Annotated in this window: 45 protein-coding genes, 2 tRNA genes and 4 pseudogenes (2 of these 51 running past the window's edge); 25 read left to right on the forward strand and 26 right to left on the reverse strand. The window is 73.3% G+C overall.

Features of this window, described 5'->3' with window-relative positions; all coding sequences use genetic code 11:
* Positions 1–247: the start of a DUF309 domain-containing protein gene (locus ACH4UM_RS12285; protein ID WP_398176858.1), read on the reverse strand. Its footprint begins 278 nt before the window's first position; the window shows 247 of its 525 coding nt (coding positions 1–247); the start codon lies at positions 245–247; its stop codon lies beyond the left edge, outside the window.
* A gap of 101 nt (positions 248–348) precedes the next feature.
* Here ACH4UM_RS12285 and ACH4UM_RS12290 point away from each other — a divergent pair.
* Positions 349–422 (forward strand) — tRNA-Pro (locus ACH4UM_RS12290).
* Between the two features lie 118 nt (positions 423–540).
* A complete protein-coding gene (locus tag ACH4UM_RS12295; protein WP_398176860.1) occupies positions 541–1362 on the forward strand; it encodes a DUF427 domain-containing protein in 822 nt (273 codons plus the stop codon).
* 27 nt (positions 1363–1389) lie between these two features.
* Here ACH4UM_RS12295 and ACH4UM_RS12300 read toward each other — a convergent pair whose 3' ends face one another.
* The 5 genes from ACH4UM_RS12300 to iolC all read right to left on the reverse strand — a co-directional run bounded on the left by ACH4UM_RS12300 (position 1390) and on the right by iolC (position 7007).
* Complete coding sequence (locus ACH4UM_RS12300; RefSeq protein ID WP_398176862.1) at positions 1390–2175, reverse strand: GntR family transcriptional regulator; 786 nt, start codon at positions 2173–2175, stop codon at positions 1390–1392.
* A gap of 73 nt (positions 2176–2248) precedes the next feature.
* A complete protein-coding gene (gene iolD / locus ACH4UM_RS12305; protein WP_398176864.1) occupies positions 2249–4150 on the reverse strand; it encodes a 3D-(3,5/4)-trihydroxycyclohexane-1,2-dione acylhydrolase (decyclizing) in 1902 nt (633 codons plus the stop codon).
* An 8-nt stretch (positions 4151–4158) separates the two neighbouring features.
* The gene (gene iolB, locus ACH4UM_RS12310) at positions 4159–5052 is read right to left on the reverse strand and encodes a 5-deoxy-glucuronate isomerase (protein WP_398176866.1); all 894 of its coding nucleotides are present in this window, start codon (positions 5050–5052) and stop codon (positions 4159–4161) included.
* A 64-nt stretch (positions 5053–5116) separates the two neighbouring features.
* A complete protein-coding gene (locus ACH4UM_RS12315) occupies positions 5117–5995 on the reverse strand; it encodes a deoxyribose-phosphate aldolase (RefSeq protein WP_398176868.1) in 879 nt (292 codons plus the stop codon).
* Positions 5996–6035: 40 nt separating this feature from the next.
* A complete protein-coding gene (iolC, locus tag ACH4UM_RS12320) occupies positions 6036–7007 on the reverse strand; it encodes a 5-dehydro-2-deoxygluconokinase (RefSeq protein ID WP_398176870.1) in 972 nt (323 codons plus the stop codon).
* 320 nt (positions 7008–7327) lie between these two features.
* On the opposite strand from iolC, the gene ACH4UM_RS12325 reads away from it, so the two are divergent.
* The 6 genes from ACH4UM_RS12325 (at position 7328) to ACH4UM_RS12350 (ending at position 13822) form a co-directional block, all read left to right on the forward strand.
* A complete protein-coding gene (locus ACH4UM_RS12325; RefSeq protein WP_398176872.1) occupies positions 7328–8341 on the forward strand; it encodes a sugar ABC transporter substrate-binding protein in 1014 nt (337 codons plus the stop codon).
* Positions 8341–9417 (forward strand): ABC transporter permease, encoded by a 1077-nt coding sequence (locus tag ACH4UM_RS12330; protein ID WP_398177671.1) that lies wholly within the window; start codon positions 8341–8343, stop codon positions 9415–9417. The genes ACH4UM_RS12325 and ACH4UM_RS12330 overlap by 1 nt, the downstream gene beginning before the upstream one ends.
* 5 nt (positions 9418–9422) lie before the next feature.
* Positions 9423–10370: an ATP-binding cassette domain-containing protein gene (locus tag ACH4UM_RS12335; RefSeq protein WP_398176874.1), complete on the forward strand. Its 948-nt coding sequence runs from the start codon at positions 9423–9425 to the stop codon at positions 10368–10370.
* A gap of 1 nt (position 10371) precedes the next feature.
* Complete coding sequence (locus ACH4UM_RS12340) at positions 10372–11274, forward strand: sugar phosphate isomerase/epimerase family protein (protein ID WP_398176876.1); 903 nt, start codon at positions 10372–10374, stop codon at positions 11272–11274.
* A gap of 471 nt (positions 11275–11745) precedes the next feature.
* Entirely contained in the window at positions 11746–12351 is a 606-nt protein-coding gene (locus ACH4UM_RS12345; protein WP_398176878.1) for a GPP34 family phosphoprotein, read from the forward strand.
* Positions 12352–12547: 196 nt separating this feature from the next.
* A complete protein-coding gene (locus tag ACH4UM_RS12350; protein WP_398176880.1) occupies positions 12548–13822 on the forward strand; it encodes a serine hydrolase domain-containing protein in 1275 nt (424 codons plus the stop codon).
* A 51-nt stretch (positions 13823–13873) separates the two neighbouring features.
* Here the strand turns inward: ACH4UM_RS12350 and ACH4UM_RS12355 are convergent, their stop codons facing one another.
* The 3 genes from ACH4UM_RS12355 to ACH4UM_RS12365 all read right to left on the reverse strand — a co-directional run bounded on the left by ACH4UM_RS12355 (position 13874) and on the right by ACH4UM_RS12365 (position 16931).
* Positions 13874–14878 (reverse strand): Gfo/Idh/MocA family oxidoreductase, encoded by a 1005-nt coding sequence (locus ACH4UM_RS12355; RefSeq protein ID WP_398176882.1) that lies wholly within the window; start codon positions 14876–14878, stop codon positions 13874–13876.
* A gap of 67 nt (positions 14879–14945) precedes the next feature.
* Positions 14946–15731, reverse strand: coding sequence for an SDR family oxidoreductase (locus ACH4UM_RS12360; protein WP_398177674.1), 786 nt, complete (start codon positions 15729–15731; stop codon positions 14946–14948).
* Positions 15732–15749: 18 nt separating this feature from the next.
* Positions 15750–16931: a phytanoyl-CoA dioxygenase family protein gene (locus ACH4UM_RS12365; protein ID WP_398176884.1), complete on the reverse strand. Its 1182-nt coding sequence runs from the start codon at positions 16929–16931 to the stop codon at positions 15750–15752.
* Between the two features lie 107 nt (positions 16932–17038).
* Here ACH4UM_RS12365 and ACH4UM_RS12370 point away from each other — a divergent pair, with 107 nt between their 5' ends.
* Positions 17039–18070, forward strand: coding sequence for a LacI family DNA-binding transcriptional regulator (locus ACH4UM_RS12370; RefSeq protein ID WP_398176886.1), 1032 nt, complete (start codon positions 17039–17041; stop codon positions 18068–18070).
* A 91-nt stretch (positions 18071–18161) separates the two neighbouring features.
* Here ACH4UM_RS12370 and ACH4UM_RS12375 read toward each other — a convergent pair whose 3' ends face one another.
* Positions 18162–18515: a cupin domain-containing protein gene (locus ACH4UM_RS12375; protein WP_398176888.1), complete on the reverse strand. Its 354-nt coding sequence runs from the start codon at positions 18513–18515 to the stop codon at positions 18162–18164.
* A gap of 266 nt (positions 18516–18781) precedes the next feature.
* Between ACH4UM_RS12375 and ACH4UM_RS12380 the strand changes: the two are divergent.
* Positions 18782–18892 (forward strand): annotated as a pseudogene (locus tag ACH4UM_RS12380) (FCD domain-containing protein); the annotation flags it as partial.
* Positions 18893–19030: 138 nt separating this feature from the next.
* Here the strand turns inward: ACH4UM_RS12380 and ACH4UM_RS12385 are convergent.
* Complete coding sequence (locus ACH4UM_RS12385) at positions 19031–19861, reverse strand: DUF2690 domain-containing protein (RefSeq protein ID WP_398176890.1); 831 nt, start codon at positions 19859–19861, stop codon at positions 19031–19033.
* A gap of 206 nt (positions 19862–20067) precedes the next feature.
* Positions 20068–20562: an SH3 domain-containing protein gene (locus ACH4UM_RS12390; protein WP_398176892.1), complete on the reverse strand. Its 495-nt coding sequence runs from the start codon at positions 20560–20562 to the stop codon at positions 20068–20070.
* A gap of 614 nt (positions 20563–21176) precedes the next feature.
* On the opposite strand from ACH4UM_RS12390, the gene ACH4UM_RS12395 reads away from it, so the two are divergent.
* The 3 genes and pseudogenes from ACH4UM_RS12395 to ACH4UM_RS12405 all read left to right on the forward strand — a co-directional run bounded on the left by ACH4UM_RS12395 (position 21177) and on the right by ACH4UM_RS12405 (position 23227).
* On the forward strand, positions 21177–22472 hold the full coding sequence (locus ACH4UM_RS12395; protein ID WP_398176894.1) for a serine hydrolase domain-containing protein: 1296 nt from the start codon (positions 21177–21179) through the stop codon (positions 22470–22472).
* Between the two features lie 100 nt (positions 22473–22572).
* Positions 22573–22979, forward strand: a pseudogene (locus ACH4UM_RS12400) (MFS transporter); the annotation flags it as partial.
* Between the two features lie 174 nt (positions 22980–23153).
* Positions 23154–23227, forward strand: a tRNA-Pro gene (locus ACH4UM_RS12405).
* 61 nt (positions 23228–23288) lie between these two features.
* Here ACH4UM_RS12405 and ACH4UM_RS12410 read toward each other — a convergent pair.
* Genes ACH4UM_RS12410 through ACH4UM_RS12425 form a run of 4 tightly spaced genes read right to left on the reverse strand, consistent with a single transcriptional unit; the run spans position 23289 to position 28217 of the window.
* Positions 23289–24974, reverse strand: coding sequence for a glycoside hydrolase family 13 protein (locus tag ACH4UM_RS12410; protein WP_398176896.1), 1686 nt, complete (start codon positions 24972–24974; stop codon positions 23289–23291).
* A 56-nt stretch (positions 24975–25030) separates the two neighbouring features.
* Positions 25031–25864, reverse strand: coding sequence for a carbohydrate ABC transporter permease (locus tag ACH4UM_RS12415; protein ID WP_398176898.1), 834 nt, complete (start codon positions 25862–25864; stop codon positions 25031–25033).
* A complete protein-coding gene (locus ACH4UM_RS12420; RefSeq protein ID WP_398176900.1) occupies positions 25861–26907 on the reverse strand; it encodes a carbohydrate ABC transporter permease in 1047 nt (348 codons plus the stop codon). Before ACH4UM_RS12420 ends, ACH4UM_RS12415 begins: the two co-directional genes overlap by 4 nt.
* Positions 26908–26918: 11 nt before the next feature.
* Positions 26919–28217, reverse strand: coding sequence for an ABC transporter substrate-binding protein (locus ACH4UM_RS12425; protein WP_398176902.1), 1299 nt, complete (start codon positions 28215–28217; stop codon positions 26919–26921).
* A gap of 309 nt (positions 28218–28526) precedes the next feature.
* Between ACH4UM_RS12425 and ACH4UM_RS12430 the strand changes: the two genes are divergently transcribed.
* Positions 28527–29588 carry a LacI family DNA-binding transcriptional regulator gene (locus ACH4UM_RS12430; protein WP_398176904.1) on the forward strand — a complete coding sequence of 354 codons (1062 nt, stop codon included), beginning with the start codon at positions 28527–28529 and terminating at the stop codon, positions 29586–29588.
* Between the two features lie 307 nt (positions 29589–29895).
* On the opposite strand, the gene ACH4UM_RS12435 is transcribed toward ACH4UM_RS12430, so the two are convergent.
* Positions 29896–30981, reverse strand: coding sequence for a M12 family metallopeptidase (locus ACH4UM_RS12435; protein WP_398176906.1), 1086 nt, complete (start codon positions 30979–30981; stop codon positions 29896–29898).
* Positions 30982–31052: 71 nt separating this feature from the next.
* On the opposite strand from ACH4UM_RS12435, the gene ACH4UM_RS12440 reads away from it, so the two are divergent.
* Entirely contained in the window at positions 31053–32900 is a 1848-nt protein-coding gene (locus ACH4UM_RS12440; protein ID WP_398176908.1) for a LuxR C-terminal-related transcriptional regulator, read from the forward strand.
* A 50-nt stretch (positions 32901–32950) separates the two neighbouring features.
* Here the strand turns inward: ACH4UM_RS12440 and ACH4UM_RS12445 are convergent, their stop codons facing one another.
* On the reverse strand, positions 32951–35515 hold the full coding sequence (locus ACH4UM_RS12445; protein WP_398177677.1) for a CHAT domain-containing protein: 2565 nt from the start codon (positions 35513–35515) through the stop codon (positions 32951–32953).
* Between the two features lie 159 nt (positions 35516–35674).
* Between ACH4UM_RS12445 and ACH4UM_RS12450 the strand changes: the two genes are divergently transcribed.
* From ACH4UM_RS12450 to ACH4UM_RS12460, 3 genes are read left to right on the forward strand one after another with little or no spacing between them, the layout of a single operon-like run.
* Positions 35675–37111, forward strand: a complete 1437-nt coding sequence (locus ACH4UM_RS12450) for a S8/S53 family peptidase (protein ID WP_398176910.1) — start codon at positions 35675–35677, stop codon at positions 37109–37111.
* A gap of 59 nt (positions 37112–37170) precedes the next feature.
* Entirely contained in the window at positions 37171–37746 is a 576-nt protein-coding gene (locus ACH4UM_RS12455) for an RNA polymerase sigma factor (RefSeq protein WP_398176912.1), read from the forward strand.
* On the forward strand, positions 37743–38246 hold the full coding sequence (locus ACH4UM_RS12460; protein ID WP_398176914.1) for a hypothetical protein: 504 nt from the start codon (positions 37743–37745) through the stop codon (positions 38244–38246). Before ACH4UM_RS12455 ends, ACH4UM_RS12460 begins: the two co-directional genes overlap by 4 nt.
* A 195-nt stretch (positions 38247–38441) precedes the next feature.
* On the opposite strand, the pseudogene ACH4UM_RS12465 reads toward ACH4UM_RS12460, so the two are convergent.
* From ACH4UM_RS12465 to ACH4UM_RS12475, 3 genes and pseudogenes are all read right to left on the reverse strand, one after another.
* Positions 38442–38650 (reverse strand): annotated as a pseudogene (locus tag ACH4UM_RS12465) (cytochrome P450); the annotation flags it as partial.
* Positions 38651–38855: 205 nt separating this feature from the next.
* Positions 38856–39653: an N-formylglutamate amidohydrolase gene (locus ACH4UM_RS12470; RefSeq protein WP_398176916.1), complete on the reverse strand. Its 798-nt coding sequence runs from the start codon at positions 39651–39653 to the stop codon at positions 38856–38858.
* A 276-nt stretch (positions 39654–39929) separates the two neighbouring features.
* Entirely contained in the window at positions 39930–42149 is a 2220-nt protein-coding gene (locus ACH4UM_RS12475) for an NADP-dependent isocitrate dehydrogenase (RefSeq protein ID WP_398176918.1), read from the reverse strand.
* A 226-nt stretch (positions 42150–42375) separates the two neighbouring features.
* On the opposite strand from ACH4UM_RS12475, the gene ACH4UM_RS12480 reads away from it, so the two are divergent.
* Positions 42376–43308: a hypothetical protein gene (locus ACH4UM_RS12480; RefSeq protein ID WP_398176920.1), complete on the forward strand. Its 933-nt coding sequence runs from the start codon at positions 42376–42378 to the stop codon at positions 43306–43308.
* Positions 43309–43513: 205 nt separating this feature from the next.
* Here the strand turns inward: ACH4UM_RS12480 and ACH4UM_RS12485 are convergent, their stop codons facing one another.
* The 3 genes from ACH4UM_RS12485 to ACH4UM_RS12495 all read right to left on the reverse strand — a co-directional run bounded on the left by ACH4UM_RS12485 (position 43514) and on the right by ACH4UM_RS12495 (position 47385).
* Complete coding sequence (locus ACH4UM_RS12485) at positions 43514–44602, reverse strand: mechanosensitive ion channel family protein (RefSeq protein WP_398176922.1); 1089 nt, start codon at positions 44600–44602, stop codon at positions 43514–43516.
* Positions 44603–44814: 212 nt separating this feature from the next.
* Positions 44815–46344, reverse strand: a complete 1530-nt coding sequence (locus ACH4UM_RS12490) for an amino acid permease (protein WP_398176924.1) — start codon at positions 46342–46344, stop codon at positions 44815–44817.
* A 42-nt stretch (positions 46345–46386) separates the two neighbouring features.
* Positions 46387–47385, reverse strand: a complete 999-nt coding sequence (locus tag ACH4UM_RS12495; RefSeq protein WP_398176926.1) for a hypothetical protein — start codon at positions 47383–47385, stop codon at positions 46387–46389.
* Between the two features lie 270 nt (positions 47386–47655).
* On the opposite strand from ACH4UM_RS12495, the gene ACH4UM_RS12500 reads away from it, so the two are divergent.
* The 3 genes from ACH4UM_RS12500 to ACH4UM_RS12510 are packed head-to-tail and all read left to right on the forward strand — an operon-like array spanning position 47656 to position 51709.
* Positions 47656–49086, forward strand: coding sequence for an FGGY family carbohydrate kinase (locus ACH4UM_RS12500; RefSeq protein WP_398176928.1), 1431 nt, complete (start codon positions 47656–47658; stop codon positions 49084–49086).
* On the forward strand, positions 49083–50486 hold the full coding sequence (locus ACH4UM_RS12505) for an FAD-dependent oxidoreductase (protein WP_398176930.1): 1404 nt from the start codon (positions 49083–49085) through the stop codon (positions 50484–50486). Before ACH4UM_RS12500 ends, ACH4UM_RS12505 begins: the two co-directional genes overlap by 4 nt.
* Positions 50483–51709 carry an NAD(P)/FAD-dependent oxidoreductase gene (locus ACH4UM_RS12510; RefSeq protein ID WP_398176932.1) on the forward strand — a complete coding sequence of 409 codons (1227 nt, stop codon included), beginning with the start codon at positions 50483–50485 and terminating at the stop codon, positions 51707–51709. The genes ACH4UM_RS12505 and ACH4UM_RS12510 overlap by 4 nt, the downstream gene beginning before the upstream one ends.
* A gap of 3 nt (positions 51710–51712) precedes the next feature.
* Here the strand turns inward: ACH4UM_RS12510 and ACH4UM_RS12515 are convergent, their stop codons facing one another.
* Both ACH4UM_RS12515 and ACH4UM_RS12520 read right to left on the reverse strand, forming a co-directional pair.
* Positions 51713–52477: a crotonase/enoyl-CoA hydratase family protein gene (locus ACH4UM_RS12515; RefSeq protein ID WP_398176934.1), complete on the reverse strand. Its 765-nt coding sequence runs from the start codon at positions 52475–52477 to the stop codon at positions 51713–51715.
* Positions 52478–52553: 76 nt separating this feature from the next.
* Positions 52554–53528, reverse strand: coding sequence for a YbhN family protein (locus tag ACH4UM_RS12520; protein ID WP_398176936.1), 975 nt, complete (start codon positions 53526–53528; stop codon positions 52554–52556).
* Positions 53529–53681: 153 nt separating this feature from the next.
* Between ACH4UM_RS12520 and ACH4UM_RS12525 the strand changes: the two are divergent.
* From ACH4UM_RS12525 to ACH4UM_RS12535, 3 genes and pseudogenes are all read left to right on the forward strand, one after another.
* Positions 53682–55592: pseudogene (locus ACH4UM_RS12525) on the forward strand (ABC transporter ATP-binding protein).
* A 197-nt stretch (positions 55593–55789) separates the two neighbouring features.
* On the forward strand, positions 55790–56101 hold the full coding sequence (locus ACH4UM_RS12530) for a ferrous iron transport protein A (RefSeq protein WP_398176938.1): 312 nt from the start codon (positions 55790–55792) through the stop codon (positions 56099–56101).
* On the forward strand, positions 56098–56761 hold the 5' end (the start) of the coding sequence (locus ACH4UM_RS12535) for a ferrous iron transporter B (RefSeq protein WP_398176940.1). It continues 1313 nt past the right edge of the window; only the first 664 of its 1977 coding nucleotides appear in the window; it begins with the start codon at positions 56098–56100; its stop codon lies off the right edge, out of view. Before ACH4UM_RS12530 ends, ACH4UM_RS12535 begins: the two co-directional genes overlap by 4 nt.

Below are 56761 nucleotides of genomic sequence, written 5' to 3' on the forward strand. Positions count from 1 at the left end.
GACCGGACTTCCAGGCGTCCTCGAAGACCTCGTGCGCGTGGAACGGCCTGCCCGCGTCCAGCAGTGCCTGCGCCTCGGCGACCGTCTCCGGCGCGGTGCGCACCACGCCCTCGGGCTGGCGCGGCACACCGTCCGCGCCGTAGGGCAGGGGCCGTCCCAGGCCGTCCCGCGGCCGGGCGTTGCGTGCCCGCCCCTCGTCGTCCCGGTCCCGCGGCCCGGCCGGACGGCCGGAGGATGCGCTGCTCATACGCCGATTGTCCCCCGCCCCCGTGCCCCCTTCGGCGCAGCCCCCGGCGTGCGGTAAAGTGGCGTTCGCGCGATCACGCGGTTCACCGCACGTGAGCGCACCGGGACGTGGCGCAGCTTGGTAGCGCACTTGACTGGGGGTCAAGGGGTCGCAGGTTCAAATCCTGTCGTCCCGACGGTGCGAAGGGTCTTCGTGGGCGAGAGCCCGCGGGGGCCCTTTTTCATGCCGGGAGTGGCGCGTTCTCATGCCGCGAGTGCCGCGTGGGAGCCGCCGGTCCGGGGAAGGAGCCGGTCATGAGCCCCGTGCCGGCCGCCCCCTCCGTCCGCGTCACGCCCGAGGGCCTGCTGTGGGAGCCCAGCGGGCGCTGGGTGCGCGGGCGCAGGGGCGAGGTCACCGTCGTCGACAGCCGGCACCCGGTGCTGGTGTGGGAGCCGGCGGTGCCCGTTCCCCTGTACGCCTTCCCGCGGGCGGAGGTGCGCGAGGACCTGCTGCGGCCGGCGCGGAACCCGAAGCCGGGCGCGCACACCGGATCGAGGGTCTTCTACGACCTCCTCGTCGACGGCGAGCTGCTGGAGAACGCGGCCTGGACGTTCCCCGCCGCCGATCTGGCCGGACACATCGCCTTCGAGTGGTTCGAACGGACCGGCCGGGGCCTCGACCACTGGTACGAGGAGGAGGAAGAGATCTTCGTCCACCCCCGGGACCCGCACAAACGGGTGGATGCCCTGGCGAGCAGCCGCCATGTCCGCGTCGTGATCGGCGGCACGGTCGTCGCGGACACCCGCCGGCCGGTGCTGCTGTTCGAGACCGGGCTGCCGACGCGGTACTACATCCCGCGCGAGGACGTCCGCCTCGGCCTGTTCACCCCCACCGCGCACACCAGCGTCTGCCCCTACAAGGGCACCGCCGCCGAGTACTGGTCCTGGCGGGGCGAGGAGGAGGTGCCGCCGAACCTCCTCTGGAGCTATCCGGACCCGCTGCCCGCGGTGGCCGCGGTCCGGGGGCGCCTCGCCTTCTACAACGAGGTCGTCGACATCACCGTGGACGGTGAGCCGCTCGACCGCCCGGCCACGGTCTTCAGCCGGCTCCTGGGCGTGCGGCCGCCGGCCCGGTGACGGCGGGCGTGAGGGGCGGCCGTCGGTTCAGGGCCGTACCAGCAGCTGGAAGTCGAACGCGTACCGGGACGCCCGGTAGATGTGCGTGCCGTACTCGACCGCGCGGCCGGTGTCGTCGTACGCCGTGCGCTGCATGGTGAGCAGGGCGGCGCCTTCCTGCTCCTCCAGGCGGGCGGCCTCCTCGGCGGTGGCCCGGCGGGCGCCGATGCTCTGACGGGCACTGTGCAGGGTGATGCCCGCCGCGCGCATCATGCGGTACAGGCCCGTCGACTCCAGCCGGGCGGTGTCCGTATCGATCAGCTCCGCCGGCAGGTAGTTGCACAGGAACGCGACCGGCCGGCCGTGCGTGAACCGCAGCCGCTCCAGCACCCTGACCTCGCCGCCCTCCGCCACACCGAGCGCGGCCGCCACGCCGGCGCTCGCGGGGACGGGCTCGTTGCGCAGCACTCGCGTGGCCGGCCCCTGGCCGGCCGTCTCCAGGTCGTCGTAGAGACTGCTCAGCTCCAGCGGGCGCCTGACCTTGCTGTGCACCACCTGGGTGCCCACCCCGCGCCGCCGCACCAGCAGGCCCTTGTCGACGAGCGACTGGATGGCCTGGCGGACCGTGGGACGGGACAGGCCGAGCCGTACGGACAGGTCGATCTCGTTGCCCAGGAGGTTTCCCGGGGCGAGGGTCCCGCGATCGATCGCCGCCTCCAGCTGCTGGGCGAGCTGGTGGTACAGCGGCACCGGACTGGCCCTGTACAGGGCGAAGTCCAGGGCAGCGAGCGCGCAGACGGTCACGGCACGAGAGCGGTCACCGGTCGTCGCCACTGGGGCACCCCCTCCGGTCGGATGCGGCAGGTGAATGTGACAGAAAGTCAGGAGCGGTTGCACAAACTGCGGTTCACAGATGGCGGCGGCGTGCGGCGACCTCGCTCTCGTAGCGCTCGCGGGCCTGGACCGCGGCCTCGCGCGCGGCCACCTCGGCCACGGGCACGTCCCACCAGGCCTCGGCCGGGGGCGTGGCCGCGGTCCGGTTCTCGACGTCGGTCTCGACGTAGACGCACGTCGGGCGGTGGGAGGCGCGGGCCGTGCGCAGTGCCTCGTGCAGCTCGCCGACGGTCTTGGCGCGCAGCACCTGCATGCCGAGACTCCCCGCGTTCGCCGCGAGATCCACCGGCAGCGGGGCACCGGTGAAGGTGCCGTCGGCGGCGCGGTGGCGGTAGGCGGTGCCGAAGCGCTCGGCGCCCACCGACTCCGACAGTCCGCCGATGGAGGCGTAACCGTGGTTCTGGATCAGCACCAGGTTGACGGGCAGGCCCTCCTGGACGGCGGTGACGATCTCCGTCGGCATCATCAGGTACGTGCCGTCGCCGACCAGCGCCCAGACCGGCACGTCGGGCGCGGCCTGCTGCACGCCGATCGCGGCCGGGATCTCGTAACCCATGCAGGAGTAGCCGTACTCCAGGTGGTACTGGCGCGGCGAGCGGGCGCGCCACAGCTTGTGCAGGTCGCCCGGGAGCGAGCCCGCCGCGTTGATGATCACGTCGTCGTCGCCGACCACCGTGTCCAGCGCGCCCAGCACCTGCGTCTGGGTCGGTACGGCACTGTCGTCGTCGGCGCGCCAGGCGGCCTCGGTCACCCGCTCCCAGCGCTCCTTGCCGGCCCGGTACTCGGCCTCGTACGCGGCCTGAACGCGGTGTCCGGCGAGCGCATCGGTGAGTGCAGCGAGGCCGGCCCGCGCATCGCAGACGAGCGTCGTGGCGGCCAGCTTGTGCGCGTCGAACGCGGTGATGTTGAGGTTGACGAAGCGGACGTCCGGGTGCTGGAAGAGGGTGCCGGAGGCCGTGGTGAAGTCGGTGTGGCGGGTACCGACGCCGATGACCAGATCCGCGGTGCGCGCCAGGTCGTCGCTGACCGCCGTCCCGGTGTGCCCGATGCCGCCGAGGTCGGCCGGGTGGTCGTGGCGCAGCGAGCCCTTGCCCGCCTGGGTGGAGGCCACCGGGATGCCGGTGGCGTCGGCCAGCGCCTTCAGCGCGTCCTCGGCCGCGCTGTGGTGGACGCCGCCGCCGGCGACGATCAGCGGCCGGGCGGCCGACCGGATCGCGCGCACGGCGTCGGCGAGTTCGGCCGGGTCGGGGGCGGGACGCCGTACCCGCCACACCCGCTCGGCGAAGAACTCCGGCGGCCAGTCGAAGGCCTCCGCCTGTACGTCCTGCGGCAGCGCGAGGGTGACCGCGCCGGTCTCGGCGGGGTCGGTCAGGACCCGCATGGCGCCCAGCGCGGAGGGGATCAGCGCCTCGGGCCGGCTGATCCGGTCGAAGTAGCGGGAGACCGGGCGCAGGGTGTCGTTCACCGACACGTCCGCCTCGACCGGGTGCTCCAGCTGCTGGAGCAGCGGGTCGGCGGAGTGGGTGGCGAAGTAGTCGCCGGGAAGCAGCAGCACCGGCAGGCGGTTGACGGTGGCCAGCGCCGCGCCCGTGACGAGGTTGGTGGCGCCCGGCCCGATCGACGTGGTCACCGCCTGGGTGGACAGCCGCCCCCGCTGCCGGGCGTACCCCACCGCCGCGTGCACCATGGCCTGTTCGTTGCGGCCCTGGTGGTACGGCATCGCCGCCTCGCCCGCCTCCAGGAGCGCCTGGCCGATCCCCGCCACGTTGCCGTGGCCGAAGATGCCCCAGGTGCCGGCGATCAGCCGCTGCCGCACGCCGTCCCGCTCGGTGTACTGGGCGGCCAGGAACCGCACCAGCGCCTGGGCGACGGTCAGGCGAATCGCCGGCTGGCGCGGCTGGTTGGGGTTGCTCATCGGGGACCTCACTGAGACGGAGCGGTGTAGAGGGGCAGACGTGGGTCGACGGGCTGCTCGGGCCAGGTGTCGCGGATCCAGGCGTGGTCGGGGTGGTCGCAGATCAGCCAGGCGCGCTCGGCCTCCGGGCCGGCCATGACGTTCAGGTAGTACATGTGGTGGCCGGGCACGGCCATCGACGGCCCGTGCCAGCCGTCCGGGATCAGTACGACGTCGCCGCCGCGCACTTCGGCGAGCACGTCCGTGCCCCGGCCCTGCCCGGACGGGGAGACCCGCTGGTAGCCGAGGCCGGGGACGCCGTCGTGGGCGGCGAACTCGAAGTAGTAGATCTCCTCCAGCACCGACTCCTGGCCCGGCCGGTGCTCGTCGTGCTTGTGCGGGGGGAAGGAGGACCAGTTGCCGCCCGGGGTGATCACCTCGACCGCGATCAGCCTGTCGCACTCGAACACCCCTGCGGCACCGAAGTTGTTCACCTGGCGTGAGCAGGTGCCGGTGCCGCGCAGCTCCACCGGCACGCCGGAGGCCGGTCCGTACCGGGCCGGCAGGCGCCGGGTGCAGCGGGCGCCGGTGAGCGCGAACCGTCCGCCCCCGGCCGACGAGACGGTCGTACGGGCGTCCCGCGGCACATAGGCGAAGTCACTGACCGCGCCGAACACGCTGTCCCGGCCGGTCAGCCGGAAGGTGTCGGCGCCGAACTCGTCGGCGCAGGCGACCGTGCAGCCGCCGCTCAGCGGCAGCACGATCCACTCGCTGTCGCCGGAGTCGAAGGTGTGCGAGCCGCCCGGCGCGAGCTCGAGGACCCGGAGGCCGGCGTGGCCCCAGCCGGCGGATGCGGGGGTGACGTCCACGAGGTAGGGGCCGTCGGGGGCCTGGCCGGCGGGCAGGTGGCAGGAGCTGGTCATGGGGTGCGACGCCTCCCTTGCGCGGCGACTCGGACGACAACGGGCTCGGTCACGGCGGCCTCGCTCACAGCAGGCCCACGGCCGTGTCGACCGCGGACTCGACGCTTCCGCCGGCCGGGTAGAGCAGGGAGCGGCCGACGACCATGCCCTGCACGGTGGGGAGCCTGAGGGCCTTGCGCCAGCGCTCGTAGGCTCCCTCCTGGTCGTCGCCGACCTCTCCGCCGAGCAGCACGACGGGCAGCGTGGAGGTCTGAAGGACCTCCGCCATGTCGTCCGGGTCCTCGGTCACCGGCAGCTTCAGCCAGGTGTAGGCGGAGGTGCCGCCAAGGCCGGATGCTATGGCGACGGAGCGGGTGACGGCCTCGGCGGACAGGTCGTTGACGACCCTCCCGCCGGTCCGGCGGGAGATGAACGGCTCGACGAACACCGGCAGGTGCAGCGCGGCCATCTCGTCGACGGCGCGCGCGGTGGACTCCAGGGTGGTCAGTGACCCCGGGTCGTCGTAGTCGATGCGCACGAGCAGCTTGCCGGCGTCGAAGCGGAGCCGGGCGATGTCCCGGGCGCGGTGGCCGGTGAAGCGGTCGTCCATCTCGAAGGACGCGCCCGCCAGGCCGCCGCGGTTCATGGAGCCCATCACCACCTTGCCGTCGAGCACCCCGAGGAGCAGCAGGTCCTCCAGGACGTCGGCGGTGGCGAGCACCCCGTCGACGCCGGGCCGGGACAGCGCGACGCACAGGCGCTGCAGCAGATCGGCGCGGTTGGCCATGGCGAGTCTGCGGTCGCCGACGCCGAGCGCGCCGCGGGCCGGATGATCGGCGGCCACGATCATCAGCCGGCCGCTGTCGCCGATGAGCGGACGGCGCACCCGGCGCGCGGCCGCCTCGGCGACGGCCTCGGGATGCCGGGCTCTGACCGCGGTGAGGTCGGGGATGCTGAGGGTCAAGACGAAGCTCCGTTCGAACAGTGGCTCACGAGCACCGCGGTCAGGCGGTGGCTCGCGCGAGGAGGCCGTCGACCTCGGCCTCGGTGGGCATCGCGGAGGAACAGGCCAGGCGGGAGGCGACGAGGGCGCCGGCCGCGTTGGCGTACCGCATGGTCGTCGTCAGGTCCCAGCCGGACAGCAGCCCGTGGCAGAGCGCGCCACCGAAGGCGTCGCCCGCGCCCAGACCGTTGACGACCTCGACGGGCACCGGGGGGACCTCGGCCCGGGAGCCGTCCCGGTGCACCGCCAGCACACCTTTGGGGCCCTGCTTGACCACGGCCAGCTCCACGCCGGCCGCCAGCAGCGCCTCGGCGGAGGCGGCCGGCTCGCGGACGCCGGTGGCGATCTCGCACTCGTCGAGGTTGCCGACCGCGACGGTGGTGTGCCGCAGCGCCTCGGCGTAGAACGGGCGCGCCTGCTGGGGGTCGCTCCAGAACATCGGCCGCCAGTCGAGGTCGAAGACGGTGGTGCCGGCCTTGTCGCGTGCCTCGAGGGCGGCGAGCGTGGCCGAGCGGCTCGGCTCCTCGCTCAGGCCGGTGCCGGTGATCCAGAAGATCCGGGCCGCGCGGATCGCGGAGAAGTCGAGCTCGGCGGTGTGGATTTCCAGGTCGGGGGCCTTGGGCCGGCGGTAGAAGTACAGCGGGAAGTCGTCCGGCGGGAAGATCTCGCAGAAGGTCACCGGGGTCGGGTACGCCCCGACCGGCGTCACCCAGCGGTCGTCGACGCCGAACTCCTTCAGTGCCTGGTGCAGATAGGCGCCGAACGGGTCGTCGCCGGTGCGGGTGATCACCGCGGTGGAGCGGCCGAGGCGGGCGGCGGCGACGGCCACGTTGGCGGCCGAACCGCCGAGGAACTTGCCGAAGGTCTCCACTCGCGTCAGGGGTACGCCCGACTGCAGTGGGTAGAGATCGACTCCGATGCGCCCCATCGTGATCAGGTCGAAGGACTGGGCGGACTCAGCTGTCTCTGCCATGCGCGATGCTCCTCGGGCTGGACTGGGGGTGCGGATCGCCCCAGGGCGGCCCTGCGGCGGTGGGGACGCGGATCCCGGGGGGCTGCCGCCTCCAAGATGTAGGACCCGGGGACCGGCACTGTCAAGAGTTTGTACTTACATTCGGACTAGCTCCTGAAATGATGTCTTAACAAAGTATTGACAGCGGGCGCGTCAGGGGATGGAATCCCGTCCCAACGCAACAGCCGCGCATGGCGGCACACGGCCCGGACACAGGCACCGGGTCCCGGGATCCCTCCCGATCCCTGCCGCCCCCCGTCGCACAGTGAGGTGCTGGAAAGATGGACCGCTCTTCTCGCTCCCGCAGAATCGCCCCCGTCGTGGCCGTGGCCGCGGCGGCGGCCCTGACCCTCGCCGGCTGCTCCAGCAGCTCGGGCGGAAAGAAGGCCGAGGAGGGCGGGGGAGCCGCCTCCGCGGGCAAGGCCACCACGCCCCGGATGACGGTCGCGCTGGTCACGCACCAGGCGCCCGGCGACACCTTCTGGGACATCGTCCGCAAGGGCGCCGAGGCCGCCGCCGCGAAGGACAACATCAAGCTCGTCTACTCCGCCGACCCCAACGCCGGCAACCAGGCCAACCTCGTGCAGAACGCCATCGACCAGAAGGTCGACGGCATCGCGGTCACCCTCGCCAAGCCGGACGCGATGAAGAGCGTCATCGCCAAGGCCACGGGCTCGGGCATACCCGTGGTCGGCCTCAACTCGGGCGTGAGCGACTGGAAGAAGCTCGGGCTGACGGAGTTCTTCGGGCAGGACGAGAGCGTGGCGGGTGAGGCGCTTGGTGCCAGGCTGAACTCCGCCGGCGCGAAGAAGGTCGCCTGTGTGATCCAGGAGCAGGGCAACATCGGCCTGACCCAGCGCTGCGACGGCGTGAAGAAGACGTTCAAGGGCACCACTGAGACCCTGTATGTCAACGGCACGGACATGCCGTCGGTGAAGTCGACGATGACGGCCAAGCTGAAGCAGGACAGCGGCATCGACTACGTCGTCACCCTGGGCGCCCCCTACGCCCTGACGGCGGTGCAGTCGGTGAGCGACGCCGGCAGCAAGGCGAAGATCGCCACCTTCGACCTCAACAAGGACCTGACCGGCGCCATCCAGAAGGGCGACATCCAGTTCGCCGTCGACCAGCAGCCCTACCTGCAGGGCTACCTCGCGGTCGACTCCCTGTGGCTCTACAAGAACAACGGCAACTACAGCGGCGGCGGTGTGCAGCCGGTTCTGACCGGCCCGGCCTTCGTCGACAAGTCCAACGTCGACAAGGTCGCCGAGTTCGCCGCGAAGGGCACCCGGTGATCGACATGACCCAGCAGGCCGAGCCGGCGGTGGGCACACCGCCGGCTTCCGGCGACAGGCAGACCGACGGCCGGACCGTGCGGCGCACGCCGGCGCTCCGGCTGCTCGCCCGCCCGGAGGTCGGCGTCTTCCTCGGCGCCGTCGCCGTGCTCGTCTTCTTCCTCGCCGTGGCGCCCTCGATCCGTCAGGGCAGCTCGATGGCGACGATCCTCTACCAGTCGTCGACCATCGGGATCATGGCCCTGCCCGTGGCGCTGCTGATGATCGGCGGCGAGTTCGACCTGTCCGCGGGCGTAGCGGTGATCACCTCGGCGCTCACCGCCAGCATGCTCAGCTACCAGCTCACCCTGAACGTGTGGGCCGGCGTGATCGTCGCGCTGGTGGTGTCGCTCGGGATCGGCGCGTTCAACGGCTGGATGCTGGTGAAGACCGGGCTGCCGAGCTTCCTGGTCACCCTCGGCACCTTCCTGATCCTGCAGGGCGTGAACCTCGCCGTCACCAAGCTGGTCACCGGCAACGTGGCCACCGACGACATCAGCAACATGGACGGCTTCGACCAGGCCAAGGCCCTGTTCGCCTCGTCCTTCGACATCGGCGGGGTCGAGGTGAAGGTCACCGTGGTGTGGTGGCTGGTCTTCGCGGCACTGGCCACATGGGTCCTGCTGCGCACCAGGTACGGCAACTGGATCTTCGCGGTCGGCGGTAACAAGGAGAGCGCCCGCGCGGTCGGCGTGCCCGTGACGTTCACCAAGATCACGCTGTTCATGCTGGTCGGCTTCGGTGCGTGGTTCGTCGGCATGCACCAGCTGTTCTCCTTCAACACCGTGCAGTCCGGCGAGGGCGTCGGCCAGGAGCTGATCTACATCGCCGCGGCCGTCATCGGCGGCTGTCTGCTCACCGGTGGGTACGGCTCCGCGATCGGCCCGGTCTTCGGCGCCTTCATGTTCGGCATGGTGAACCAGGGCATCGTCTACGCCGGCTGGAACCCCGACTGGTTCAAGGCCTTCCTCGGCGTGATGCTGCTCGGCGCCGTCCTCATCCATCTGTGGGTACAGCGCACGGCGACCAGGAGGTGACCGACATGACGACCGACAAGACCAACGGCGGCGACGGGACCGGAGCGCACGGTGCCGTCCTCGAGGACACCGCGCCCACCGCGGACCGGCCCGTCGTCGAACTGCGCGGCGCCGGCAAGTCCTACGGCAACATCCGTGCCCTGCACGGCGTCGACCTCGCCGTCCGCCCCGGCCGGGTCACCTGTGTGCTCGGCGACAACGGCGCCGGCAAGTCCACCCTCATCAAGATCATTTCCGGGCTGCACCAGCACACCGAGGGCGAGTTCCTCGTCGACGGCGAACCGGTGCGCTTCTCCACCCCGCGCGAGGCCCTGGACAAGGGCATCGCCACCGTCTACCAGGACCTGGCGACCGTCCCGCTCATGCCGGTGTGGCGCAACTTCTTCCTCGGCTCGGAGATGACCAAGGGTCCCTGGCCGGTCCGCCGCCTCGACATCGCCCGCATGAAGAAGACCGCGGACGAGGAACTGCGCAACATGGGCATCGTCCTGGACGACCTGGAGCAGCCCATCGGCACCCTCTCCGGAGGCCAGCGCCAGTGCGTGGCGATCGCCCGCGCCGTCTACTTCGGCGCCCGCGTCCTCATCCTGGACGAGCCGACCGCCGCCCTCGGCGTCAAGCAGTCCGGCGTGGTCCTGAAGTACATCGCCGCCGCCCGCGACCGCGGCCTCGGCGTCATCTTCATCACCCACAACCCGCACCACGCCTACATGGTCGGCGACCACTTCAGCGTGCTGCGCCTGGGCACCCTCGAACTGTCCGCCGACCGCAGCGAGGTCGGCCTCGAGGAGCTCACCAACCACATGGCCGGCGGCGCCGAGCTCGCCGCCCTCAAGCACGAGCTGTCCCAGGTCCGGGGCGTCGACGTGGACGAGCTGCCCGAGGAGCAGGACCTCGGCGCACCCACGCCGCCCACCGTCTCCGTACCGGCAGCACCCGAAGGGAACTCCTGACATGCCCCCTGTGCTGGACCGCATCCGGGTCGGCTCGGCCCCCGACTCCTGGGGCGTCTGGTTCCCCGACGACCCCCGGCAGGTGCCCTGGGAACGCTTCCTCGACGAGGTCGCCGAGGCCGGCTACTCCTGGATCGAACTGGGCCCCTACGGCTATCTGCCGACCGACCCCGCCCGCCTCACCGACGAGGTGGGGCGGCGGAACCTGAAGGTGTCGGCCGGTACGGTCTTCACCGGCCTGCACCGCGGCCCGTCGGTGTGGGAGTCCACCTGGGAGCACGTCGGCCAGGTCGCCGCGCTCACGCAGGCCATGGGCGCGGGGCACCTCGTGGTCATCCCCTCCTTCTGGCGGGACGACAAGACGGCCGAGATCCTGGAGCCGCCGGAGCTCACCGCCGAGCAGTGGGCGCACCTGACCAAGGGCATGGAGCGGCTCGGCCACGAGGTGAAGGAGACGTACGGTCTCGACATCGTGGTCCACCCGCACGCCGACACCCACATCGACACCGAGGCGCACGTCGAACGCTTCCTGGACTCGACCGACTCCGAGCTGGTCAACCTGTGCCTGGACACCGGGCACTACGCCTACTGCGGCGGCGACAGCGTCAAGCTGATCGAGACCTACGGCGAGCGCATCGGCTATCTGCACCTCAAGCAGGTCGACCCGGAGATCCTCGCCGACGTGGTGGCGAACCAGGTGCCGTTCGGGCCGGCCGTCCAGCGTGGCGTGATGTGCGAACCGCCCTCGGGCGTACCGGAGCTGGAGCCCGTCCTGGTGGCCGCGCAGAGGCTGGGCGTGGAGCTGTTCGCGATCGTCGAGCAGGACATGTACCCGTGCGAGCCGGACAAGCCGCTGCCCATCGCGGTACGCACCCGCAAGTTCCTCAGGTCCTGCGGCGCCTGACCGCCGCGGCGGCCACGACCCCGGCACGGCAGGCGAACGCCGACCGCCGCCGTGCCGGGGTCCTGGACGGACGGGCGCCGGCCAAACGCCCGCCGGCCGCGCCCGCCGTCGCCACGAGGGTGCCGGCGCGGTCCGGACGGCCGCGACCGCCTGGCAGCGAGAAGCGCGGACCCGGGACGATGCCGTCCGCGGCGGGTGGCGAGCCCACGGGCTCCCAGGGCCCCGGGCGGCTGTGCCCCGGGCGGCTGTGCTTCGGGCGGGTGTGTCTCGGGCGGCTGCGCTCCGGGACGCCGGCGGTCAGGGCACGGACGGCGGCGCCGGTTCCCGGCGCGTGCCCGGGGCCCCGTGGCGGCTCGCCGCCGTTCGTGACCTTGCCGCGCTACAGTCGGCCCCGTACGCAAGCGCAGGCGCCGCGTCCCGCGCCGTTCGACCGGTGGCGCGGCGGCGGGGACGCCCTCGACGGGGAGCATCATGAGCACACCGCGTGACCTGATGATCGTCGCCCTGGATCTGGAGTCGAGCAGGCCCCTGGAGCGCGGCGACCTCTCGCTCGCCCTGGCCGGCGCCGAGGCGTACGACCTGCTCCGCGCCGAGGCGCTCACCCTGGACGGCGACCGCATCGTGCCCCGTCCCCGGCCCGAGCTCGGCGACCGGCTGCTGGACGAGGCCGCCTCCTGCCTGGTCCGCCGGGTGCCGTACGAGACCCTGGAGGAATGGCTGTGGCGGCGCGGAAGGGGGCTCGCGTCGGTGTACCTGGCCGCCCTGGAGGAGGAGGGCCAGGTCACCTGGCAGCGCAGCCGCTGGCTGCCCTTCCGCGGCGGGCGTTCGGTGCTCAGCGACACCGAGGCGCGGCGGCGGGCGGGGTACCGCTGGGCGGCGGACGAGCCGGTGCTGCTCGCGCTGGCCGCCGCCGTGGGGATCCGCGATGAGATCCCGGGCATGGAGCCCGGGGTCACCGACGACGCCGTCCTGGCCGTCCTGGCCGCCGTCCACGACGCGGTGATGGAGCTGGAGGCCGTACGGCAGCGGCGCGCCATCGAGGAGGCGGCCTTCGCGAACGTCTGGCGGGGCGCGTAGCCGGGAGCGGTCGCCGACAGGCGGCGCGGCGGGGGCGCTCCTATGCTGAGGGACGGCGAGTGGTGAGGTCCGGCAGCGGACGCTCGCCCCACGTCACGGCCGGTCCCGCCGGCGTCCGCCGCGCAGGGACGTCCTCCTGGTCCCGCGCTCGTCCGCGACGACCGCGGGTTCGTTCTGAGGCGCTTGGAGTCAGCCCATGACGCACGCGTGCCCACGACTGCGCAGGACGGCCGCCACCGCGACCGCCGTCGGGATCCTCATGGCGCCGCTCGCCGCGGGGCCCGCCCTCGCCGCGCCCGCCACCCACGCCGGCGCCGCCGGCGCCGTCAGCGCCGGCCCGGCGCGGGGACCGTCGCCCTCCCCGTCCCCCTCCGCCACCGGGTTCCGCGCCCTCACCCCCGACGTGACCCGGCAGCTGGACCAGGCCGTGCGGCAGGTCATGCGGCAGGCCGGGGTGCCCGGCGTGACCGTCGGACTGTGGACGCCCCACCAGGGGCAGTACGTGAGGTCCTTCGGCGTCGCCGACAAGAGCACCGGGCAGCGGATGTCCCCCGACCTGTACCTGCGGATCGGCAGCGAGACCAAGACCTTCACCGTGACGGCGCTGCTGGAACTCGTCGACCAGCACAAGGTGAGCCTGGACGACCCCATCGGCACATACGTCGACGGCGTGCCGAACGGCGACAGCATCACCCTGCGCCAGCTGGCCGGGATGCGCAGCGGGCTGTTCAACTACTCGGCCGACGAGGGATTCTACAGGGCGCTGACGTCCGACCCGCAGCGCAGCTTCACCCCGCAGCAACTGCTCGGCTACGCCTTCCGGCATCCCGTGCTCTTCCCCCCTGGCCAGCAGTTCTACTACTGCAACACCAACCTGGTCCTGCTCGGCCTGGTCGTCGAGAAGGTGAGCGGCCATGCACTCGCGGACTACATCCACACAGGCGTCCTCGAACCGGCCGGTCTGAACCACACCCTCTTCCCGGCCGGCGCCGAGTTCCCGCGGCCGCGCGCCCAGGGCTACACCGACCAGACCGCGAACGGCCAGGTCGCGCCGACCGCCGACTGGAACTCCTCCTGGGCCTGGGCGGCCGGCGCGATGATCTCCAGGCTCCACGACATGCGCGTGTGGGCCCGCACGGTGGCCACCGGCGTCTTCCCGGACGGCAGCACCATGATCAGTCCCGCCACGCAGAAGCAGCGGCTCACCACACCACCGACCACGATCCCGGGCGCCGGTTACGGCCTCGGCATCTTCGACGTCCAGGGCTGGATCGGCCACAACGGCTCCATACCGGGCTACGAGTCCCTGACCATCTACCTGCCTTCCGCCCAGGCCACCCTCGTCGTCCTGCTGAACACCGACATCGACTACAAGAACACCGAGCCCAGTACCCTCTTCGGCGAGGCGATCACGAAGATCGTCACCCCGCAGCACGTCTTCGACCTGCCGGCCGAGCCCGCCGCCCGGTGACCTGCCACCGGACGGCCGTTGAGCGCGTCGGACGCATGGCCGGTGAGCGCGTCAGACGCTGCGCACCTCCTCGATCCGCACCGGACGGTGCTCGTGCAGCGACAGCGTGCACGCCTCCGCGATCCACCCGGCCTCCAGGGCGTCCGCGACCGTGCACGGCGAGGGCAGGCGGCCGGCCACGACCTCGGTGAACGCGGTGAGTTCGGCGCGGTAGGCGGCGGTGAAGCGGTCCATGAAGAAGTCGTGCGGGACGCCGGCCGGGAAGGTCACCCCCGGTTCGACCGAGCGCAGCGGCAGCTTGTCGTCCAGGCCGACGGCGATGGAGTCCGCGAAGCCGTGCAGCTCCATGCGCACGTCGTAACCGCGGGCGTTGTGGCGGCTGTTGGAGACCACGGCGATCGTGCCGTCGTCGAGGGTGAGGACCGCGCCGGTGGTGTCGGCGTCGCCCGCCGCCCTGATGTAGCCGGCGCCGCGATTGCCTCCGACGGCGTACACCTCGGTCACCTCCCGGCCGGTCACCCAGCGGATGATGTCGAAGTCGTGCACCGAGCAGTCGCGGAAGATGCCGCCCGAGGCGGCGATGTAGGCGGCGGGCGGCGGCGCCGGATCGAGCGTGGCCGACCGCACGGTGTGCAACTTGCCCAGCTCACCGCTCAGGACCGCCGCTCGGGCGGCGACGAAACCGGCGTCGAAACGGCGGTTGTAGCCGATCTGCACGGGTACGTCGCTGCCCTCGACGGCCTTGAGCACCTCGACGCCCTCCGGCATGGTGCGGGCCACGGGCTTCTCGCAGAAGACGGGCACGCCCGCCTCGACGGCGGCGAGGATCAGGGCGGGGTGGGCGTCGGTGGCCGCCGCCACGACGACGGCGTCGACCCCGGCGGCCAGGACGGCCTCGGGAGAGTGGGCGACCTCGGCCCCGAACCGTTCGGCGGCGGCCTTGGCGGCCTCCGCGACCGGGTCGGCGACGACCAGCGACTCGACCGCGTCGAGTCCGGACAGGGTCTCCGCGTGGAAGGCTCCGATACGGCCGAGGCCGAGGATTCCGATGCGCATGGAAACTGGTGCTCCTTGGGTGCGTGGTGGTGCAGCGGGCCGTGGGAAGGCAGGCGGGCGGGGAAGGTCAGTCGAGACCGCCGAGCACGTTCTGGTCCCAGTCGATCACCGAACCGGTGACCACCCCGGACCGCTCGGACAGCAGCAGGACCACGAAGTCGGCGATCTCGTCCGGTTGGCCGAGCCTGCCCATCGGCAGCCGGGCGGCGGCCCGCTCCCGCCAGTCGTCGCCGGCCCCGTGGAAGGCGCGCTGGGTGGCGTCCTCGCCCTCGGTGGCGGTCCAGCCGATGTTCAGCCCGTTGATCCGGATACGGTCGAAGCGATGTGCGTGCGCGGCGTTGCGGGTCAGCCCGGCAAGTCCCGCCTTGGCGGCGACGTACGGCGCCAGGAAGGGCTGGCCGCCGTGCGCGGAGGACGTGATGATGTTGACGATCGTGCCGGGTGCCTCGCGGGCCACCATGTCCGCCACCGCCGCCTGCATGGCGAAGAACGGACCCTTGAGGTTGATCGCGATGTGCGCGTCGAAGAGCTCGGGGGTGGTGTCCAGCAGCGTGCCGCGGGAGGTCAGCCCGGCGGAGTTCACCAGGCAGTCGATCCGGCCGCAGGCGGAGACCACCTGGGCCACCGCGCCCTTGGCCTGCTCGGCGTCCGCCAGGTCGGCGCGTACGAACATCGCCCTGGCCCCGGTGGCCGTCAGCTCCGCCACCAGCGCCTCGCCCGGCCCGGGGCGCCGGCCCGTCACCGCCACCACGGCGCCCTCCCGGACGGCGGCCCGCGCGATCGCGGCCCCCACGCCCTGGCTGCCGCCGTTGACCAGGACGACCTTGCCGTCGAGAAGTCCCGTCAGTCCCATGGCTTCCATCGAGTGTCCTCAGCTCTCACGTCGTCGGCTCTCGCGCCGCTCGGCACCGGCCCGCAGTTCCGCGCGGAGCCTGGCCGGCGTCCACTCCTCACGCAGGGCCCGCCGTACGACGTCCGCCTGGGAGGGCGGGGCCGGACCGTCGACCGGCGGGTCGCTGTCGAGGTTGGTGGGGAAGGGGTAGCCCTCGGCGCTCGCGGCGACGACGCGCTCCAGCCACGCCTCGTCCGCGCCTTCGGCGCGGCGCCTGAGCAGCACCGGGAAGACCGCGTTCGCCACGGCCTCGCGGTCCACGGTCTCCATCGCGCGCCCGAAGGCGGAGGAGACCTGGAGGAGATTGGCCATGCGCCGGATGTCCGCCGACCGGTTGGTCCCGGCCGCGTGGAACAGCGCGGGGTTGAAGAAGACGGCGTCGCCCTTGTCCAGCTGGAGCTGGACGTGACGGGCCTCGAAGTACGCCTGGAACGCGGGCAGCCGCCAGGCCAGGTAACCGGGCTCGTAACGCTGAGAGTACGGCAGGTACATCGTCGGCCCGGACTCGACCGGCATGTCGCAGTGCGCGACCGCGCCCTGGAGGGTGAGCGCGGGGGAGAGGCGGTGGACGTGCGCCGGGTAGGCGGCCGCGGCCTCGGTGCCGAGGAAGCCCAGATGGTAGTCGCGGTGCACGGTCTGTGCCGCGCCGCCCGGGTTGACCACGTTGATCTGCGAGGTGACCTGGTAGCCCGGGCCGAGCCAGGCCTGTGCGACCAGGGCGAGGACGTCGCCTGCGTAGTAGTCGGCGAACGCCTCCGCATCGTGCCGGGCCGTCTTCTCCAGGGCGTTCCACACACGGTCGTTGGCGCCGGGCCTGGCGAAGTGGTCCCCGGCGCCCACGCCCGAGGCGCGCTGCTCTGCGATCAGGGCGTCGAAGACGGCCGTGGCCCGGTCGACCACCGCCGGGTCGGGGAAGGCGCCCCGGAACACCACGACGCCGGGACCTTCGGCGAGGGCTCGGACCAGTTCGGCCTGCAGGGCACGTCGGTCCTCGGCCGCGGCGGGCCGTGAGCCGTCGTAGACGAGGACGTTTTGTTCCACCGAGCGGGCGTGCGGATAGTCGGCGAGGCCGGTGGCGCGTTCCACGAGCGCGCGGAAGGAGCCGAGGTCGCAGTCCTGCCCGGACAGCCAGGCACGGGGGTGCACGGAGATGGCGGACATCGTCGTCCTTTCGGCTACGGAAGCGACGCGGCCCTGTCATTCTTGTCAGTACAAACACCTCGAACAACCGGCAGCGATCCATCAAAAAACCCTCAAGGAGCCTCCGTATGGGTCACCCCTTCCCGATCCGTGAGATCGCACGTCAGGCCGGGCTGAGCGAGGCCACCGTCGACCGTGTGCTCAACGGCCGGGGCGGGGTGCGCGAGAGCACCGTGCGCGAGGTGCACCGGGCCATCGCCGACCTGGACCGCCAGCGCACCCAGGTCCGGCTCGTGGGCCGCACCTTCATGGTCGACATCGTGATGCAGGCGCCCGAGCGGTTCACCACCGCCGTGCGCGCCGCGCTGGAGGCCGAACTGCCGTCCCTGCACCCGGCGGTGGTGCGCTCCCGCTTCCACTTCCGCGAGACCGGCCCGGCGCGGGAGCAGGTCGCCACCCTCGACCGGATCGCGCGGCGCGGCTCGCAGGGAGTGATCCTCAAGGCACCCGACGTCCCGGAGGTGTCCGCGGCCGTCGGCCGGCTGGTGGCGGCCGGCATCCCGGTCGTCACCCTGGTGACCGACCTGCCCGCGAGCCCCCGCCTCGCCTACGTCGGCAGCGACAACCGGGCGGCGGGCGCGACGGCCGCGTACCTGATGGGCCAGTGGCTCGGCGACCGGCCCGGCAATGTGCTCACCAGCCTCAGCAGCGGCTTCTTCCGCAACGAGGAGGAGCGCGAGATGGGCTTCCGCAGCGCCATGCGCGCGCGCCATCCGCGGCGCACACTGGTGGAGATCGCCGAGGGCCAGGGCCTGGACGCCACGCAGTACGAGCTCGTACGGGCCGCACTGGAACGCGACCCGGAGATCCGGGCGGTCTACTCGATCGGCGGCGGCAACGTCGCCACCCTGCGGGCCTTCGAGGAACTCGGCCGTGAGTGCGCGGTGTTCATCGCCCACGACCTGGACCACGACAACACCCGGCTGCTGCGCGAGCACCGCCTGTCCGCCGTGCTCCACCACGACCTGCGCCAGGACATGCGGGAGGCCTGCCACCTGGTGATGCGCGCCCACGGCGCCCTGCCGCCCGCCGGGCCGGCGCTGCCGTCCGCGATCCAGGTGGTGACCCCGTACAACATGCCGCAGGCGGCGGCCGGCTGACCGCCGGCCCGCTGAGGGCTGAGGGGCTGAGGGGCTACAGGGCCCAACGGCCGGTCCGGGCGTGGGTCCGCCGCCCGCCGAGGACCGGCCCTCAGAGGTTGACGGCGTACGCCTTGCGCAGCGTCTCGTGCACCGTCCACGTCGTACGGTCGCCCTCGCGCAGCACCGCCAGGTCCCCGGGGCCGACGCGCAGGGTCGGCCCGTCCTCGACCTCGATGGTCGCCGAGCCGCTGATCACCACGAAGAGCTCGTCCGCCTCGGTGTCGGTGACGACGCCGGGAGTGATCTGCCAGATCCCGCGTACCTGACGGCCGTCGGCCGACTCCCAGACCACCTTGCCGGTCACCTCCGGCGTTCCGGAGACGATCTGCTCCGGGTCGAGCGGCTCGGGCACGAGCCCGGCGTCGGGGACATGGAGCGCGAAGGCAGCGAAGGTGTGGGTCATGCGGCGACCCTAGCCGGGGCGGCCGGCCCCCGGACGTGGACAGAGTGTGGGTGATCGGCGGGCAGGTACGGACACTGCGTCGCGTCTCCTCGCCTCCCGCCGCGGCCGGCGCCGCGGTGGCGAGGGCAGGCGGCCGGGGTGATCGTTGAGTAAGCCGCGCGTCTACGGTGCCGTGGTGGCGAGCGCGATGGTCGCCGCGCTCACCGAGTACGGTCATCCCTCCCGCGGGAGCCGCCGCTACGACGCCTGGCTGCTGGTCACCGCCTTCGAACGAGCACCTGGCGATGATCGAGGCGATCAGGGCCAGGGACCCGCGGGCGGCCGATGCGGCCGTCCGCGCCCACCTCACCAGCGTGATCGAGGCGTGGCGCAACTGACGTGGCACGCGTCGGACGCTACGTCGTCCGGGCGGTCCGGGTGGTCCGGCGCCGTGAGGGTCGTGGGCGGGGCGGGTGGTCCGGCGCCGTGAGCGTCATGGGCGGGGCGCCCCGCACGGTGTGCGGCGCGGGGCGTGGTCATGGCCGGCCGGTCGCGTCGGAGTCCAGACCGGTGCAGGCCACGTCGCCGTTCACCTCGGCGCACGCCTCCACGCCGCGGGGGGACGACACGGCGAGCATGGGGCTGGTGTCGCCCCGGGGCTCGTCGGCGGAGTACGTGGCCGACAGGATGTCCTCGCCCGTTCGTACGGAGATCTCCCGGGCCACCGCGCCCCGGACCCGGACCTGTGACCAGGCGGTGCCGCAGGACGGAGACCAGCGCAGCCGCACGGTGTAGGTCGCGTCGGACACCGTGCTCTTGGTCTGCGCGTCACCGGCGCAGGCCGTGGCGCCGGGCAACTCGCCCTGGCAGGACCTGTCCTGGCACCGCTGCGAGGCCGGCACCACCCGGGTGCCCGGTGCGGTGCCGCGGGAGGAGGTGGCGAAGGTCGCGGTCACGACGGCCGCCGCGGTGACAGCGGTCAGCAGGGTGAGCGCCGGCAGCAACGGCAGTCGCCTCGGACGGCTCCCGGGCCGGTCCGCCGGCGCGGACTCGCACTTCCGCTCCGGCTCCCGGTCCGGCTCCCGCCCCGCATCGGTCTCCTGCTTTCCGGCGGTGGACGGCGTCTCGTCCGCCGCCTCCCACAGGGCCAGCGCCGGAGCGGGATCGGCGCCCGCCAGTCGCGCGAGCGCCTCCACGGCCGAGCGGGGTGGATGCTTGGCCCCGGTCAGATAGCGGTGCCAGGCGGACTTGCTGTACGGAGTGCGCGTGGCCAGGGCCGCCAGACTCAGACCCGTACGGTCCCTCAGCTCGCGCAGGGTCGCCGCCAGCGGCCCGGGTGACGGTGCCGCTCCTTGGGGCTGCCGCATGATGCTGCTCCCGACTCCATTCCCGCTTTGGGCGTTTCGCCCCGGTTGCCGGAATGGCTTCCCGGGTTCCGGGGCCCGCCACACATCGGGGTGGTGTGAGCCGGGTGGGGCGGACGCGCGCGGACGCACACCGAAGGCCCGCCGGGGAACGCGTGGTTCCCGGACGGGCCGGGTCCGTCAGGACGTACGGTGGCGGGGCGGGGGTGTCAGCACCACGGGACAGTGCCGCGGACCCGCACGTAGTGTGCGGAGACGTAGCCCCGCACCTGCGCGAGCCGGTACCACTGCCGCGTGCCGCGCACCCAGGACCCGTAGGTCCGGCACTTGAGCGCGACCGCGCGGCCCGTGTGCCGGACGCCGATCACCCGGTAGCGGGTGCCCGGGCCGGAACGGACGTTCAGCGGGAAGCGGTGGGTGGCCACCCGTCCGAGCGAGTGAATCGAACGACGGTGCGTCATGGGCCGGTTGACGTGACGCGTGTGCCCTGCGTTCCGTACGGGGCTCATCCGGTGCACGGCCGGCGTGTGCCGGGCGGGGGAGGGCAGCAGCGAGGGCAGCAGCGAGGGAAGCAGGTGCGGTGCGACCGCCGGCGTGGCGGGGTGCGGAGCGGGGGCGGCCGGCGCGGCGTCGGCCGCCGTGGGCACGAGCGCGAGCACCGCGACCGTGGCCAGTAGGCCGCTGGTGAGGGTCCGTCGGATCATGGAAACCTCCGGGCTGTCGTTCCGGTGACCACATGTCGTGATCACATGTCGCCCAGCGTTTCCATGCCGCCGGTCCGCGATGCCGTCCCCGCGTCCCCGGGGACGCGGGGACGTCCCCGGGGACGTCCCCGCCCTCCCCCCGCCCGTCTGCCCCCCCGCCCGTTCGCCCCCGCCCGTCCGCCCTTCCGCCGATCGCCGGACCCTTGTGTTCCGCCCCTGCGGGCGCGGCGCCGCGAAGCCGGTGCGACGCGGGCGGAAGGGGGTACCCGTCGCGCCGAAGGTGTGGCGCGAACTGACGGAGAGCGCCGGGGGGTTGCGGGTCACCCCGCCCGAACCGGTGCCCGCCGTCCGGTACCCCGCCGTACGCCACACCGCCTGCGCCGCCGGCCGTCGGAGGGGGACGGCCGGCGGTCCGGCACCCTCATGGCCGACGGCTTCCTCACGCAGGCGGGCGACGGCGGCGCCGAGCACGAGGCCGCCGAGGCGGCTCCCCGCGCCACCCGCTCAAGGCCGTCCCGCCATCCGGACCGGACCACGGCGGCCCGCACGGGCGCCGGGTGGCGGAGGAGCCGGGCCGGGGCGCGCGGCACCTGGGGCTCGCGCATAGTGAACATATGGCGCAAAAACGTACAGCCGTGCTGTGCGTCGCCGCCGTCATGGCCGCGACGCTCCAGACGGCCGCGGCGGCCGCGGCGACGACGATCACCGGGGCGACGGCGGTGACCACGGCGGCGACCGGGGGTGCGGCGGTGACCACGGCGGCGACCGGGGGTGCGGCGGTGACCGGGTCAGGACGGGCCGCCGGCCGGACCTGCACCGTCACGGAGCGTCCCGACGATGCCCGGGCCCGCAAGGTTCGCGACATCGTCCGGCAGGCCCAAAAGGGCCTCGGTCTGAAGGCCGCCCTGGTGCGGGTGACGGTCGACGGACGGGAGCTCGTCACGGACGGGGTCGGTGAGTCGATGAACGGCGTACCGGCCACGCCGGCTATGCACTTCCGGGTCGGCTCGGTCGGCATCGCCTACCTGGGCACCGTGCTGCTCCAGCTCGTGGACGAGCACAAGGTGAGCCTCGACGACCATGTCTCCCGCTGGCTGCCCGGCCTGCCGCACGGCGACAAGATCACGCTGCGCATGCTCGGCGACGCGACCTCCGGCCTGCACGACTACGTGACCGACCCGGTGTTCGTGAAGAGGCTCTACGCCGACCCGTTCCGGCACTGGACGCCGCAGGAGGTCGTGGGCATCTCCACGAGCCACCCCCTGTGGTACGAGCCGGGCACCAACTGGAGCTACTCGCACGCCGACTTCGTACTCCTCGGCACGGCCCTGGAGAAGATCACCGGTACCCCACTGGACCGGCTGCTGAGCGAACGCGTGCTCGGCCCGCTCGGCCTCGGCGAGACCCGCAACGGCGCCACGCCCGAGATCCCGCAGCCCGTCCTGCACGCCTACGACGACGAACGCGGCCCCTACGAGGACGCCAGCTACTGGGACCCGTCCTGGACCACCGCCCCCGGTGCGGTGCTGACCAGCGACATCTGCGACCTGGCCCGCTCCGCGCAGGCCATCGGGTCGGGGGAACTGCTCTCGCACTCCGCCTTCGCCACGCAGCTGAACCCGGGGACTGTGGGCCTCGGGCACCGGACGGCCGGCTGCCCCGCCTCGGTGTGCCTGCCGCAGACCGAGGTCTTCCACTTCGGGATCGGCGTGATCGTGAAGAACGGCTGGGTCCTGCAGAACCCGTCCTTCGCCGGCTACGCCGCCGTGCAGGCCTACCAGCCCGACGGGCGACTGGCCATCGCGGTCTCCACGACCGCCGGGCCCAGGGCGGCGAACGGCAACACCGCCCAGACCATCACCGAGCGCATCGCCGCGGCCCTGGCCCCGCACCATCCGCTGACCGGCTGACCGGCTGACCGGCTGACCGGCTGACCGGCTGACCGGCTGACCGGCTGACCGGCCGCCGAGCCGGCCCGCCCCGGGATCGGCGCGCCGCGCGGACCCCGTCCTGTGGCACGACGAGCAGTGGCAGGTCGCCGTCGTGGCGGGCCTGTTCGGCTTCGGTATCGGCCTGGCCTTCGCGTCCATGGCCAACCTGATCGTGGGCAGCGTCCCACCCGAGCAGACCGGCGCCGCCACCGGCTGAACGCCAACATCCGCACCATCGGCGGCTCCATCGGCGCCGCCGTGACCGGCGTCCTGGTCACCGGCCGGCTCCAGCCGTCCGGCCTGCCCTACGCCTCCGGCTACACCCACGGCTTCGCACTGCTGGCCCTGCTCTGCCTCGCCGCGGCCCTGGCCGCAACCCTCGTCCCGGCCACCCGCACGGGCCGCGCGACCGCAGTCCCGGCCGCCGCGGGGGAGACCTCGGCCCGCACCGGACCGGAGGCCGTCGCCCCGGCCACGCGCGGTTGAGCGGCCGCCCCCGCCACGCGCGGCTGCGGCCGCCGCACCGGCCGCCCCGCCGCACGCGGCTCAGCCGGACGCCCGGGACGCGCGGCCACCGGGCCGAGCGGGGCAACCCACCCACGTACGGTAGTGTTTGCCTGGGCGTTCACACGGGTCACCGCACGAACGCCAAGAACGCACCGGGACGTGGCGCAGCTTGGTAGCGCACTTGACTGGGGGTCAAGGGGTCGCAGGTTCAAATCCTGTCGTCCCGACGCGGGGAAGGGCCTTCGCGGACGGAAGTCCGCGAAGGCCCTTTTCATCCCCGTGCCTGGTTCACCCGGTCTGTTCCACCGTGAGCCAGGCCGCTTGGTCGGGGGCGAGCTGCCCGTGCCCGACCGGCCCGCTCGACAGCAGGATCGAGGCGCCCTCGGGCAGCCGGTACGCCTCGGCCGAGAGGTTGACCACGCAGACGAAGCCCGGGTCCCGGCGGAAGAGGAGGACTCCCTCGGGGGCGTCCAGCCAGGTGAGGGTGCCGTCGCCGAGCGCGGGGTGCTCGCGGCGCAGGCGCAGGGCGCCGCGGTAGAGCTCCAGCATCGACGCCTCGTCGCCGGTCTGCGCCGCCACGCTGAGCCCACCCCAGTCCTCCGGCTGCGGCAGCCAGGGTGCCGCCGAGGTGCCCTCGGGGCTGAAACCGTACGGTGCGGCCTGTCCGGACCAGGGGATCGGCACCCGGCAGCCGTCGCGGCCGCGGTCGGTGTGCCCGGACCGCTCCCAGACGGGGTCCTGGAGCACGTCCTCCGGCAGGTCCTCGACCTCGGGCAGGCCGAGCTCCTCACCCTGGTAGATGTAGGCACCGCCGGGCAGGGCGAGCATGAGCAGGGCGGCGGCGCGGGCGCGCCGGGTGCCGAGCTCCAGGTCGAGGGGGCCCTCGGGACGGTACGGCTCGTTGGCGGTCCACCGCTTGACGGTCCTGCGGCCGTAGCGACTGGGGTGGCGCATCACGTCGTGGTTGGACAGCACCCAGGTGGCGGGCGCGCCCACCGCGCCGAGCATGGCCAGCGAGTCGTCGATGACCGAGCGCAGCTCCTTGGCGCCCCAACTCGACATCAGGAAGTCGAAGTTGAACGCGGTGTGCAGTCCGTCCCGGCGGACGTAGGCGGCGAGCCGTTCGGGCGTGTCCGCCCAGGCCTCGGCCACGAAGGACCGGTCGCCGGGGAACTCGTCGGCCACCTTCCGCCAGGCACGGTAGATGTCGTGGACCTCGTCGCGGTCCCAGTGGGGGTGGTCGACGTGCTGCCGCGGCCGCTCGGCGGCGGCGTCCCGGGAAACCAGCGGACCGGGCGCGGCCGGCTCCTGTCGGGGCGGCAGGTCGGGCAGTTCGGGATGCTTGACCAGGCCGTGGGCCACGTCGATACGGAACCCGTCCACGCCCCGGCTGAACCAGAACCGCAGCACCGACTCGAACTCGGCGCGCACCTCGGGGTGTTCCCAGTTGAGGTCCGGCTGCTGGGGTGCGAACAGATGCAGGTACCACTCCCCGTCGGGCAGCCGGGTCCAGGCCGGCCCGCCGAAGCAGGAGACCCAGTCGTTGGGCGGCTCGGCGCCGTCCGGCCCCCGGCCGGGCCGGAAGACGTAGCGATCGCGCTCCGGGCTGCCGGGCCCGGCGGCCAGCGCCGCCCGGAACCAGGCGTGCTGGTCGGAGGTGTGGTTGGGCACGATGTCGGGGATGACGCGGATCCCGTGCCGGTGTGCCTCCTCGATGAGCTGCTCGGCCTCGGCCACGGTGCCGAACAGCGGGTCGATCGCCCGGTAGTCCGCCACGTCGTAACCGTGGTCCGCCATCGGCGACTTGTACCACGGGTTGATCCAGATGGCGTCGACGCCGAGTGACTTCAGGTACGGCAGCCGGGAGCGGATGCCGGCGATGTCGCCGATGCCGTCGCCGTCTGCGTCGGCGAAACTGCGGATGTAGACCTGGTAGATGACGGCGCTGCGCCACCACGGTGCGGTGCGGGACATGGTGTGGAGGTGTTCCTCACTTGTCTGGGACGGTCGGTTCCGCGACGGTGCGGTGTCTACTTCGCTGCGCCGGCGGTGAGTCCGGCGACGATGCGGCGCTGGAAGACCAGCACCAGGGCCACCAGGGGGACGGTGACCAGCACGCCCGCCGCCATCTGGCTGCCGAAAGGGGTCTCGAACTGGGTGGCGCCGGAGAACTTGGAGATGGCCACCGGCGCCGTCTGCATGGCGGGCCTGTTCGTCATCGACAGGGCGATGAGGAACTCGTTCCAGGCGGCGATGAACGTGATGATCGCGGTGGTGAAGATTCCCGGCGCGGCGAGCGGGACGATGACCTTGCGGAAGGCCTGGCCGCGGGTGCAGCCGTCGATCATGGCGGCGTGCTCCAACTCGTCCGGCATCTGCCGGAAGAACGTGGTCAGGTTCCACACCGCCAGCGGCAGCGCGAAGGACATGCTCGGCACGATCATGGCCTGATAGGTGTTGATCCAGCCGATGTCCGTGAACAGCTTCAGCAGCGGGACCACGATCGACACCACCGGGAACATGGAGGTGGCGATGATCAGGGTGAGGATCAGCCGCTTGAACCGGAACTCCAGCCGCGCCATCGCGTAGGCGGTGAACGTGGCCAGCAGTAGCGCCAGCGCGGTGGTGATCCCGGCCACGACCAGGCTGTTGAGCAGGGCTCGGGTGAAACCCTGGGACGGGTCGAACACCACCCGGTAGTTCTCGAACGACACGGGGGAGGGGAGCAACGAGGTGTCGAAGATGTCGGAGGTGCGCCGCAGGCTGGAGACGAGCATCCAGTAGAACGGGGCGAGGCAGTAGGCCACCACCGCGACCACACCCAGGTGGAGCAGCCGGTTGCGCCAGGTCGCCTTCGGCGTCATGCCGTCACCTCCGCACGGCGCGGTATCGCCAGGCGCCGGCGTCCGCCCGCCTTCCGGGTACCGCCCTCGCCGACGAGATCGGCGCCCAGCAGCCGCACGAAGGCGAGTGCGATGAGCAGGACGTAGAGGAAGAGGAGCACGGCGTACGCGGAGGCGGGACCGAAGCGGACGTTGGACGCCTCGTTCTGGGCGAGCATGGACAGGGTTTCCACCGAGTTCTTCTGGGCGCCGACGAGGATGTAGGGCAGGTCGAACATCCGCAACGCATCCAGGCACCGGAAGAGCACGGCCACCAGCAGTGCGGGCTTCACCAGCGGCAGGGTGATGTGCCAGAACTGCCGCGGGGCGCCGGCTCCGTCGATGCGGGCCGCCTCGTAGACCTCCTTCGGGATCACCTGCAGGCCGGCCAGGACCAGCAGCCCGATGAAGGGGGCCGTCTTCCACACGTCGGCGACGATCACCGCGACCTTGGCGTGGAAGCCCTCCGTGGTCCACAGGATCTGGTGGCCCAGCAGGGCGTTGGCGACGCCGTCGCTGTTGAAGATCCACCGCCACAGCAGGCCCGATATGGCCGTGGGCACCGCCCAGGGCACGAGGATGCCGGCCCGCACCAGGGCCCGGCCGCGGAACGCCCTGTGCATGATCAGCGCCATCGAGACGCCGATCACCGTCTCCAGGCCGACGGTGACGACGGTGAAGAACGTGGTGTTCCAGAAGGCGTTCCAGAACCGGTCCCCGGTGGCGCCGAAGACGTCGGCGTAGTTCTTCAGCCCGACGAACGGCTCGGTGGTGCGGATGAACCCGGTCGCCGGGTCCAGCCCCTTCGGCCCGTACAGCGACTCGTTCAGCGCCATGAGCGTCGGATAGAGCACGACGATCGTCAGCACGAGCAGCGTCGGGGACACCAGCAGCGCCGCCATACGTGCCGAACCGGCGGTCGCCCGGGCGCGCGGGCGGTGGGGGCGCACCGCCGCGGCGGGCCCCGCCGAGGCGTCCGGGGGGCCGTACGCGGCCGTCCCCGGCGGGGTCTTCGTGTCGGTCATGACCCCGCTCCTCACTGCGCCGTGGACTTCCGCAGGTCCGTCTGCAGGTCCTTCAGCGCCTGGGCGCTGCTCTTGGTGCCGGTCAGGGTGGCGTACACCTGCTGCTGGATCGCCGAGGTCACGTCGCCGTAACTCACGACCCGGGGGCGCGGCACGGCGCGCAGGATCGACTGCTTGAGAACGGGCAGGTACGGATACTGCTTCACCAGCGAGGTGCCGTCGTACAGGTCCGCGTACGGCGGGGCGAGGGAGGCGTCCTTCAGGAACGTGCCCGCGCTGTCCTCGCTGCTGAAGAACTTCATGAAGTCCAGTGCCGTGGCCTTGTTCTTCGCGAAGGACGACAGGGCGAGGTTGTGACCGCCCAGGCTGGAGGAGCCGGGCCCGTTCAGCCCGGGCAGCGGCGCGACCGCGAACTTGCCCGCCACCTTGCTCTTCTGGGCCAGCGAGTACATGTACGGCCAGTTGCGCAGGAACATCACCTTGCCGGCCTGGAACGCCTGACGGCTGTCCTCCTCCTGGTAGGTGACGGCTTCCTTGGGGATGGTCCCGTCCTTGACGGAGCCGGCGAGGAAGTCGAGGCCCTTCTTGGCCGCGGGAGTGTCGACGTCGGGCCTGCCGTTGGCGTCGGTGACACTGCCGCCCGCGGAGTTCACGGCCTCGGCGAAGTTGACCGTCAGGCCCTCGTACTTCTGCAACTGCCCGGCGTAACAGGACATCCCCTTGGCCTCGGGCAGCTTCGTGGCCTTGGCGCAGTCGGCCGTCATCTGCGACCAGGTCGTCGGGGGCTCGCTGATGCCCGCCTTCTTCAGCAGGTCGGTGCGGTAGTACAGCAGCCCGCCGTCCGAGCTCGCCGGGGCCGCGTACAGGCCGCCGCGGTAGCGGGCCGTCTCCACCACCGGCTTCAGCATCTTCCCCAGCGGGAACTGCTTCTCGGGCAGGCGGTCGATCCACTGGTGGGCGGCGAACTCCGACGTCCACACGACGTCGAGGGAGAGGACCGTGTAGGCGTCGGACTTCGTCTCCGCGTTCTGGATCATCTGCTGCCGCTGCGAGTCCGCGTCCGTCGGCAGCTGAATGAACGTCACCTTCTCCTTGGGGTGCAGCGAGTTCCAGCGGTCGATCACCTTCTGCACCACGCCGGAGGTGTCCTTGCCGGCCGCGTACGTGATGGGGCCCCGGCCCTCGAACGAGGTGGTCCCGGCCGGTTCCCCGGAACCGCTGCCGCCGGACGAGCCGCAGGCGGTGAGGAGGAGTCCGGTGGCGACGAGTGCCGCCGAGTACGGGAGGGCTCTGGTGGTCCTGATCTTCACTGGCTGTCTCCTGGTCGTGCAGTGCCGAGGGCTGACAGTGTTGTCACGGTGTGCAGCGCTCCGAAAGCGCAGGTCGGTGAGGTGATGAATGGCTTCGCGGAGTTGTTTGCGGCTCCTCTGTGACAACGCTTGCACGCTAGGAGTGCACCTAGTGGAAGTCAATCCGTAACTTGCCGGTAGCTCGAACAGAACTAGGTGCGCTGCGCAGGCTTTTCATGGAGAAAAGCGGGCAAAACCACCCAGCAGGTGTTGTGGCAGCGCTGTCATGGGACAGGTGGCATGCGGGTGGATCTGTGCTAACTTCCGCTCATGTCACCCGCTCAACGGCACCCCACGATGGCCGACGTCGCCGAACGGGCCGGCGTCTCGCCGTCCACCGTCTCGCGCACCCTGCGCGGCCTGAACAGCGTCTCGCCCGAGGTCCGCGCCCGCGTCGAACAGGCCGCCCGCGAGCTGAACTTCGCGGTCTCCCGGCAGGCCGCGAGTCTGGTCACGGGCAGGACCGGGGTGGTCGCGGTGCTCGTGCCCACGCTCAACTCCTGGTTCATGGGATCGGCGCTGTCCTCCCTGGGCCCGCTGCTGCGCGCCGCGGACATGGAGCTGAACGTCTACGTCATACCCGACATGACCGAGCGCAACGCGTTCTTCGAGCGGCTGCCGGCGCGGAGGAACGCCGACGCGCTGCTGGTGTTCGGCTTCGACCTCACCGGCGAGGAGACCGCGAGACTGGACGACCTCCGCATGCCGGTCATCTATGTCAGCCAGCACGCCGACGGCCGCCCGAGCGTGTACGTCGACGACGTTGCCGGCGCCTGCAAGGCCACCCGGCATCTGCTCAACCTCGGGCACCGGCGGATCGCCTTCGCGCCGACGGTGGGGGCCAGCGGTTTCAGCTTCAGCTCACGCGCACGGCTGCACGGCTACCGGCAGGCGCTCACCGAGGCGGGCATACCACTGGACGACGACCTGGTGGTCACGCTGTCGGTCGAGGACGGACGCGGGCTCGTGGAGGGCGTCGGGCAGTTGCTCGGCCTGCGGGAGCCGCCCACCGCGGTCTTCGCCGAGCAGGACGAGCTGGCCGCCGCCGTCATCCACACCCTGCGCGCGGCCCGGATCGACGTGCCCGGGCGGATGTCCGTCATCGGGTTCGACGACCACCAGGTGGCCGAGTGGTTCGATCTGTCCACCGTGGCCCAGTCACCGTCGGACATGGGCCGGGCGGCCGGGGAACTGGCCCTGCAGCTCATCAACGACGGCGACGCGGACCACGAACGGCACATCATCCTGCCCACGCACCTGATCCCCCGGACCACCACCGCGCCACCGCCCGGTCCCGAGGGTGACACGGAGGCCCGGCACACGCCCTGCTGACCGCGAATGCGGCCGGATCGCCCTTCGGACGGGGAACCGGGAGCCCTGGTGAACAGGCAGGAATGCACGGGGCGCCCTCAGACGGTCGCCGGCCCTGTGAGCCGTATGAGCCCGTATGGGCCCTACGCCCCCGCCGTCGTCCCCGCTCACCTCCCGCCGGGGCGCGGCGGCCGGCCTGCGCACGGGCCCGGGTGGTACCCGGGCCCGTGCCGTGGCCGGGGCGTCGCCCTCCCCCGAAGGCGGCGCCCCGGCCGCTCCCCCGGCGCCGGACCGTGGCGTGTGCGTCCGCGCGGTGCGGACCGTGCCGTCACCAGCACATGACGGCCGTCTCGCCCGAACCCCAGGTGGAGTACAGGCGGACGCGGACGACATAACGGCGGCCCTTGACGAGCCGGACCGTGAGTGTGGCGTTGTGCGGTGTGCCCCCGTCGTCCTGCCCGGACAGGAAGCGCGGCTCCCCGTCGCGTTCCTCGAAGACCACGGCGACCGCGTCGCACTCCCCGAAGGTGCGCACGGTGTACGTACGGGTCTCCGGCGGCTCTACGGTGAAGTCGGCCTGCTCGCCCGGGCCCAGACGCAGCGGCACCGAGCGGAACGGCGCCAGCGCTGCCGGTCCCGGCGGTCCGGCGGGCGGGTACCAGCGCAGCACGAACTCCTTGTCGGCCGGGGACAGCGTGCCGGGCGGATCGATGCCCCGGCGGTACAGCTCCGGCTCCAGGATCAGCCCCGACGCGAACGGGTACTCCATGATCGACAGCGGGTCCCAGACGGAGCCGTTGACCTCGCCCGGGTCCAGTCTGCGCAGGATGTTGGCGTACGTCGTGTCCCGGCTCCAGTGGTTGGGCGGGCCGGCCAGGTCGGCGTACACCGCCTCGTCGTCGAAGTGCAGTCCGGCGAACGGGCTCTGGTGCTCGTGCCGCATGCCGAGCGCGTGCCCGATCTCGTGCAGGGCCGTCGCGTGCGCTCCGGGCGCGGTCAGATCCCAGCCGAGGTTCATGGTGCGGTCGTTGAGGCCGGCCGAGAGCGCCTCGCGCCCCACCGCCGACCAGGAGCCGTCACCGGGCTGGAACCCGATCCGCAGCTCCGCCTCCGAACGGTCGCCGACCTCGGTGAAGTCCAGGCCGATGCCGAGGTCCTGCCACTCCCGGAAACACTCGCGCACCACGTCCCGCTGCGCGCCGTCGCCGGCCCACGACACCCTGCGGGTCTCCCCGGTCGCAGGGACCGTGATGACCGAACCGTCGCAGTCGGCGTCGAAGAAGTAGTAGTGCAGCACCGTGCCGTTGACCCACATCTGCCGCCCGCCGACGAGCGCACCGAGCCGCTCGGCGGCCAGCCCCGGCGCGTACGGCGGGGCCGGCTGCTGCGGCAGCGAGCAGTAGCGGGCGGTCATGTGGAGAACACTGCCGCCCGCCGCGCCCGGGCGCCTGAGTCGAGGGCTACTCAAGTCGCCCTGTATCAGGGATGAGTATCCCGGCTCTTGTTGTCGTGACGACTTACGACCGCGACGCGAAGACCCTCGGGCTGCCCTGGCCCTTCACCGGGCGGGAGGACGAACTCGGCCTGATCAGGCGGTCGATGGCGGCCGGCCGGCCCGGCATCGTGGTGACCGGCCCGGCCGGCTGCGGCAAGACCCGGCTCGTGCTCCAGGCGGTCCGGGGCACCGACTGGGCCCGGGTGACCGGGACTCCGGCGGCCCGGCAGATACCCTTCGCCGCGTTCGCGCACCTGCTGCCCGGCACCGTCACCCTGCACCGCGCGGTCCGGCTCCTGTCCGGCGTACGGCTGCTGTTGGTCGACGACGCCCATCTGCTCGACGACGCCTCGGCCGCGCTCGTCCACCAGCTCGCCGTGCACGGCCGCACCCGGCTGCTGGTCGTCGCGGCCGACGGCACCGACGTGCCCGAAGCGGTCTCCCGGCTGTGGACCGGCGAGCTGCTGCCCCGCCTCGCGCTGGAACCGCTGCCCCGCGAGGAGGCCGCCCAGCTGCTCACGGCCGGTGCCGGCGGCGTCCTGGAACCGCTCACCGCGAACCGCCTGCACCGCCTGTGCCGGGGCGATCTGCGTCTGCTGCGCGACCTGCTGGGCGCGCTGCGCGAACAACGGCTGCTCACCCGTGACACGGAGAGCGACGAGTGGTCCTGGCGCGGCCCGCTCCCGCTCACCGCGACCGTCCGGGAGCGGACCGCGCCGGTCCTCGAAGGGTCCGGTCCCAAGGAGCGGGAGACGCTCGAACGCCTCGCCTTCGCCGAGCCCCTGCCGCTCGAGGTGGCCGCCCTCGACCTGCGCACCCTGGAGGACCTGGAGGACCTGGAGGACCTGGAGGCGCGGGGCCTGGTCCGTGTCGACGAGCACGGGGCCGTCCGTCTCGCCCACCCCCTGCACGGAGCGGCCCTGCGTGCCGCGACCGGACGGCTGCGGGCACTGCGGCTGGCCCGTACCCCGCAGCAGTGCCGGGCGGCCCTGCGTGCCGAGCAGACCCTGCTGGCACAAAGGATCGAACAGGCCGACGTCCGGCCGCTGCCGGCGCCCGTGGGGGAGTGGCTGACGGAGCAGGGCGCGCCCGTGCCGCCCGGATACGCGGCCGTGCGAGCGCGCCTGGCGCGGCTGCGGGGCGAGCTGCGGGACGCGGCCGCGTGGGCGCGGGAGGGGCTGCGCCGGGCCCCGGACGACCCGCAGTGCCGCACCGAACTGGTCCTGTCCGCGGCCCAGTCGGGGGAGGCGCTGCCCGTGGACCGGGCGGCGGGCGCGCAGGCGGCCACCTGGCGGGCCGTCGCCCGCGGCGACACCGACGGTGCCCTGGAGCGGATCGACACCGACGACCCGACGTCCCTGTACGACGCCGTACGCCTCGACGCACCCGGGCTGGCGGCCGGACGGCTGCGGGGCCACGGCCCGTTCGCCCGGCACGCCGACGCCCTCGCCCGTGGCGACGGACCCGCCCTGGACCGGGCGGCCCGGGACCTCCGGGAGCGCGGTTACCTGCTGTTCGCGGCGGAGGCCCACGCCCAGGCGGCAGGCGCGCACCGCGACCCGTGTGCCGCCCGCATCTCGCGCACCCGCGCGGTCGCGCTGGCCCGCCGCTGCCAGGGCGCCCGCACCCCGGCACTGGCAGGTCTGGTACTGGGCGAACTGACCGCAAGGCAACGGCAGATCGTCACCCTCGCGGCCGCGGGCCTGAGCAACCGCCAGATCGCCGAGCGCCTCACCCTGTCCGTGCGGACCGTCGGCAATCACCTCTACAGCGCCTACACCCGCCTCGGCGCGGGCGACCGCGCCGCGCTGCCGTGGCTGGTGGAGCAGCCCGCCTGAGCGGGGGTAGCGTGGCGGCCGGCCGCCCCCGCCGAGCCGCAGACCGCTTCTCAGGCCGCCCCGAACGCGGCGAACGCCCAGCCCGTGGCCTGGTGCGTCGCGTCGCCGGGGAGCGCGGCACGCGCGTCGCGCAGCGCTTCGGCGAGGGACAGGCCCGCCCCGAGGCCCTTGTGCAGCGCGAGCATCAGCGGCACCACCGCCTCGTCGTTGACGGGCGCGCTGCACGCCACCACCCCGGCGGTGCCCAGCGGCAGCAGGGCGGTGACCAGGCCGAGGAGTTCGTCCGCGCCGACCGACGCGAGCCGGGCGGTGTCGCAGCAGGAGAGGATGATCCGGTACGGGCTGCGGGCCAGCCGTTCGAAGTCGTGCACGATCAGCGGGCCGTCGGCCATCGTCAGCGACGAGAACAGGGGGCTGTCCGCGCGGAAGGTGCCGTGCGCGGCGATGTGCGCGAGCGCGGCCCCGTCCAGCTCCCGCAGGACGCGCGACACATGGGCGTCCGCCTCCTCCAGGACGGTCGGCGTGCCGTACCGGCCGGCGAGTTCCCGCACCTCCGCCCCGCCGGTGGCCAGGCCCGGCCCGCGCACCAGCACCTGGCGGCCACCCGGCGGTGGCTCGGTGCCGCGGGCACGCAGCCAGCTGCTCGCCGACGGCGACACGCTCAGCACCCGCTCGCGCAGCGACGGCAGCAGCGCCCACGGCACCCGGTGCAGCGAGCCGGGCGGCACCACCACGACCGGCCCGGGGCCCAGGTGCCGGGCGGCCGGGCCCAGGAGCAGTTCCTCCAGGCGGCGGCCCGCCGCCTCCACCAGTGGCAGCCGGGCCGCCGCGCCCGGGTGGGCCAGCCGCCGCAGCCCGGCCTGCACATGCTCGGCCTCCAGCACCGCGTCCGCGAGCCGGCCTGCCTCGAAGCGCCGTACCCGCCCCTCACCGCACAGCAGCACGTGCACCCGCCCGTCCAGTACGGCCAGTTCGACCAGCCGCGCGTCCCCGAGCCGCGCCAGCAGCCGGCCGGGATCGAAGCGGTCGCCGCCGCCGGGCGCGTCGCCGCGCAGGTGCAGGGTGCGCGAGCGGATCTCCCGCTCCAGACGCCGCTGTTCCCGCTCCAGGGTCGGCACCGGGTGGCCGTCCTGGCGGGCGGCCTCGGCACGGGCGGCGATCTCACGGAACGCGGTCAGGCCGCTGAGCAGGGTGGGGTCGGCGGGCGGACGGGTGGGTGGCGCGGACAGCACGGTGGCCCGCCAGCGCTCGCTCCACACCAGCAGCCGCCGTGGCCCGCCCGAGGCGAGACCGGCCTGCTGGGCCAGCGCGGCCAGTTCGGCGCCCTGCGCGGTGGCCCGGGCCCGCAACTCCGAGGCGCCCAGCGTCATCCGGTGGTCGTCCAGCACGTCCAGCCCGCGCCGGCATGCCTCCAGCACGCCCCGCCCGGAACCGGCCGCCCGTGCCCGCAGCGCCTGCGCGGCCCAGCCGGTCACCCGGGCCGGCGGCGGCCCGCCGTGCCGGCTGCGCGCGGCGACCGCCAAGTGCCGTTCGGCGTCCCCCGTCCAGCCCAGCGCCAGTGCGATCCGTCCCGCCAGCAGCGACGCCTCCGGCGCGGCCGGCGAGCCGAAGGAGGCCAGCCGCTCGGCGACCGCCGCCGCGTCCGCGACCAGCCGCCCGGAGCGCCGTCCGGTGGCCACCCGCGCCTCGGTCAGCACCAGCCGGGCGTGCGTCTCCCACCAGGCCCGCCGCTGCCCGGCGAACAGCCGAACGGCCGCCGCCGCGCGCGCGATCGCCGTGTGCGGGTCGTCCGCCAGCCGCGCCGCGCGGGCGGCGGCAAGCAGCAGCTCCGCCTTGCGGGTGGACTGGCCGCCGATCCCGTCGAGTTCGGCGATCGCCGCGTCCGCCTCGGCCAGCGCCTCGGGGGCGAGTCCGGCCGACATCAGGACCTCGCAGCGCCGGATGTTGAGCATGAACGTCGGCGTGCCCAGCTTGGCGTACCGTTCCTGGGCCTCGTCCAGCAGCCGCAGTGCCGCCGGGATGTCGCCCCGGCGGAAGGCCGCCAGGCCCCGGCTCTCCACCGCGTCGGCCTTGTCGTGCTCCTGGCCGGTGGTGTCCCACATCGCCTCCGCCGCGGTGAAGTCGGCGTCCGCCCGCTCCACCGCCCCCAGCGCCAGATGCACGGTCGCCCGAAGCGTCAGCGCCCGCGCCGTCCAGATGACGTCGTCGGCCTGCCGCAGCACCGGCACCGCCCGGCGCACGTCCTCCAGCGCCTCGCGATGGCGGCCGAGCACCCACCACACGTACGCCCGCCGGTACAGGACCCGGGCCCGGGTGTGCCCGGTCCCGCGCGCGACCCCGCGCTCGAACGCCTCGAGTCCCTGCCGAGTGCGCCCCGCGTGCACCAACGCGACCCCCAGCGTGGCCAGTACATCGGCCTCCCGGTCGGCCGACTCCGCCCGCGCCGCCAGATCCCGGGCGCGCCGCAGATGCCACAGGGCCAGGCGCATGTCACCGAAGTCCCGCTGCCAGATGCCGATGACCTGGTGCGCCACGGACGCCGGCAAGGGCGCCGGACCGGCGTCGAGCAGCGCTCGGGCGCGCGCCACGGCCTCGCCCGGGGCGGCGAACACCATCGGCAGCAGTTCGAGCACCGAGTCGCTTCCGGCTGTCACTCATCGGATGGTAGTGGCCTGGTGGTGGCCCCGGAACCGCGTCCCGGAGGTTTGGCGCTGTATCAAGTGAGGGCCGCACGGCTCTGACTGACGACCATCGCCCCAACGGGAGGACGCACCATGGCACCACAGCGATTCCACGAGCAGTTCGACCAGATCCAGCGCTCGATGCCCGAAGTCCCGCTGGCGATGGGCCCGGACGACTCCGCCGAGTTCTTCTACGAGAAGGGCGTGGTCCTCGCCCGGGACGGCGAGGAGGCCCGTCTCGTCGAGGACACCGTGCGCACGCACTTCACCGAGGCGACCGGTCTGACCGCCGACCGGGTGCGCCGGGCGAGCCCGGAGACCAACCGCACCGGCATCACCCGGATCCAGGTGGGCGACCCCGGTCACGGCGACCGCAGCGGGGACCGCTCAGTGGCGCACGCGCTGCGCGCCCTGCGGGAGCACGAGGGACGGGCCGGAAGGCGGCTGGTCAGCCGCAACCACGTGGTGTCCATCGCGGTCAACGCCTGCCCGGGCGACGAGCCCGTGCCCGCCCCGCTCACCCGGGGCACCAATCCGGCGCCAGCGGAGACCGCCTACGACGCGGACACCGCGATCGGAGTCATGGTGATCGACACCGGTCTGATGCACGACTACCGCGCGGTCCCGCTGCTCGCCCACACCGAGGGCGACGGGCAGGTCCGGGAGACCGACGACCAGGGCGTGCTGCAGCAGTACGTCGGACACGGCACGTTCATCGCCGGGCTCGTCGCGGCCGTGGCGCCCAACACGGACATCGCCGTCAAGGGCACCCTCAACGACGCCGGTGCCATCCTGGAGTCCGACTTCGGGCACAAGCTCTTCGAGGCCGTGGACGCAGGCGGCTGGCCCGACATCATCAGCCTCTCGGCCGGCACCTCCAACGGCCGCACCGACGGCCTGCTGGGCGTGGACGCCTTCATGCGGGAGCTGCGCGCCCAGGGCACCCTGCTCGTCGCCGCCGCCGGGAACAACGCCAGCGCCACCCCCTTCTGGCCCGCCGCCTACGCGGACCTGCCCGACTACGCCGACGCCGTGCTGTCCATCGGGGCCCTGCGCAGCGACGGCGAGTTCGGTGCCTGCTTCAGCAACCACGGCGGCTGGGTGAAGGCGTACGCCCCCGGCGAGCGGCTCACCAGCGCCCTGACCGGCTTTGGAGCACCCGTGCCGTACGTCTACCAGCACTCCACCTACGACGCCTGCCGGTTCGGCTTCACCTATGCCTGCACCTGCCAGTACCCGCGGCACACGGGTGTGCTGAGCGAGGGGCAGCAGAGCACCCGGGCCAAGCCGGACCAGGTCATGTTCGAGGGGTTCGCGCACTGGAGCGGGACCTCCTTCGCCACCCCAGTGGCCGCCGGCATGGTCGCCGCCCACATGACGGCGCACAAAGAGCGCGACCCGCGCGCGGCCCGGCGCCAACTCCTGGAGGCGAACACCGAGTACGCCGAAGTGCGCGGGGCGCACGTGCCGGCGCTGCGCCCGAGCACCTGGAGCCCCGACCCGGTCGTCCGGCTCGGACCGCCGGCATGAGGACGGGAACAGTCCCCTCCACGGCGTACCATGACATGCCGTACGCGAGGGGTGAGGTCGTGGATCGTGCAGATGTCGGCGCGCTCGTCCAGTCCGCCGTCGACGGCGACGCGGCGGCATGGAAGGCGCTGGTGGAGGGACTCAGTCCACTGGTGTGGTCCGTCGTGCGCGCGCACCGGCTCTCCGATGCCGACGGGCACGAGGTCTACCAGACGGTGTGGTTCCGTTTCGCCCAGCACCTCGGGCGGATCCGCGAACCCGACAAGGCGGGCTCCTGGCTGGCCAGCACCGCGCGCAACGAGTGCCTGAAGACGCTGCGCGGCCTGAGCCGGCTGACTGTGACGGACGATCCGCAGCTGCTGGACCGGGTCAGCGAGGACCGTACACCGGAGCAGTCGCTGCTCGACTCCGAGGAGGCCGCCGCGCAGAGCGAGCGGATCCGGCGGCTGTGGCAGGAGTTCGAGGAACTCGGGGACCGCTGCCGCCAGTTGCTGCGGGTGCTGATGGCCTCGCCGCCGCCCAGTTACCAGGAGGTGTCCGCCGCGCTGGGCGTGGCCGTGGGCAGCATCGGACCACTGCGCCAGCGCTGCCTGCGGCGCCTGCGCGCACGACTCGACGCACGGGGGACAGTGTGAACGACGACCACGACGACAACCGGGTGGGCGACGAGGCTCTCGGCCAGGAGGGCTCGCCGGGCGGGGAGTTCGCCGACGGCCTGCTGGAGGAGGAGCTGCGGCAGGCCGCGGCCATCCTCGACCCGGTCCCGGACTACCTGCGCCAACTCGCCGTCGAGGCCTACGCGCTGCACGACCTCGACGCCCGCATCGCCGAGCTGACCTTCGACTCGCTGGTCGATGCGATCCCGGTCAGGGGGGCCACGGACGTACCGCGGATGCTGACCTTCCAGGCCGGTGAGCTGACCGTGGACGTGGAGGTCACAGGGGCCGGACTGATGGGGCAGGTGCTGCCGCCGCAGGCGGCCCGTATCGAGGTCCTCAACGGCCCTCGACAGGGTGCCGCCCTGACCGCCGACGACCTGGGCCGCTTCACCGGCGAGGCACCGCCCGCGGGGCCGTTCGCGCTGCGGCTGCGCACGGGCGGCGAGGTGGTGGTCACCGAGTGGCTGCGGGCGTGACCGTGCCCACGGGCCGCAGGACGCCCAGGGGCCCCACCACGTGACCGGCAGGGTCCGCGGACCGCGGATCATCGTCTTCCGGCGCCAGGCCACCTGGCCGGCCGGGACCGCGAGCCGCAGGCCCGGCAGCCGCGGGACCGCGAGCCGCAGGCCCGGCAGCCGGTCGGGCAGGGTGCCGACCAGCAGTTCGGTCTGCAGCCGGGTCACCTGACGGCGGGTGACCTCCGCGCGGCTGAACCGCGGGTCGTTCGTGATCAGCCTGACGTCGTCGTAGCGGGTGGCCGGCCACGCCCAGCCCTCGCCGTGCGGCAGGCGGGCAGGGTGACCGGGCCCTTCCGCATGGGATCGGCGAGGACCGGGTCGAACTCCGTGCCCTCCAGGCCGAGCGCGGGCCAGTCCCGGATTGGGGGCGGCCGCCGGTCGGCAGGGTCGTCACCGCGTCCGCCCGGGACGGCACCGCCCGGCCGGCCGGGTACGCCGCCGCCTGCCCGGCCGATGACGGCGTCACCCGGTCGGGCGGGAGCGTGTGATCTCCTGCGTCATGGGTCCCATGGGTCCACCCCCACCGCGCCCGGGCCGCCTGTCGCGCGTGTTGCTCCAGCCGGAGGGTCAGCCGTCCAGGCCGTCGACGAGGCGGGCCAGCGCCGCCGCGAGCCGCGTCAGCCCGGGCCCCGCCGGACCGCCCGGCTCGCTCATGTAGATGTCCCGGCGTATCTCGACCATCAGGGCACCGACGCGCGTGTCCCGGCCGTGGTACTCCAGCGGGACGTAGGCGCCGCCGAACGGGCTGTCCAGCCCCGTCTCCCCGCACCCGGCGAACACCTCGAGGGCGAGCCCCACCAGTCCGGACGGCGTGTGGAAGGCGTCGGTGCCCAGGCACACCGGTGGCCGGGCACCGCCGCCGTGCAGCTCGTAGGGCAGCGCGGCGGTGGGGTAGGAGTGCACGTCGACGATCACGGCCCGGCCGGTGGCCGCGAGCCGGCCGGCCACTGCCTCGGTCATGGCGCGGGCGTAGGGCCGGAAATAACGCTCCACCAGCGGCTCGGGATCGGTGTCCGCAGGCCGCAGCACGCCCCGGTGGGTGGTCGCGGTGTACACCGCGCCCATCCCCACGGCGAGCATCTCCTCCCGCTCGTCCGGGAACCGCTCCGGGTCGACGACCAGCCGCGACAGCCGGTTGACGAACCGCCAGGGAGTGACGGCGGCCAGCCCGGCGGCCGCCTCGGCGATCTCGGCGGTGTGCGCGTCGGTGATGTGGTCCAGCTCCCGCTCGAGCGCCGCGTCGTCCAGCACGATGCCGGCCCGCACCTCGCCCGGTATCTCCCGCGCCGAGTGCGGCACATGGAGTATCACCGGCGAGTCGCCGGCGCCGGGCAGCAGCTCGAAGGGCGGTACGGGGTCGGGCACTGGGCTGCTCCTGTCTCTCCCCGGTGCCTTCCGGGGAGGGTGAGTTCTCCACGACATAACCCCCTGATCCTGCCGCCCACCACTGACATTGATCCTCGAAGGCGGCCCCGGCAGCCAGGGGGCCCCGGACGGGTGCGCCCACTGGTGCCGTTCCGGCCCGCGGCCCTCCCGGCCCGCGGCCCTCCCGGAACAGCTCCGCCCCGGCCGGCGGTGTGCCGGTCGGGGCGGAGCGGGGCAGGGGCCGTCAGGCCCGCCGTGTGCGCCGGGCGAGCCGGGTCAGCTCAGCGACGCCAGGGCCTCGTTCCAGGTGGCCGACGGGCGCATGACCTCGGCGGCCTTGGCCGGGTCGGGCTGGTAGTAGCCGCCGATGTCGGCCGGCTTGCCCTGGACGGCGATCAGCTCCTCGACGATCCGCTGCTCGTTCGCTGCGAGCGTCTCGGCGAGCGGCGCGAACGCCTTGGCCAGGTTGGCGTCCTCGGTCTGCCGGCCCAGCTCCTGCGCCCAGTACAGGGACAGGTAGAAGTGGCTGCCACGGTTGTCGATGCCGCCGACGCGACGGGTCGGGGACTTGTCCTCGTTGAGGAAGGTCGCCGTGGCCCGGTCGAGGGTGTCGGCCAGCACCTTGGCGCGGGTGTTGCCCGTGGCCTCGGCGTACTGCTCGAGGGACGGCACCAGGGCGAAGAACTCGCCGAGCGAGTCCCAGCGCAGGTAGTTCTCCTTGACCAGCTGCTGGACGTGCTTGGGGGCCGAGCCGCCGGCGCCCGTCTCGAACAGGCCGCCGCCCGCCATCAGCGGGACCACCGACAGCATCTTGGCGCTGGTACCCAGCTCCAGGATCGGGAAGAGGTCGGTGAGGTAGTCGCGCAGGACGTTGCCGGTGACGGAGATGGTGTCTTCGCCGCGGCGGATGCGCTCCACCGACAGCTTGGTGGCCTCCACCGGGGACAGGATCCTGATGTCCAGGCCCTCGGTGTCGTGCTCCGGCAGGTACTGCTCGACCTTGGCGATCAGGTTGCGGTCGTGGGCGCGGCTCTCGTCCAGCCAGAAGACGGCCGGGTCGCCGGTGGCGCGGGCGCGGGTGACTGCCAGCTTCACCCAGTCCTTGATCGGGGCGTCCTTGGTCTGGCAGGCGCGGAAGATGTCGCCGGCCGAGACGGTCTGCTCGATCACGGCGTTGCCGGCCTGGTCGACCAGGCGGACCGTGCCGGTGACCGGGATCTCGAAGGTCTTGTCGTGGCTGCCGTACTCCTCGGCCTTCTGCGCCATCAGACCCACGTTCGGGACCGAACCCATGGTCGAGGGGTCGTAGGCGCCGTTGGCGCGGCAGTCCTCGATGACGGCCTGGTAGACACCCGAGTAGGAGGAGTCCGGCAGGACCGCGAGGGTGTCGTGCTCCTGGCCGTCCGCGCCCCACATGTGGCCGGAGGTGCGGATCATGGCCGGCATGGAGGCGTCGACGATCACGTCGGAGGGGACGTGCAGGTTGGTGATGCCCTTGTCGGAGTCGACCATGGCCAGCTCCGGGCCCTCGGCGAGCTCGGCGTCGAAGGAGGCCTTGATCTCGGCGCCCTCGGGGAGGTTCTCCAGGCCCTTGAAGATGCCGCCCAGACCGTCGTTCGGGGTCAGGCCGGCCGCGGCGAACGTCTCGCCGTACTTGGCGAACGTCTTCGGGAAGAAGGAGCGCACCACGTGTCCGAAGATGATCGGGTCGGAGACCTTCATCATCGTGGCCTTCAGGTGCACGGAGAACAGAACGCCCTCGGCCTTGGCGCGGGCGACCTGCGCGGCGAGGAACTCGCGCAGCGCGGCGACGCGCATCACGGAGGCGTCGACGACCTCGCCGGCCAGGACGGGTACGGACTCGCGCAGCACGGTGGTGGAGCCGTCGTCGCCGACCAGCTCGATCCGCAGGCTGCCGTCCTCGGCGATCACCGCGGACTTCTCGGTGGAGCGGAAGTCGTTCTCACCCATCGTCGCCACGTTCGTCCTGGACTCGGCGGTCCAGGCACCCATGCGGTGCGGGTGGGTCTTGGCGTAGTTCTTGACCGACGCGGGGGCGCGGCGGTCGGAGTTGCCCTCGCGCAGCACCGGGTTCACCGCGGAGCCCTTGATCTTGTCGTAGCGGGCGCGGATCTCGCGCTCCTCGTCGGTCTTGGGGTCGTCCGGGTAGTCGGGCAGTGCGTAGCCCTGGCCCTGGAGCTCGGCGACCGCGGCCTTCAGCTGCGGGATCGACGCCGAGACGTTCGGCAGCTTGATGATGTTGGCCTCGGGGGTCTTGGCCAGCTCACCGAGCTCGGACAGTGCGTCGGGGATCCGCTGGTCCTCGTTCAGGTACTCCGGGAACACGGCGATGATGCGCCCGGCCAGCGAGATGTCACGGGTCTCCACGGAGACACCCGCCTGCGAGGCGTAGGCCTGGACCACCGGCAGGAAGGAATACGTCGCCAGGGCCGGGGCCTCGTCAGTGTGTGTGTAGATGATGGTCGAGTCAGTCACCGGGTGCTCCGCTCCACGTCTGCAACATTGCTCGACATCAAGATATCTCGTGATCGCCCCCGGCTCGACAGGGGTCCGGCCCGGAACCTCCCTACCGGAATGTCGTGCTCATGCAACCGGAAGCCGCTTCACGGAGGTCAAGGAGGGCGAACGGCTCCTTGATCCGACGGCCGGAGACGACCAGCCGGCCGCCCGGCGAAAGCGGACCATGGGATATCGCACCAGAGTGACGGCCCCGGCGGCCGCTCTGCTCGGCACCGCCGCGGCGCTGGCCGCGGGCCCGACGGCCCACGCCCGGCCCGCCGGCCCCGGCGACGGGGGAGCCCCCGGCGCCGAGACCCTCGGCGACCCCGTCTTCCCGGCCCTGGGCAACGACGGCTACCGCGTCACCGCCCACCACCTCGACCTGTCCTACGACCCCACGACGAGGCTCGTCGACGCCACGGCCACCCTGGCGTTACGCACCACCCGCTGCCTGACGCGCCTCTCGCTCGACGCCCTCGGCCTGGACGTCCGGGCCGTGCGCGTCGCCGGCCGGACCGCCTCCTTCGAACAGGCCGACGAGAAGCTCAGGATCACTCCCGACCGGGCCCTGCCCGACGACACCTGGGCCACCGTCTGCGTGGAGTACGTGGAGTACTCCGCCGACCCGGGCCGCACCCTGGCGCACACCGGCTGGGTCCCCGCCCCGGACGGCTTCGCGGTGTGCGGCCGGCCCAACTCCGCGCACACCGTCTTCCCCTGCAACGACCACCCCAGCGACAAGGCCGACTTCACCTTCCGCAGGACCGTCCCCGCCGGCCTGCTCGGCGTCGCGAACGGCCTCCTGGTCCGCACCGAGCACCTGGACGGCGACGGCGCGTCCTGGTGCTGTACGCGCTCGCGCAGCTCGTCGGCGAGGACGTCTTCGACGCCGTCGAGCGCGCCTTCCTCGCCCGGTACCGCGACCGCTCGGCGACGACGGAGGACCACATCGCCGTGGCCTCCCAGGTCAGTGGCCAGGACCTGTCCGGCTTCCTGCGGGAGTGGCTGTACGGCACCAGGACCCCGCGGATGCCCGGTCACCCGGACTGGACGGTGCCCCCCGGTGAACACCTCGCCGGCCGCCCCGCACGCCCGCGGGGACGGGCACCGGCACGAGAACTCGGCCACGCTCTGACGGCCGGAGCGCTCAGTTCCGGCGGGCGGAGGTCTCTCCGCCCGCCGCCTCGCGCTCGATCCAGCGGCAGCCGCTGGTCGAGCGAACGGCCGGCCGGACCGGGCGGCGGGGACTGCGGGGACTGCGGGGGCTGCGGGGGCTGCGGGGGCTGCGGGGAGCACATCATGCTGCTTCGAGCATAGGACGCGCCTCCCGCGCACCCGCGTCAGGCCGCCCCGTGCTCGGCCACCACGTCAGGACCGCCGCGCTGCTGCGGGATGACCACCTGGCCCTGCTGGAGCGCCACCGTCCGGGCCGGCGCCGGGATGCGGATGCCCTCGTCCCGGTACCGCCGGTGCAGGCGCTTGATGAACTCGTGCTTGATCCGGTACTGGTCGCTGAACTCGCCGACGCCCAGGATGACCGTGAAGCCGATCCGGGAGTCGCCGAAGGTGTGGAAGCGGATGGCCGGCTCGTGCTCGGGCAGCGCGCCCGTGATCGAGGTCATCACCTCGGAGACGACCTCCATGGTCACCCGCTCGACATGATCGAGGTCGCTGTCGTAGCCGACGCCGACCTGCACCAGGACCGTCAACTGCTGCTCGGGCCGGGTGAAGTTGGTCATGTTCGTCTTCGCGAGCTGCCCGTTGGGGATGACGACCAGGTTGTTGGAGAGCTGGCGGACCGTGGTCTGGCGCCAGTTGATGTCCTCGACGTAGCCCTCCTCACCGGTGCTCAGCCGGATGTAGTCGCCGGGCTGGACCGTCTTGGAGGCGAGGATGTGGACGCCGGCGAACAGGTTGGCGAGGGTGTCCTGCAGGGCGAGGGCGACCGCCAGACCGCCCACGCCAAGGGCGGTGAGCAGCGGCGCTATGGAGATGCCCAGGGTCTGCAGCACCACCAGGAATCCGATCGCCAGGACCAGGATCCGGGTGATGTTGACGAAGATCGTGGCCGATCCGGCGACCCCGGAGCGGGACTGGGTCACCGTCCGCACCAGCCCGGCGATCACCCGGGCCGCCGACAGCGTCACCACGAAGATGAGCAGCACGGTCAGGATCTGGTTGACGTGGTGCTGCACTGTCCGCGTCAGCGGCAGCACGGCGGCCCCCGACGCCGCGCCGGCGGCGATCGCCGCCCACGGCACCACGGTGCGCAGCGCGTCCACGATGACGTCGTCGCCGCTCCAGCGGGTGCGCTTGGCGTGCTTGGCCAGCCAGCGCAGCAGCATGCGCGACAGGAACGCGGCCCCCAGGCCGGCCGCCAGGGCGATGCCGGCCAGGATGAGATCGTCCAGGGTCACGGCGCGGTTCACCGGTCACCTCCGGGAAGACGTGGTGCGGCGCACGGGGCCGCCGACGGCCGGATGTGAAGTTGCGTCACGTTGTCACCTGCTCGATTCCGGGATGTGCGAGCGCGCCGGCCGGTCCCGTGGACCCGCTGCGGGCGCGACCGCTCATCCTGCCGTATCCGGCACGGCAGTTCGTACCGGGACCGGCGCGGCCGGCGGGATGCCCGGACGACGGATCAGACGATCCCTTCCGCCAGTTCGGCCTGGTCGCGGTCGGTGCCGTAGGCGGCGGCGGTGGGTGTGCCGTACGAACGGCGGGCCACGTACCACCACACACTGGCCAGGACCAGTACGACGGCGAGCGCCACGGACGCGTAGTTCATCGTGTCCACGGTCACCGGCGAGGCCTGTGGCAGACAGAACAGCACGGTGACCAAAGCCACCCACACCACCGCGACCCAGCCGACCGGCCGGCTCCACCGCCCCAGGTGCCACGGACCCGGCCGGAACCGGTCGCCGGCCCGCAGCCGCAGCAGTACGGGGATGGCGTACGCGGGCGTGATGCCGATGACGTTGATGGCGGTCACCGCCCCGTATGCGGTCGCCGAGTACAGCGAGGGCAGGGCCAGCAGGCAGGCGATGGCCACCGACAGCCACACCGCCGCGACCGGGGTCTGGGTACGGCTGCTGACCCGGCGCCACAGGCTCGAGCCGGGCAGGGCGCGGTCCCGGCTGAAGGCGAACACCATGCGGCTGGCGGCGGCGACCTCGGCGTTGCCGCAGAACAACTGGGCGACGATGACGACGAGCAGCAGCGCGCACGCACCGTCCGTGCCGAGCCCGTCGAGCAGGATCTGCGCGGGCGGGACGCCGGTGGCGCTGTTCCGGGTCGCGTCGTAGTCCTGGATGGCGAAGGTCAGACCCGCGAGCAGCACGAAGCCCGCGAGCCACGACACCCAGATGGAGCGCACGATGCCGCGCGCGGCCGAGACCGAGGCGTTGGCGGTCTCCTCGGACAGATGGGCGGAGGCGTCGTAGCCGGAGAAGGTGTACTGGGCGAGCAGCAGACCGATCGCGGCGACGTAGACGGGGTTGGACCAGCCGGTGTCGTCGACGAACGCGGTGAACACGAAGGACGGCGACCGGTGGTGGTCCGGCACGATCGCGAGCGCGCCCACGATCAGCGCCACGCCCGCCAGGTGCCACCACACCGACACCGAGTTGAGCACGCTGACCAGACGGACGCCGAACAGGTTCAGCACGGCGTGCAGCAGCAGGATCGCCACGAAGATCAGCATCGTCCTGCCCGGCGTCGGCTCGAAGCCCCACCGGAGGTTGGCGAAGGCGCCGGCGAACAGGGCCGCGCCGTAGTCGATGCCGGCGATCGCGCCGAGCAGGCCGAGCAGGTTCAGCCAGCCCGTGTACCAGCCCCAGCGGCGGCCGCCGAGCCGGTCGGCCATGTAGTACAGGGCGCCGGACGTCGGATACGCGCTGGTGACCTCGGCCAGTGCCAGCCCCACGCACAGCACGAACCCCCCGACGGCCGCCCAGCCCCACAGCATCACGGCGGGACCGCCGGTGCCCAGGCCGAAGCCGTACAGGGTCATGCAGCCGGACAGGACCGAGATCACCGAGAAGCTGATCGCGAAGTTGCCGAACCCGCCCATGCGGCGGGCCAGCACCGGGCGGTAGCCGAGGTCGCGCAGCCGTTGTTCCTCGTCGTGCTGGGCGGGGCCGCGGGGAGTCGGTTCGAAGGTGCGGGCCATGCGGAAACCTCCGAGGGGATCGGCGGAAGGTGGTGTCTTCGGCTAGGGGTGCCCGGGATCGTCCGCAGCCGCCCGGCAGCGGGTCCGGGCCTGGAGGAAGACCTCCACGGCGCGGGCCGGTCCGGCCGGAGGGGCGGTGCGGTGGGCCCAGGGCAGGGGCGTCCAGTACGGGCCCAGCGCGTCGAACACCCGAGCGGCGTCCCGGAACCGCAGGGCGCCCCACAGCGCGTGGGCCAGATGGTTGAGGTCCAGCGGGGAGCGCTCGGCGGTGCCGGTGTGCGCGAACCAGTTGTCCAGCGCCTCGCCCGCCTCACGGGTGGCGTCCTCCGCCACCCAGTGCAGGTCCAGCGCCGCGTCCTGCCCGCCGTCGAGCCGGTAGCGTTCGACCCGCACGTACAGCGGCAGCACGTGCAGCGCCGAGCCGGGCGGCGCGGCCGCAGCGGCCCAGTGGGCGTATCCGGAGGCGTCCGCCGCGCGGTCGGCGGACCCGCGCGCGTAGAGGAACTGCAGCATCCGGTGGTGGGCCTCGCGGTTGTGCGGGTCGCGCTTGCCGGCCTCGGCGAGCAGCCCCCACGGGCCCACGGGCAGTGTCGGCTCCGGCGGAGGCTGGCGGTGCTCCTCCCAGCGCAGTTCCCGGTCGAGCTGGGCGAGCGCCAGCAGGCACACCCACGGCACCGGGTCCTGCGGGGCGATCCGGCTGGCGGTGTGGCTCGCGTCCCACGCCTCGATCCACAGCTCGTGCGTACGGCGGTGGCGCTCGCGCCGGGCCCGCAGCGCGCGCTCGACGGCGACCCGCCCGTGCATCACGGCGGCCGGAACGCTCTCCGGCTCCTCCGCCCGCCATGCGCGGACCACGTCGGTGCCCGCGGCCGCCGCCGCCAGGACCTGGGTGCGCCGGGTCCACTGCCACCAGGCCGTGGTCCGCTCCAGCAGGTCCCGCATCGCCAGCCAGCGCCCGGTGCGCAGATCCTGCAGGGCGGTGCGCAGCTCCGTGTCGTGGCCGGCCGGGTCGTAGCCGGGACGTGCTCCCCTGCCGGCCATCAGCCGTCCGCTCCCGGCCCGGGCCGGGACAGGACGGCACAGTGGAGTAACAACAGCCCTCCCCAGGGCGGGGGTCGAGGAGCGGTGCCGGTCGGCGGTCACTATAGAGGCGCACGTTCCGGATCACCGCGCCTTTACCGTTCCTCCTGAACTCCGTTATGCACTCGCAGAGTTGGGTGCCGGCGGGCGCTTCTTGACGGGTGCGGCGGGCGGCGGCAGGCTGTCGTGCGAACGATCGGGCAAGGGGACGGCGCGGGCGGAAGGGGTGGGATGACGGGTCCGGTGCTCGCCGTGGACCAGGGCACGTCAGGTACCAAGGCGCTGGTCGTCTGCCCCGAACGCGGAGTCATCGGCACCGGGTTCGCCGCCGTGCGCCCCCGGCATCTGCCCGGCGGCCTGGTCGAGGCCGACCCCGCCGAGCTGTACGCCTCCGTGCTCGACGCCGGACGCCGTGCCATCGCGGAGGCGGGCGAGCCCGTGACGGCGATGGGGCTGGCCAACCAGGGCGAGACCGTGCTCGCCTGGGAGCCGTCGGCCGGCCGGCCGCTGACCGCCGCACTGGTCTGGCAGGACCGGCGAGCCGAGAGTGTCAGTGCCGAACTCACCGGGTATGCCGAGGAGTTGCGGCAGCTGACCGGGCTGCCCCTCGACCCCTACTTCGCCGCGCCCAAGATGGCCTGGATCCGCCGCCGGCTCACCCGCGACGGCGTGGTCACCACCTCCGACGCCTGGCTGGTCCACCGGCTCACCGGTGCCTTCGTCACCGACGCGGCGACCGCCGGGCGCACCCAGCTGCTCGACCTCGACCGGGCCGTGTGGTCGCCGCGCGCCCTGGAGGTGTACGGGCTGGCGCGGGAACGGCTCCCGGAGGTCGTGGACTGCGCGGCCCGGGTCGGCACGACCACCGCCTTCGGTCCCGAGATCCCGCTCACCGGCCTGATCGTCGACCAGCAGGCCGCCCTCCTCGCCCAGCGGATCACCGGGCCCGGCGGCGCCAAGTGCACCTACGGCACCGGGGCGTTCCTGCTCGCACACACCGGGGACACGCCCCGGCGCGGGGAGTCGGGGCTGGTGAGCTGTGTCGCCTGGCGGCTGGCCGGGCGCACCCGTTACTGCCTGGACGGCCAGGTGTACACCGCGGCCTCCGCCGTGCGCTGGCTCACCGACCTCGGCGTCATCGCCGGACCCGAGGACCTCGATCCCGTGGGCGGTGCCGTGCCCGACACCGGCGGCGTCACCTTCGTCCCCGCACTGGCCGGGCTGGCCGCCCCCTGGTGGCGCGGCGACCTGCGCGGCTCCCTGACCGGACTCGGCCTGGACACCACCCCCGGGCACCTGGTCCGCGCCCTGTGCGAGGGCCTCGCCGCCCAGGTCGTCGCCCTCGCCGAGGCCGCCGCGACCGACCTCGGCGCCCCCGTGGAGATGCTCCGCGCCGACGGCGGCCTGACCCGCTCCGCCCTGCTCATGCAGACCCAGGCCGACCTGCTGCAACGCCCCGTCGAGGTGTCCGCGCTGCCCGACGCGACCGCGCTCGGCGCGGCCGCCCTCGCCCGGCTCGGAGCCGACCCCCACCTGACCGTCGAGGACACCCTGCCCGACTGGAAACCGGCCGCCGTGTACGAACCGCGCATCACCCCCGACGAGGCCGCCGACCGCCTCGGCGCCTTCCGCGCCGCCGTCGCCGCCCTGCTGGCCTCATGACGGTCACCACGCGGGGGACGCTGCCGGGAGGGACGTACGACGTCGTGATCACCGGCGCCGGAGTCGTCGGCTGCGCGATCACGCGCGAACTGACCCGCCACCCGGCCCTGCGGGTCGCCCTCGCCGAGGCCCGGGACGACGTCGGCCAGGGCACATCGAAGGCCAACACCGCTATCCTGCACACGGGTTTCGACGCGGTGCCCGGCTCCCTGGAGGCCCGCCTCGTCCGCACCGGCTCCCGGCTGCTGGCCGCCTACGCCGCCGAGTCCGGCATCCCCGTCGAACCGGTCGGCGCGCTGCTCGTCGCCTGGAACGAGGACCAGCTCGGCGCGCTGCCGCGCCTCGCCGAGAAGGCCGAGCGCAACGACTGCCACGACACGCGCATCATCGGCCCCGGCGAGCTGTACGCACGCGAGCCGCACCTCGGCCCCGGCGCCCTCGCCGCGCTGCACGTGCCCGGCGAGAGCATCCTGTGCCCCTGGACGACGGCCCTGGCCTACGCCACCCAGGCGGTCCGCGGCGGAGCCGACCTGCACCTCGACTGCCGTGTGGAGAAGGTGACCCGGCGCGAGGGTGCGCACGAACTCGGCACCACCCGGGGCACCCTGCGCACCCGCTTCCTCGTCAACGCGGCCGGACTGCACGCCGACGCCCTCGACCGGCACCTCGGCCACCGCGACTTCACCGTCACCCCGCGCCGCGGCCAGCTCATGGTCTTCGACAAGCTCGCCCGGCCGCTGGTCCGCCACATCCTGCTGCCCGTGCCCACCGCCCTCGGCAAGGGCGTACTGGTCGCCCCCACCGTGTACGGCAACGTCCTGCTCGGTCCCACCGCCGAGGACCTCGACGACAAACGGGCCACCGGCTCGACGGCCGAGGGCCTGGCCGCACTGCGCGAGCAGGGCCGCCGCATCCTGCCCGGGCTGCTCCAGGAGGAGGTCACCGCGGTCTACGCCGGTCTGCGCGCCGCCACCGAGCACGACGACTACCGCATCCGCGCCCACCCCGGGCAGGCGTACGTCACCGTAGGCGGCATCCGCTCCACCGGTCTGACCGCCTCCCTCGCCATCGCCGCCCATGTCACGGAGCTGCTCACCGGCATGGGTCTCGACGCCGGTCCGGCCCGGGAACCGGCGCCGGTGCGGATGCCGAACCTCGGCGAGGCCTTCCCGCGCCCGTACCAGCGGGCCGGCCTCATCGCCGGCGATCCCGAGTACGGCACCCTGGTCTGCCACTGCGAGCGCGTCTCGCGCGGTGAGATCCGCGACGCGCTCAGCAGTACGATCCCGCCGCGCGGCCTCGACGGACTGCGCCGGCGCACCCGGGCCGGCGCGGGCCGCTGCCAGGGCTTCCACTGCGGGGCCGCGGTGCGGGCGCTGTTCGAGGGAGCCGGGAGATGAGCGGCGTACGGCGGGTGGACGTGCTGGTCGTCGGTGCCGGTCCCGCCGGGCTCGCGGCCGCCGCCCGGCTGGCCGCGGCGGGCGCGGGCCGCGTGGAGGTCCTGGAGCGGGAGCAGCACCCCGGGGGAGTGCCCCGTTGCTGTGCCCACGGCGGCTTCGGGACCTGGCTGCACCCGCTGACCGGCCCGGCATACGCCCGCCTGCTCACCCGGGGCGCGGTGCGCTCCGGGGCGGTCGTGCGGACCGGGGTGAGCGCGCTCGACTGGGCGGGGCCGCGGGCGCTGACGACCGTGGGCCCCGGCGGTCCGGATACCGTCGAGGCCGGGGCGGTCGTCCTGGCCACGGGCGCCCGCGAACGGCCCCGTGCGGCACGGCTGGTGCCGGGCACCCGGCCCGCCGGGGTGTACACGACGGGCGAGCTGCAGCAGGCGGTGCACGGTTTCGGACAGCACATCGGCACCCGCGCCGTGGTCGTCGGCGCGGAGGACGTCTCCTACGCGGCCGCCGCCACCGTACGGGCGTCGGGAGCCGAGGTCGTCGCCCTGGTCACCGAACTGCCCCGCGCCCGGACCGGGGCCCTGCGCGCCCTGGACGCCCGGCTGCGCCAGGGCATGGCGCTGCTCACGGACACCACGGTCACCGAACTCCTCGGCCACGGACGGCTGTCCGGCGTCCGGGTACGCCACCGGGACGGCCGCGGGGCCGTACTGCCCTGCGACACCGTGGTGTTCACCGGCGACTTCGTGCCCGACCACGAACTGGCGCGGCGCGGCGGACTCGCGCTGGACCCCGGCGCGCGGGGCCCCGCCGTCGACGGCGGGCTGCGCACCTCGCGCCGGGGCGTGTTCGCGGTGGGGAGCGTGCTGCACCCCGTGGAGAGCGCGGCGACCGCGGCCCGCGAGGGTGCCCACGCGGCCGGCGCGGTACGGCAGTGGCTGACGGGCGGCGAGTGGCCGGCGTCCGTGCCGCTGACGGCCGAGGCGCCCCTGCGCTGGATCGCCCCGCACCGCGTCACCCCGGCCGACCGCCATGGCCGCTACCTCCTGCGCACCGCCGCCCCGCTCACCCGCCCGGTCCTGCACATCACCCAGGACGGCCGCCGGCTGGACCGGGTACGCCTGCCGCTGCCCGTGGCCGTCCCGCACCGCCCGATTACCCTGACGGCGCGCTGGGCCGGTCGGGTCGACCCGGCGGGCGGGCCGGTGCGGGTGACGGCCGGGTGAGGATCAGCCGCCGGTGAACGAGCCGTGCCGGCCCGCCCCCGAGGCGAACCGGGCGGCGCCTTCCAGGCTGTCGGCCAGCACGCCCACGCCGTGCCTCAGTTCGCCGCGCAGGGCGGCCTCCTCGTCCAGCCCCTCCTGGTCCAGCACGGAGGCGCGGTCGGAGCGCAGGCAGCCCTGCGGGAACCGGGCGATCACGGCGGCCAGTTCCTCGGCCTCCGCGCGCGCCCGCCCGGTGGGCACGACGCGGTTCGCCAGACCCATCTCGAAGGCCTCCCGGGCCGGGACCGGCCGGCCGGTGAGGATCATGTCCAGGGCGCGGCCGGTGCCGATCAGCCGGGGCAGCCGGACCGTGCCGCCGTCGATCAGCGGTACGCCCCAGCGGCGGCAGAAGACCCCGAAGACGGCGTCCTCCTCCGCCACCCGCAGATCGCACCACAGCGCCAGCTCCAGGCCGCCCGCCACGGCGTGCCCCGCGACCGCCGCGATCACCGGCTTGGACAGCCGCATCCGTGTCGGGCCCATCGGGCCGTCGCCGTCCTCGGCGACCCGGTTGCCGCGTCCGGTGCCGATCGCCTTCAGGTCCGCGCCCGCGCAGAACGTGCCGCCCTCACCCCACAGCACGGCCGCCCGGGCGGTCTCGTCCGCCTCGAACTCGCGGAAGACGGCGGCGAGTTCCGTGGCCGTGGGGCCGTCCACCGCGTTGCGGGCCCCGGGGCGGGAGAGGACCACCGTGGTGACGTGTTCCCGGCGCTCGATACGGACCGGCATGGCGAGGACCTCCTGCTGGGTGACGAGAGCGGCAGGTTACTCCTCGGTCACCTGGTCCCGCCCGACCCGGGCGGCCTCAGATGACCTTCAGCCGCACCAGCGCGCCGAGCGTCAGCGCCCCCGGCAGCAGCGGCAGCCAGACCGTGATGATCCGGTAGGCCAGCACCACCGCGGTGGCGACCGCGACCGGGCCGCCCGCCGCCACCAGCGCCACGACGAGTGCCGCCTCGACCGAGCCGAGCCCGCCCGGCGTGGGCACCAGCGCGACGGCGACCGTCGCCGCCAGATACGCCAGCGCCATGTGCGCGGGCGGCACCGGCAGCCCCATCGCCCTTCCCACCGCGACCAGTCCGGCCGCCTGCAGCACCGGGAAGGCGAGCGAGCCGCCCCACAGCGCCAGCGCCCGCGCCGGACGGGAGTGCACCGAGCGCGCCTCGCTCAGCGCGGTGCGCAGGAAGGCGGCCGCCGCCGAGCGCAGCCGTCGCAGGCACAGCAGGGCGCCCGCCGGCGCGGCAAGGGCCGCTCCCGCGCCGAGCAGCAGCGGCCCCGCCGCGCCCGCCGGCAGCAGGGCACCCGGACGCAGCGCGTCCGGGAAGGCGAGGAACAGGGCGGCCAGCAGGGTCAGCCGGGTGACCGACTCCGCGAGGAGGTACAGGGCCAGCGCGGCCGAGGACCGGGCGAGGGGGACCCCGCACACGGTCAGGAACCGCAGGTTCACCGCGCCCGCGCCCAGGCCCGTCGGTAGCAGGTGATTGGCGGCGCCGGCCGCGAACTGGGTGGCCAGCAGCCGTCGTCTGGGCAGCCGCTGAACGACTGCGCCCTGCCGGGTGACCGCCGCGGCGACCCAGGTCAGACAGGTGGCGCCGGCCGCGGCCAGCAGCCACGGCCACTGGGCGCCCCTGAGGTGCCCGAAGCCCTCGGCCAGCACGGAGCGGTGCCGCACCGCGGCCACGGTGACCAGCACGAGCGGGACCAGGCACAGGACACGGCGGACGGGGACGCGCCGGGGAAGGCGCCTCGGCGGGAGATCGGGGAGTTCGGCCGCTGTCACATTCGAAGAGGTTCTCCGCGCCGCGCCAACGGCGGGTTGCGCAATCGGGGACGGCGCCTTACGGCCGGGGAGCGGCTGGGGAGGCGGAGCCGTCGCACCCCGCACGGCAAAGGGATTGACCTCAATGTTGCTTGAGGTCCTAGGTTCTCCTCCATGAGCATGGAGACCACCGCCTGGACGCAGCTGCACAGCGTCATGAACGCCCAGCAGGAGCGCCGCCCCTTCGCCCGCGCGACACTGCGCCGCATCGGGGCGTTCGCCCACCCGCACCGCCGCCGCATCGCGCAGTTCGTCGCCCTGGGGGTGGTGACCGCACTGCTCGCCGTGGCGACCCCCGTCCTCGCCGGCCGCGTCGTCGACGCGATCGTGTCTCACGGCGACCAGGACACGGTCGTACACCTCGCCCTGCTCATCGCCCTGATCGCGGTGGCCGAGGCGGCGCTCGGCATCCTCGGCAGACGACTGTCGGCGACGCTCGGGGAGGGACTGATCCTCGATCTGCGGACAGCTGTGTTCGATCATGTGCAGCGCATGCCGGTCGCGTTCTTCACACGCACTCGTACGGGAGCGCTCGTCTCCCGTCTCAACAACGACGTCATCGGCGCCCAGCGCGCTTTCAGCAACACCCTGTCCGGCGTGGTGAGCAACGTGGTCACGCTGCTGCTCACGCTCGCCGTGATGCTCACCCTGTCCTGGCAGATCACGCTGCTCGCCCTGGTGCTGCTGCCGGTGTTCGTGATCCCGGCCCGGCGGATGGGCAGCCGGATGGCCCGCATGCAGCGCGAGGCCGCCACGCTCAACGCGGCGATGGGCACCCGCATGACCGAGCGGTTCTCGGCCCCCGGCGCCACCCTGGTCAAGCTCTTCGGCCGCCCCGAGGAGGAGTCGGCGGAGTTCGCCGCCCGTGCCCGCCGGGTCCGCGACATCGGCATCCGTACGGCGACCGCCCAGTCCGCGTTCATCACCGCGCTGACCCTGGTCTCCTCCCTGGCGCTGGCCCTGGTCTACGGCCTCGGCGGGTACTTCGCCCTGCGCGGCACCCTGCAGCCGGGCGCCGTGGTGTCCCTGGCCCTCCTGCTGACCCGGCTGTACGCGCCGCTCACCGCGCTCGCCGGTGCACGCGTGGAGGTGATGAGCGCCCTGGTCAGCTTCGAGCGGGTCTTCGAGGTGCTCGACCTGAAACCGCTGATCGAGGAGAGGCCGGATGCCCGCGAGGTGCCGGAGGGCCCCGTCGCGGTCGAGTTCGACGGCGTCCGCTTCGGCTACCCGTCCGCCGACAAGGTCTCCCTCGCCTCCCTGGAGGAGGTCGCCACCCTCGACACCCGCGACGGCGCCGAGGTGCTGCACGGTGTCTCCTTCCGTGCCGAGCCCGGCCGGACCGTCGCGCTGGTCGGCTCCTCCGGCGCCGGCAAGTCGACGATCGCGCAGCTGCTGCCGCGGCTGTACGACGTCGACGAGGGCGCCGTGCGCATCGGCGGCGTCGACGTGCGTGACCTGAGTTCCGCCGCCCTGCGCGCCACCCTCGGCATGGTCACCCAGGACGGCCACCTCTTCCACGACTCGGTGCGCGCCAACCTGCTGCTGGCCCGTCCCTCGGCGAGCGACGCGGAACTGTGGGACGCCCTGCGCCGGTCCCGCCTCGACGACCTCGTACGCTCCCTGCCCGACGGCCTGGACACGGTGGTCGGTGAGCGCGGCTACCGTCTGTCCGGCGGCGAACGCCAGCGCATGACCATCGCCCGGCTGCTGCTGGCCCGCCAGCGGGTGGTCATCCTCGACGAGGCCACCGCGCACCTCGACAACACCTCGGAGGCCGCCGTATAGGAGGCACTCACCGAGGCCCTGGCGGGCCGCACCGCGGTCGTGATCGCCCACCGGCTGTCCACCGTGCGGGCCGCGGACCTGATCCTGGTCGTCGAGGCGGGCCGGATCGTCGAACGCGGCACCCACGACGAACTCCTGGCGGCGGGCGGCCGGTACGCGGAGCTCTACCGCACCCAGTTCGAGCAGCGCCCGGACGAGGAGGAGAGGGACGTCACGGCGGCCGGCGAAGCGGTGGCGTAGCCGCTGCGTGCCGCGCGCCCCTGTGCGCGACCGCCCCTGCCCACCCCCCTGAGCGGTGGGCCCTGTGGTCCCGATGAGAGGGCCGAGCGGCCCCCGCCCACGGGCCGGTCCGCCCAGGTCCGCGTTCGTTGACAAAGGTTAGCCTCGCCTCACTGATCCCCTGCGGGGTGGCTCGTCGCGGTATGGCGGAGACATGAATGAACAGCGTTGACCGGGAATGTGACCAGCAGGCGGGCGGCCGGGCGGCCGCCGTCCCCCGCGCCGGGTGGTGTTCCCTGGCGGATCTGGCGCCCGGTGCGCGGGCGGTGGTGACGGAGGTCGTCGTCGACGAGGCGCCGTCCGTGGCAAGGCGGTTGCACGACCTGGGGTTCGGTCCCGGCGCGGTGGTGGAGGTGGTGCGCCGGGCGCCGCTGCGCGACCCCGTGGTCTACCGGGTCAAGGACTACGAGGTGTGCCTGCGCCGGGCACAGGCCGCCTGCGTGCGAGTCGTCGCCGAGGCGCAGCGGTGAGCGCGGGCTGCCACGGTGCCGGCGGCGCGGGGGCGAGCGCGGCGGGGGCGGGCACGGAGGCGGGCCCGGACCGGGCGCCGCGGATCGCCCTGGTCGGCAGCCCCAACGCGGGCAAGACCAGCGTCTTCAACAGCCTGACGGGGCTGCGCGCCAAGACCGGCAACTACCCGGGTGTGACCGTGTCCCGGTTCCTCGGAGAGTGCCGTGCCGACGGCCGTACCTACGTCGTCGAGGATCTGCCGGGCACCTACGGCCTGGAACCGGTCAGTCCCGACGAGCGGATCACCGTCGACGTCCTGCACGGCCGGCTGGAGGGGGCCGGCCGGCCGGACGCGCTGCTGGTCGTGGTGGACGCCACCACGCTGCGGCGGTCGCTGGGGTTCGTCGCCCAGGTCCTGGCCGGCGGACTGCCCACCTGTGTGCTCGTGACGTTCGTCGACGAGCTGACCCGCCGTCAGGGCCGCCTGGACGTCGACGCGTTGTCGCAGGCCATCGGCGTGCCGGTGCTGCCGGTGATCGGCCACCGCGGCCACGGCATCGGTCCGGTGCGCGAGCGGCTCGCCGGCTGGAGCACCTGGCCCGTCCCGGCCGTGGCGCCACCGGACGAACCGGGGGAGCGGGACGCCTGGGTGAAGTCGGTGCTGGCCTTCGCCGGCTACC

This window comes from Streptomyces sp. NPDC020801 (assembly GCF_044334385.1).
In the GTDB taxonomy this organism is placed as follows: domain Bacteria; phylum Actinomycetota; class Actinomycetes; order Streptomycetales; family Streptomycetaceae; genus Streptomyces.

Coding starts and splice junctions, on each gene's coding strand:
- ACH4UM_RS12295 (WP_398176860.1), top strand. CDS start 541: ATGAGCCCCGTGCCGGCCGCCCCCTCCGTCCGCGTCACGCCCGAGGGC.
- iolD (WP_398176864.1), bottom strand. CDS start 4,150: ATGAGCAACCCCAACCAGCCGCGCCAGCCGGCGATTCGCCTGACCGTC.
- iolB (WP_398176866.1), bottom strand. CDS start 5,052: ATGACCAGCTCCTGCCACCTGCCCGCCGGCCAGGCCCCCGACGGCCCC.
- iolC (WP_398176870.1), bottom strand. CDS start 7,007: ATGGCAGAGACAGCTGAGTCCGCCCAGTCCTTCGACCTGATCACGATG.
- ACH4UM_RS12325 (WP_398176872.1), top strand. CDS start 7,328: ATGGACCGCTCTTCTCGCTCCCGCAGAATCGCCCCCGTCGTGGCCGTG.
- ACH4UM_RS12335 (WP_398176874.1), top strand. CDS start 9,423: ATGACGACCGACAAGACCAACGGCGGCGACGGGACCGGAGCGCACGGT.
- ACH4UM_RS12340 (WP_398176876.1), top strand. CDS start 10,372: ATGCCCCCTGTGCTGGACCGCATCCGGGTCGGCTCGGCCCCCGACTCC.
- ACH4UM_RS12345 (WP_398176878.1), top strand. CDS start 11,746: ATGAGCACACCGCGTGACCTGATGATCGTCGCCCTGGATCTGGAGTCG.
- ACH4UM_RS12350 (WP_398176880.1), top strand. CDS start 12,548: ATGACGCACGCGTGCCCACGACTGCGCAGGACGGCCGCCACCGCGACC.
- ACH4UM_RS12355 (WP_398176882.1), bottom strand. CDS start 14,878: ATGCGCATCGGAATCCTCGGCCTCGGCCGTATCGGAGCCTTCCACGCG.
- ACH4UM_RS12360 (WP_398177674.1), bottom strand. CDS start 15,731: ATGGGACTGACGGGACTTCTCGACGGCAAGGTCGTCCTGGTCAACGGC.
- ACH4UM_RS12365 (WP_398176884.1), bottom strand. CDS start 16,931: ATGTCCGCCATCTCCGTGCACCCCCGTGCCTGGCTGTCCGGGCAGGAC.
- ACH4UM_RS12370 (WP_398176886.1), top strand. CDS start 17,039: ATGGGTCACCCCTTCCCGATCCGTGAGATCGCACGTCAGGCCGGGCTG.
- ACH4UM_RS12375 (WP_398176888.1), bottom strand. CDS start 18,515: ATGACCCACACCTTCGCTGCCTTCGCGCTCCATGTCCCCGACGCCGGG.
- ACH4UM_RS12385 (WP_398176890.1), bottom strand. CDS start 19,861: ATGCGGCAGCCCCAAGGAGCGGCACCGTCACCCGGGCCGCTGGCGGCG.
- ACH4UM_RS12390 (WP_398176892.1), bottom strand. CDS start 20,562: ATGATCCGACGGACCCTCACCAGCGGCCTACTGGCCACGGTCGCGGTG.
- ACH4UM_RS12395 (WP_398176894.1), top strand. CDS start 21,177: ATGGCGCAAAAACGTACAGCCGTGCTGTGCGTCGCCGCCGTCATGGCC.
- ACH4UM_RS12410 (WP_398176896.1), bottom strand. CDS start 24,974: ATGTCCCGCACCGCACCGTGGTGGCGCAGCGCCGTCATCTACCAGGTC.
- ACH4UM_RS12415 (WP_398176898.1), bottom strand. CDS start 25,864: ATGACGCCGAAGGCGACCTGGCGCAACCGGCTGCTCCACCTGGGTGTG.
- ACH4UM_RS12420 (WP_398176900.1), bottom strand. CDS start 26,907: ATGACCGACACGAAGACCCCGCCGGGGACGGCCGCGTACGGCCCCCCG.
- ACH4UM_RS12430 (WP_398176904.1), top strand. CDS start 28,527: ATGTCACCCGCTCAACGGCACCCCACGATGGCCGACGTCGCCGAACGG.
- ACH4UM_RS12435 (WP_398176906.1), bottom strand. CDS start 30,981: ATGACCGCCCGCTACTGCTCGCTGCCGCAGCAGCCGGCCCCGCCGTAC.
- ACH4UM_RS12440 (WP_398176908.1), top strand. CDS start 31,053: ATGAGTATCCCGGCTCTTGTTGTCGTGACGACTTACGACCGCGACGCG.
- ACH4UM_RS12445 (WP_398177677.1), bottom strand. CDS start 35,515: ATGGTGTTCGCCGCCCCGGGCGAGGCCGTGGCGCGCGCCCGAGCGCTG.
- ACH4UM_RS12450 (WP_398176910.1), top strand. CDS start 35,675: ATGGCACCACAGCGATTCCACGAGCAGTTCGACCAGATCCAGCGCTCG.
- ACH4UM_RS12490 (WP_398176924.1), bottom strand. CDS start 46,344: ATGGCCCGCACCTTCGAACCGACTCCCCGCGGCCCCGCCCAGCACGAC.
- ACH4UM_RS12495 (WP_398176926.1), bottom strand. CDS start 47,385: ATGGCCGGCAGGGGAGCACGTCCCGGCTACGACCCGGCCGGCCACGAC.
- ACH4UM_RS12500 (WP_398176928.1), top strand. CDS start 47,656: ATGACGGGTCCGGTGCTCGCCGTGGACCAGGGCACGTCAGGTACCAAG.
- ACH4UM_RS12505 (WP_398176930.1), top strand. CDS start 49,083: ATGACGGTCACCACGCGGGGGACGCTGCCGGGAGGGACGTACGACGTC.
- ACH4UM_RS12510 (WP_398176932.1), top strand. CDS start 50,483: ATGAGCGGCGTACGGCGGGTGGACGTGCTGGTCGTCGGTGCCGGTCCC.
- ACH4UM_RS12515 (WP_398176934.1), bottom strand. CDS start 52,477: ATGCCGGTCCGTATCGAGCGCCGGGAACACGTCACCACGGTGGTCCTC.
- ACH4UM_RS12530 (WP_398176938.1), top strand. CDS start 55,790: ATGAACAGCGTTGACCGGGAATGTGACCAGCAGGCGGGCGGCCGGGCG.